The organism is Polaromonas sp., from assembly GCF_035638815.1.
Taxonomy (GTDB): domain Bacteria; phylum Pseudomonadota; class Gammaproteobacteria; order Burkholderiales; family Burkholderiaceae_C; genus Polaromonas.
The window spans coordinates 114,600-170,457 of the sequence record NZ_DASQZG010000012.1 but is presented as its reverse complement, the minus strand read 5'-3'; the positions used below and the strand labels follow the sequence as shown (position 1 = coordinate 170,457).

Sequence of the window (55,858 nt, the reverse complement as noted above, 5' to 3'; positions counted from 1 at the left end):
GTCGGGGTGCATACATGAAACGCGTTGCTGACTTGTTGTTGGCCCTGGTGGCCCTGCTTCTGCTTTGTTTGCCGCTTTTAGGCATTGGACTATTGGTCAGACTGACATCCCGCGGGCCGGCGCTTTACTGGTCGGATCGCGTCGGCAGGAACAATGTCATTTACCGCATGCCCAAGTTTCGCAGCATGCGGATCGACACACCCGCTGTGGCAACTCACTTACTGAATAATCCGGAAAGCTTCTTGACGCCGATCGGTAGTTTTCTGCGCAAAAGTAGCGTCGATGAACTACCACAATTGTGGAGTATCGTTAAAGGCGAAATGAGCTTCGTGGGACCTCGGCCGGCTCTGTTTAATCAGTATGACCTGATTGAATTGCGAACGCGCCACGGAATTGATCAGCTTCTGCCTGGCCTAACAGGATGGGCTCAGGTTAATGGCCGGGACGAATTACCGATTCCCCAAAAAGTGGCGCTGGAAACCGAATACCTGAACAATAAGTCGTTATGGCTGGACATGAAGATTATGGTCATGACGGTTGGAAAGGTATTGAGGAGAGATAATGTGGCGCACTGAAAAATTCTTCTTGCAGGAAGTTATTTGAGCCGTCAATCCAAATGAAAGGTGCTGACATGAGTAATCTGATCGAAATCCAAAGTCAAATCGAGGAATTGCAGAAGCAGGCCGCGGAAATAAGATCCAGAGAATTCGATAAGACTGTGCGGGAGATACTGGTCATGATGGGAGCCTTCGGCATTACTGTCAAAGACCTGAACTCCGGAAAAACTCGCGGCGGCAAAACCAAGGCTAAGAAGCTTCGGCCAGGCGGTGCAACCAAGAAGAAAGCCGCGACCGTTCTGGTCGCCAAATACCGGGGTCCGGCTGGCGAAACCTGGAGCGGACGCGGGTTGACGCCCCGGTGGCTGGCGGCCTTGATAGCTGAGGGTAAAGCCAAAGAAGAATTTGCGGTGAAGAGCTGATGAAATCAAGGCGAACGGGCAGGTAATGCAACGCAGAGTTTTGGGGTGGCCCCGCGCGGCCAAGCTCGCGGTGGTGATTGCGCTCGACGTTGTCCTGGCGATGATCGCCACCTGGATCGCTTTCACACTGCGGCTGGACGAATTGCATTCTCCGGTGGGCGCGCAATGGTGGGTCTATCTGACAGCGCCGATTCTTGCCATCCCTGTATTCGTGAAGTTTGGTTTGTACCGGGCCATATTTAGGTACACCGGGCAGGATGCACTGAAGGCAACGGGGCAGGCGGTGGCGGTTTATTGCGTTGCCTTGTTGGCTGTTCTGTTGTGGCGACAGTGGCCCGACGTGCCCCGAAGCGTCGGTGTTCTTCAGCCAGTGCTGTTTTTGCTCTTGGTTGGATCGAGCAGGGCGCTGGCGCGGTTCTGGCTGGCAAACTTGGGTGGTTCGCGCAGGCAGAGCGACGGGCGGCTGCTAATTTATGGGGCTGGCACCGCTGGGGTGCAGACGGCTTCAGCGATAGGCATATCTCGACAATTTGTTTTGTTGGGCTTCGTCGATGACGACCCTGCCAAGGTGGGCCGCAGTATCAACGGAGTCCGCGTGTTCGCCCCCGCAGACGTGCCGGACCTGGTGGACCGGTTGGATGTAACGGATCTCCTTCTGGCTCTGCCTAGTTCCTCGCGGGAAAGGCGCAACAAAATCATCGCCAGCTTGCGAAGCGTGCCTATACACATTCGTACATTGCCCGGTCTCGCCGACCTGGCAACCGGTCGGGTAACTGTTCAGGATTTCAAAGAGCTGGATATTGAAGATTTGCTCGGACGAGACCCTGTTCCTCCAGATACAGGTCTGTTGGCGCGCAATTTGGCCAACCAAGTGGTACTGGTCACCGGGGCGGGCGGCAGCATTGGTAGTGAGCTGTGCCGGCAAATCCTGTTGGAGCAACCCTCCCAGTTGCTTCTTCTGGACCATAACGAGTTTGGTCTTTACAACATTCACCAGGAGTTGCAAGGCCTGAACGGCACCACAGAGCCCCACACAGAGTTGGTGCCTTTGTTGGGAAGCGTAGCCAATCCTCAGCGTCTCCAGGAAATCTGTCGTGCCTATCGGCCTGCAACGGTTTTTCATGCGGCAGCATATAAACATGTGCCGATGGTGGAGTCCAATCCCGCAGAAGGTATTGCCAATAACGTGTTTGGTACGCTCAATATTGCGCGCGCGTCACTGGATAGTGGGGTTGCCCAGTTTGTATTGGTGTCTACCGACAAGGCTGTGCGTCCCACCAACATCATGGGTGCGAGCAAACGCATGGCGGAGCTTATATTGCAGGCTTTGGCCGCTCAATCTCCACAAGACACAACGTGTTTCGGCATGGTGCGTTTTGGCAATGTGCTGGGTTCGAGCGGTAGCGTGGTCCCTTTATTTCGCAGCCAGCTTGCCAGTGGTGGCCCTTTAACTGTCACGCATCCGGACGTCACCCGTTATTTCATGACGATACCCGAGGCGGCGCAGTTGGTGCTTCAGGCCGGCGCCATGTCCACGGGTGGGGATGTGTTTGTGCTGGACATGGGGGAGCCCGTCAAGATCATGGATTTGGCCAACCGCATGGTGGAGTTGTCCGGGTTGACCGTCCGCAGCGAGGCGCATCCCGGCGGTGATATTGAAATCGCGATCACGGGCCTGCGCTCGGGTGAGAAGCTGTATGAAGAACTTCTGATTGGCGACAATCCCTCGCCCACGGGCCATCCACGGATCATGAAGGCGCACGAGGACTACCTTAGCTGGCCTGAATTCGAAGCGCATCTGGACACCCTTCGCCGGGCCTGTGAAAACGGCGATGTGGCGTCCATCAAGTCGGTGCTGCGAACCTGTGTGCACGGCTACCTGCCGCAGCCCCAGGTCCGGCCTGAGAAGCCTGCTGCCGGATGCGACACAATCGGATCATCGACCTCAACTAATACGTGAATGACCAACATGGCTTCCCCCACCGACCCTGACCTGTCCCACATCGGCCCGCGCGACAAGGCCGAAATCCTGGCGCAGGCACTGCCTTACATCCGCAAGTTTCATGGCAAGACCCTGGTCATTAAGTACGGCGGCAATGCCATGACAGACCCGGCCCTGCAAGCAGATTTTGCTGAAGACGTGGTGCTCCTGAAACTGGTCGGCATGAACCCTGTGGTGGTGCATGGGGGCGGACCTCAAATTGAAACTGCGCTGAACCGTTTGGGGAAAAAAGGGCAATTCATTCAGGGCATGCGGGTGACCGACGACGAAACCATGGAGGTGGTCGAGTGGGTGCTGGCCGGGCAGGTTCAGCAGGACATCGTGGGGCTGATCAACCAGGCCGGCGGCAAGGCGGTTGGCCTTACGGGGCGTGACGGTGGTTTGATCCGGGCGCAGAAGCTCAAGATGCTGGACAAGGATGACGCTGCCAAGGAACATGACATTGGTTACGTGGGTGACATCGTCAGCATCGACCCCAGCGTGGTGAAGGCTTTGCAGGACGATGCGTTCATCCCGGTCATCAGCCCGATTGGGTTTGGCGAAGAAAACGAGAGCTACAACATCAATGCCGATGTCGTCGCCGGCAAGCTGGCGATTGTGCTCAAGGCCGAAAAGTTGGTGCTTTTGACGAATACGCCCGGGGTGCTGGACAAGACTGGCAAGTTGCTGACCGATCTGACTGCGCGCGAGATTGACGAGCTGTTTGCGGACGGCACGATTTCTGGTGGCATGCTGCCCAAGATCGCCGGCGCACTGGACGCTGCCAAGAGTGGCGTGAACTCGGTTCACATCATTGACGGTCGGGTGCCGCATGCCATGCTGCTCGAGATCCTGACCGACCAGGCCTATGGGACGATGATCCGGTCCCACTGAGCGGGGTCGCAAGGCGGCGTTTCTGACGCCTTGCTGTCGGGCGCCCTGTGGCTGGTGCAATCCCGGATCGCAGTTTGGCAGGAAGCCACTATCCTCTTGAGGTATGCGACTCCTTTTGGTTGAAGACGACGTGATGTTGGCCAGTGGCATCAAGCTGGGGCTTTGTGACGCCGGCTACGCCGTCGACTGGGTAGGCAGTGCCGAGCGCGCAGAAGAGGTGTTGCAGAGTGAAAGCTTTGACGCCGCCATCATTGATATCGGATTGCCGAAGACAGACGGATTGGCGCTGACCCGCAAGCTGCGAAGTCGCGGGCTTGCCATGCCGGTGCTGATTCTCACGGCGCGCGATGCCTTGCAGGATCGGGTTCAGGGCCTGGACCTGGGTGCTGACGACTACATGGTGAAGCCTTTTGAACTCCCTGAACTGCTCGCGCGGCTGCGTGCGCTGCTGCGTAGATCGCAGGCGGCTACCAGTGCGGTCCTGAGTTTCGGCGCCCTTGAACTGGACTCTGCCAACAGGCAGGCCCGCGCCAACGGCCAGCTTATTGAGCTTGGTCCCCGGGAATGGACTGTCATGGAATATTTGCTGATCCACGCGCCCAAGCCAGCGAGTAAAGACAAACTTCTGGCCGCCCTGACCGGCTGGGACAAGGAAATCACGCCGAATGCCATTGAGGTTTATATCTCGCGGCTGCGCGGCAAGCTGGAGCCACATGGCATTGCGTTGCGCTCGATTCGCGGGTTTGGCTACCGGCTCGAGCTGGCAAATACTTCCTCCGCTGACGGCGCCCCGGACACCTCCAGCGCCAGCGCATGAAGCCCGCCGCCCCGGCCGCGCCCCCAGAAGTGGTCAAGCCTGGCAAATCGACTTCCCTGGCGCTCCCCGTCGCGATGAAGTCAGGGCTGCAGCGCCGCTTGCTGCTACTGCTCCTGATGCCGCTCAGCTTGTTTGCCCTGATCAGCATTTATTTTGATTACCAGGCTGCGGGCAACGCTGCCTTGCTGCAGGACCAACAGCTTCGCCGCCTTGTCCCCTTGCTGGCAGACTCGGTGGTTGCCCCGGGACGGACTGCGCTGGACGAGCCGGTCATGTTGCTGGCTCCCCCCGTCGAAGACTTCATCAAAGCGCGCGACGGTTTTACCGGTTTCCGGGTTTCAGACGCCTCGGGTCGCTTTCTGGCCGGAGAGGCCTGGATCAGCCTCGTAGTGCCCGCTACAGCAGAGCCGGAATTCCACAGTATGGAAGAAAACGGCGTGACTTATCGCGTCGTCGTACAGCGCGTCAAAACGGTGGCAGGCGAACTGATCGTTCAGTTGGCCGATGGCTCTGATGCGCGCCAGCAATGGGTGCGGTCGGTGCTTTTCAAGGTGCTGTTGCCCAATTTTTTGCTGGTTATTGCCGCTGGTTTTGCGGTTAACTGGGCCGTTACGCTGGCGCTCAAACCGCTGCTGGATCTGAAGGATGCAGTCGAGCGCCGCTCGCCACGGGACCTGAGTGCCATTGACCCTGCGGGTACCCCAACCGAAGTGCGGCCTCTGGTGGCATCACTTAACCGCTTGTTCCATCTGGTCAATGATCAGGCAGAGGGGCAGCGCCGTTTTGTGGCGGACGCCGCCCATCAGTTGCGTACCCCGCTCGCTGGCCTGCAGGCGCAGGTCGAAGCCTGGGCGCAGGCCGTGAATGCGCCCGCAGCACACGGGCAAGTCACCCTGTCTGCCGACAAAATTCTCCGCTTGCGCAGCGCGACACGGCGCACCTCCCAGCTTGCCAACCAGTTGTTGGCGTTGTCGCGCGCGGATGCTTCCAACATTGCGGGGCAGCCCCTGCAGCGCGTTGACCTGAAGGACCTTTGTGAAGCCGTCCTGGCGTTGCATCTGGATGCCGCAATGGCCAAAAACATTGACCTGGGCCTGGAGGTACAAGCGGCTCAAGTGTCTGGATACGAATGGCTGCTGCGTGAATTGTTGGGCAACCTGGTCGATAACGCCGTCAAATATTCTGTGCCCGGAGGGACCGTCACCATACGCTGCGGTCATGCGCGCAATGATGCTGGCGCAGATCAGGTGTTTCTGGAGGTCGAAGACAACGGACCCGGCATACCGGCGACCGAACGGGCCAAAGTGCTGGAGCGGTTTTATCGGGTCCCCGGTACCGCAGGCGAGGGCAATGGCCTGGGCCTAGCCATTGCGGATGAAATTGCCCGAGTGCACCGCACGCAACTCACGCTGCAGCCTGCAAGCCGCGCAGACGGCGGGGTCGGCGGTCTTCGCGTGCGTTTGTGCATGAGTCCTGCCGCCTGAAAAAGCCGCGCGGTTGTGCTTTTCTTGCCACTTGCGGCTGTGAGAGAATCCGTTCGAATGCTTCTGTGTTTTGAAACATCTTTTACACCTACCCTATGTCCGAGCCTGAGTCTGACCTGAGCGCTGAGCTCACCACGGCAGTCGCACCGCGCAAGCGACCCAAACCAGGCGAGCGGCGCGTGCAGATTCTGCAGGCTCTGGCCACCATGCTGGAGCAGCCTGGCTCGGAGCGCATCACCACTTCGGCGCTGGCGGCAAGGCTGGAGGTCAGCGAGGCAGCCCTGTACCGGCATTTCGCCAGCAAGGCGCAGATGTTTGAGGGTCTGATCGAGTTCATCGAGCAGACCGTCTTCACCCTGGTCAATCAGATCGCCGAGCGTGAAACCGACCCACAGGCGCGCACGCGCAAACTGGTTGTCATGTTGCTGCAGTTTGCAGAAAAAAACCCGGGCATGACCCGTGTGATGGTTGGCGACGCGCTGGTGTTTGAAAACGAACGCCTGCAGGAGCGCATGAACCAGTTTTTTGACAAGCTGGAGTCCAGCCTGAAACAGAACCTGCGCGATGCCGCTGCCAGCAATGGCGCTGTAACCCCGACGGTGCAGGGGCAGGTTCAAGCCTCTGTCATTGTGGCCTTCATGGTGGGGCGACTGCAGCGCTTCTCGCGCTCGGGCTTCAAGCGCTTGCCGTCGGAGCATCTGGACGCCAGCCTGGCCCTCGTGCTGGGCTAGGAAATGCTACTAAAACAGTAGCAAACTATTGCCGTCCATAAAGGGCGAGCAGGCGATTTTGTTCATGACTTCGCTGAAATACCTTCGGGCGACCCGCTGGGGCCTCAGTCTCGCAGGGTGACGCCCACCTTGCGGCCTGCTGAAACTATTTCCCGCCAGGTTTGCGGGTCTAGCACCAAGCCTTCTTTTCCCCGCTGGGCCCGTGCGGCCCGCTCGGGGTCTCCCGCGATCTGCACGGCGTCAAAACCCGGTGCAACCGGCCCGGCCTTGAGCCAATCCACAAAAGCAACCGCTTCTTGCTCAAAGCTGGCTTGGGTGCCCAGCTTGGCCGGGTCAATCAAAATGGTCAGCATGCCGTTGATCACGGCGCTTACCGCAGGGTCTGCTGGCTTGTGCCAGGTGCCACTTCCGCTGAGTGCACCACCCAGCAGCTCGCCGGCCACGGCCATACCGTAACCCTTGTGTTCGCCAAAGGCCAGCAGCGCACCAAACAAGCCATTGCTCTGCGGTACCACCACCACGCCCGGATCGGTCGTGGGCAGACCCTGTTCGTCAATGAGGGTGCCAGGCTCCACGAGCCGGCCCTCGTTGTGGGCCACGCGCATTTTTCCCTGCGCGACGCGGCTGGTGGCAAAGTCCAGAATGAAATGGGCCCCCACGCTCCCCACCTCGTGTGGTTCGCTGCCCCCCGTGGGGGCTGAACTTGCTCGGAGCGGCCCGGCGTCGCTCAGGGCTCGTCCCTTGAGTGGTATGCCGATGCAGCAGGGATTGGTGCCGAAGCGGCCATCAGCGCCGCCGTGCGGCGCGACTACCGGACGCGACAGCACGTTGACAAAATGGAGGGAGACCAAGCCTTGAGCCACGGCCATTTCGGCCAGGTGCCCGATGCGGCCCAGGTGGTGCGCGTTGGCAAGCGTCATGATGCAGCTGCCATGGATTTTTGCGCGGGCAATGCCCATGTCCATCGCCTGCTCACCCACCACCTGACCGTAACCGCGCTGACCGTCCAGTGTGAGCATGGAGCCCAGGTCCAACACTGTGCGCACGCCACGGTTGGGTTTCAAGCCGCCTTCCAGAACGGCGTCGATGTAGCGGGGCAGCATGCCCACGCCGTGGGAGTCGTGGCCACAAAGATTGGCCAGTACCAAGTTGCTCGCCACAGTGGCGGCTTCTTCAGTTGTGCTGCCGGCCGCTATTAAAACCGTAGCTACTTGCGCCCGCAGTTCGTGGGCTGGTACTGCTTCTTTCATGCAAAAAGCGCCTCTGGTCACATCACCGCGCCAACCTGCCATGGTACGAACTCGTTTTGCCCGTAGCCATGCTTTTCGCTTTTGCTTTGCGCGCCGGAGGCTGTGGCCAGCACCATCTCAAAAATCCGCTGTCCCATCTCCTGCACCGACACACTGCCCTCGATGATCTCGCCGCAGTTGATGTCCATGTCCTCTTCCTGACGCTGCCACAGCGCCGAATTGGTGGCGAGCTTGAGTGACGGTGAGGGCGCGCAACCGTAGGCCGAGCCGCGCCCGGTGGTAAAGCAGATCAGGTTGGCGCCGCCAGCCACCTGACCTGTGGCGCTGACCGGGTCGTAGCCCGGCGTGTCCATGTAGACAAAACCGTGGGTAGCAACGGGCTCCGCATATTCGTATACGGCCTCCAGGTTGCTGGTGCCACCCTTGGCAACTGCGCCCAGCGATTTTTCGAGAATGGTGGTCAGGCCGCCGGCCTTGTTGCCCGGTGAGGGGTTGTTATTCATTTCACCTTCGTTGATCTCGGTGTAATGCTCCCACCACTTGATGCGGGCGATCAGTTTTTCAGCAATATCAGGGCGCACCGCGCGGCGCGTCAGCAAGTGCTCGGCGCCGTAGATCTCGGGGGTTTCGCTAAGGATGGCTGTGCCACCGTGCGCCACCAGCAGGTCCACCGCCGCGCCCAGCGCCGGGTTGGCACTGATACCGGAGTAGCCGTCCGAGCCGCCGCATTGCAAACCGATGGTGATGTGGGCTGCGCTGCACGGCTCACGTTTGACAGCGTTGGCCTGCGGCAGCATCTCCTTGATCATCGCAATGCCCTTGGCCACCGTTTTGGCCGTGCCGCCCGTGTCCTGAATGCTGAACACACGCAGTGTTTCACCTTCGCGCAGGCTGCCGTGAGCCAGCCAGGCGTTGATCTGGTTGGACTCGCACCCCAGGCCCACCACCAGCACGCCAGCAAAGTTGGGGTGGGTGGCGTAGCCGGTCAGGGTGCGCTGCAAAATTTGCAGACCCAGCCCCTCGCTGTCCATGCCGCAGCCTGTGCCATGCGTGAGTGCCACGACACCGTCAACGTTGGGGAAGTCGTTTAATGCCGCAGGATTGTTCTGCCTTGAAAAGTGATCGGCAATGGCGCGTGCCGCCGTGGCGGAGCAATTGACACTCGACAAAATGCCAATGTAGTTGCGCGTCGCCACCCGGCCGTCGTTGCGCTTGATACCCATGAAGGTCGCCTCGCGTCGTGGGGCGACGGGCTTCACATCGGCGCCAAACGCGTAGTCCCGTGCAAAGTCGCCCTTGCTCGGACCCATGTCCAGATTGTGGGTGTGCACATGTTCGCCCGCGGCAATGGTCTTGCTGGCAAAACCAATGATCTGGTTGTAGCGCCGGATCGGCTCCCCCGGCGCGATGGCACGGGTTGCAATTTTGTGCCCCGCCGGGATCAGGCCTCTGATGGCGATGTTTTCTACCTGCGTACCGCCCACGAGTTGGGCACGCGCAATCAGGACATCGTCTGCAGGATGAAGGCGGATGAAAGGTGTCATAAGGGAGTCATGTCAGAACACAAGTCAGAACACAAGTTTGGGTAGCCAGAGTACCAAAGAGGGGAAATAAGTGATGATTCCCAGACTTAAAAGCAGGGGGAAAAGCCACGGCAATATCGCCATGGTCGTGCGCTCCACCGAAAGTTTGGCCACACGTGCCAGTACAAACAGCACCATGCCCATGGGTGGGTGCAGTAGACCAATCATCAGGTTGAGAACCATCACCAGGCCGAAGTGAACCAGATCAATGCCCAGCTTCTGGCAAATAGGGACGAGGATGGGGACCAGAATGGTGATGGCGGCAGTCGGCTCCAGGAAGCAGCCCACAAACAACATCAGCAGGTTGGCCAGCAACAAAAACATCCACGGTTCGGTTGTGAAGCCCAGCACCCATTCACCAATCGCGGTGGTGACGCCCGTGGCCGTGAGCATCCAGCCGAAGATGCTGGCCGCAGCCACGATAAACAGCACGGTCGCCGTGGTCTCTACGGTGTCCAGGCTGACCTTGATGAACATCTTCAGGCTCAGCGTGCGGTACCAGACAAAACCAAGCACCATGGCCCAGATACAGGCGGCAATGGCGCCTTCAGTGGGGGTGAAGATACCGGTGGTCATGCCGCCAATCAGCAGCACCGGCGTCATGATGGGCAGAACCGCCTGGAAGTTGAAAATCTTGTCGGCCGCAAACAGCACCAGCAGCCCGATAACTACTGTTGCCTGCGCTGGCATGCCCAGTCCGGTGATCAGGTAGTAAAGCGCCAGGGGCCACACGATGACGACGGCCAGCTCGGTGAGCGCCTTGATCACGCGGGGCCACTCAAACTTGATGTCTGCGCCCCAGCCGTTTTTGTGCGCGAAATAGGCGACCGTCACCATCATCAACAGCGCCATCAAAATGCCCGGGAGAATGCCCGCCAAAAAGAGGGCACCCACGCTCACGTTGGCCATCATGCCGTAGATCACAAAGGGCAGGCTGGGTGGAATGATAGGCCCCAGCGTGGCTGAGGCGGCGGTGACGCCCACTGCAAACTCGGTGTCGTAGCCATGGTCTTTCATGGCCTTGATCTCGATGGTTCCCAGACCCGCAGCATCAGCGATGGCGGTGCCGCTCATGCCCGCAAAAATCACGGAGCCAACCACGTTGACGTGCCCAAGGCCCCCCTTGAGCCAGCCGACCAGCGCCAGCGCAAAGTTGTAGATGCGGTTGGTGATGCCGGCGTTGTTCATCAGGTTGCCGGCAAAAATGAAGAAGGGCACAGCCAGCAGCGGAAAGCTGTCGATGCCGCTGATCATGCGGTGCACCACCACGAAGGCCGGCAGGTTTCCCGTCCACATGATGTAGAGCAGGGCCGAACCGGCCATGGCCATGGCCACCGGCAGGCCGCCGCTCATCAGCACCAGAAATATTATTTTCAGCATGAGAATTCCATCTTGTCGTTTCTTTGTTGTGTTCTTTGCCGTGGTCTTGTTCAGCGGTCCTGCATGGTGCTGTCTACGCGCTCAAGCACGCTGTAGCCACGCCGGTAGTGAATCAGCGCCACCTGCACGCTGCGCCAGGTCATGGCAGCAAAGCCAAGCATGCACACGCCATACACCACGTTCATGGGCAGATCCACCATCGACATGCGAGAGTTGCTGCCCAGCTTGCTCATCATCAACCCGGTCAGTATCACGGCAGCGCCGCAAAAGAGCACGCGCAAGGCATCAACCACGGTGGACACCGTGCGAGCCAGGCGCGGGTGCATGAAGCGGTAGAAAAAGTCCACGTGAATGTGGTTGTTCTTGGCAACGCCGATGGCCGCGCCCATGAACACCAGCCCGATCAGCAGGTAGCGCGCAATCTCCTCGGTCCATGAGGCCGAGTTGTTGAGCGCATAACGCGTGAAGAACTGGTAGAACACGGTGGCGCCGAGGAGCCAGAAGATTCCGGTTGCCGCCCACGCCTCAAGCGTGGTGCCGGACAAATCCACGGTTTCATCCTGGGCATGGAATTGGCCGTCATCCCCCATGACCTGGGGGAGGGCATCGATATCAATGCTCATGACTTATTTGATGGCCTGCACGCGGTCGTACAAGGCTTTGTCCCAGGTCGCATCAGGGCCAAGGTGAAACTTCTGGAAAACCTGGTTGAATGCAGCGCGATCAGACCTGACAACCGTCTTCTTGTACTTGTTGATGAAGTCATCCACCAGCTTGTTCTCGGACGCAACAATGTCGTCAGTCGCCTTGACGCCCGCTTCCTTGAAGACTGCGGTAAAGGTGTTCTTGTCCGCATCGGAGAGCTTGCCCCAGGTCGGGCCACCCACAATGGTCAGCAGCATTTCCGTGATGTGTCCGGTCAGGCTGATGTGTGACTGCACCTCGTAAAACTTCTTGGCCTCAATCGTTGGCAACGGGTTTTCTTGTCCATCGACAGTCTTGTTCTGCAGGGCCAGATAGACCTCCGCGAATGCGATCGGCGTGGCGTTGGCACCCACAACCTTGGGGTACATGGTGTACAGCGGAGCTGGTGGCACGCGCAGCTTCATGCCAGCCATGTCTTCGGGTTTGTTGATGGCCTTGTTGGCAGTGGTGTGGCGCACGCCGTAGTAGGTGACGGCAAGCGGACGGTTGCCACCCTTTTTAAAGTAAGCGTCCATCAACTCCTGCAGCACCGGGCTTTGCGAAAATTTTTGCCAGTGGTTGAAGTCGCGGAACATGAAGGGCGCACCACCTATGGCCAGTGGTGGGTATTCACGTGCGGCAAAGGCCTGACCTGTATAGATGATGTCCACCGTCCCCAAGGTCAGTCCCTGGTTGATTTCGGTTTCAGAGCCCAGGGTTGATGCCGGGAACACCTGAATTTCATAACGGCCACTGGTGCGCTTCTTGATCTCGTCAGCGGCCCACAGCGCCTGCTTGTGATAGGCCTCACCGATTTCGTACACATGCGCCCATTTCAGCTTGGTCTGCGCCTGTGCCACACCAAAAAAGCCGGTAGCCCCTGCAAACAGGGCGCAAGCAGCTATAGTTTTGATAGTAAATCGCTTGGGGTTCGATGCGTTCATAAGTGTCTCCTCGTTGGGTGGTTACTGGCGTGTGAAAAGAAGGCCGGATGTACGCGCCAGACGCACACCCTGAATTCGGGGTTAATGCTTTAGTTCTTGAAATTGAGCTTGGTGACCAGTTGTTTGAAGGTCTCGTTGTCGCGCACCATTTGCGTTTTGAAAGCCGGACCGTCGGCATAGGCGTAACCGAGGTTGAGCTTGTCCATCACCTCGCGCATGATGGGTTCTTCCACAGCCTTTTTGGTCATGGCGCGGATGTTTTCAACCACCTCGGGCGGCGTGCCTTTGGCCACGCCCAGGCCGCGCCAGGTGCCGATGGACAGGTCTATCTTGCGTTCCTTGAGGGTGGGCACATTTTCAAAACCCTTGATACGCTGGTCTGCCATCACGCCCAAAACCTTGAGCTTGCCAGCGGCAACATGCACGCCAACTTCGGCAGGGCTTACGCCCACTGCATCAACATGTCCGCCCAGCAGTGCCAGAACGGCAGGCCCTGCGCCCTGGTACGGAATGTGGTTGAACCGGGCGCCGCTTTTTTCTTCCAGAGAGGCGGCTGCGAGGTGCCAGATCGATCCGTTACCCGCATTGCCAACCTTGATGTCGCTGCCCGGCTTTCGGGCGGCAGCAAGAAACTCTTCGATGGTGTTGTAAGGAGAGTCAGCCTTCACCGTGATGGCGGCGGGGTCGGCATTGAGCCGGGCGATCGGGATGAAATCATCCTGCGTGATTTTGGTGATACCCATGTGAGGCAGGATGGTCACTTCAACAAACAGCATGGCAATTTTGTAGCCGTCGGGTTTGGCCCCAACCACATCGGCCAGACCAATGGCGCCACTTGCGCCAGGCTTGTTGTAGACCACAAGGGGCTGCGTGCTGTGTTTTTTTGCCGCCTCCGCGTATGCGCGCGCCAGAGAGTCGGTGCCACCGCCAGGCTGAAAAGCCACCATGACTTCAACCGGCTTGCTGGGGTAGTTCTGCGCAAATGCGCTACCGCACAAGCCGGTGAGAAGCAGCAGTGCTGTTGCCAGCCGTCGCGCGGGGATCGGGAATTTCATTCGTGTCTCGCTTTCTTTCATTGATAGTTCAGGATGGGTGCCTGTGGCGGGGAATCTTGAAAAGGAAATGTGTGCACTATTTTTTTGGCATCCTCGGTTGACCCGTCTGGCGCCAGCTCACGCTGAAGCGCTTGTGAGACTGGTCCATGTGTTCGTGCATAGCCAAGCGGGCAGCGGCCGCGTCGTGGTTGCGCACCGCTTCAAAAATCGCTTCATGTTCTTGAATCGCTGAGCGCCAGGAGTCCACGGTTTCAAAGTGACCGCCCAGCCGCTCAAACAGCGGTCCGCGCCGCGAGTCCCAGAAGCGCTGCACCGTCTCGATCAGCACCACGTTGCCGCAGGACTCCACGATGGCGGTGTGAAAAGCGCGATCACCCTCGAGTGGCAACACGCCCTTGTCCGCATCTGCGTTCATGCTGACCAGCGCCTTGCGCATGGCATCGATATGTTTGCGCTTGGCCTGCGTCGCGGCCATGGAAGCGATTTCGCCTTCCACCACACGGCGCGCGCGTATCAACTCCAGCGGACCCCATTCGTCTGGGGCGATCTGGGGCTGGCGGGCTGCCGCCGCCGCGGCATGGCTGCTGCGGTCCAGCACGTAGACGCCGGAGCCGGTGCGTACCTCTACCCAGCCCTCTACTTCCATGGCAATAAGCGCTTCACGAACTGAAGGGCGGCTCACGCCAAGCTGTTTGGCCAGGTCGCGCTCTGCAGGTAGGCGCGCCCCCACGGGGAACTCACCATCGCTGATCAACAGGCGCAGCTGTTCGGCAATCTGGCGGTAGAGGCGTTGGGGTTCAACAGCGTGCAGAGGCATTGGGAGATCGGCGACGCCAAGTAAGGGTTAGCTAGAATTGGACAAGTGGTAAGGCCAATTAATAATCACATAAATGGTTGGCGCAGGACATCCGGCTAAACCCTGAATTGGGCTCGAGCAGCAGATCGCACGGATGCCGGGCGTTTTGTCGCGTCCAGCGGCGGCTGGATGAACCTGTTTGCCGCGGCCGATCCGAGCAACACATCGGGAGAAGATATGAGACTTGAAGGAAAGACTGCACTGGTTACTGCGGCGGGACAGGGCATCGGAAAGGCCTGTGTGTTGGCCATGGCTGCAGAAGGCGCGCAGGTACTGGCTACAGACGTTAATGCAGCTCTGTTGGAGGCCTATGCCGGTATTCGGGGCGTGACAACAGCCAGGCTTGATGTGATGGACAAGGCGGCGATTCAAGCTCTGGTGAGCAGCACACCGCCGCTGGATGTGCTTTTTAACTGTGCAGGCTTTGTGCACAACGGTTCCATCCTTGAGGCAAGCGACGAAGACTGGACCTTTGCCTTCAACCTCAATGTGCGTTCGCAGTTCTGGATGATCCAGGCGGCGCTTCCCAAAATGCTGGCCAACGGCGGCGGCAGCATCATCAACATGGCCAGTGTGTGCGGCAGCCTCAAGGGTCTGCCCAATCGTTTTGCCTACGGCGCGAGCAAGGCAGCGGTGGTGGGCATGACCAAGTCGGTGGCTGCGGATTTTGTGGGGCAGGGCATACGCTGCAATGCCATCGCGCCCGGCACAGTGGACACGCCCTCACTGGGCGACCGCATCAACAGTTACGCCGATCCGGCAGAAGCGCGGAAGAATTTTGTCGCGCGCCAGCCCATGGGTCGTCTGGCGCAGGCGCATGAAATTGCGCCCATCGTGGTGTACCTGGCGAGCAATGAGTCGGTTTTTGCAACCGGTCAGTTGTTCTCTGTTGATGGCGGCATGACCATATGAACCGCCTCGACTTTGAGGGTCGGCATGCGGTGGTCACAGGCGGGGCAACAGGCCTCGGCTATGCCATCGCGCAGCGCCTCATTCAGTCGGGCGGAAGTGTCACCCTGTGGGACCGTGACGGAGAAGCAGCCGACAAAGCAGCCGCTGCTTTAGGGACCAAGGCCTCTGCGGTAGCCGTGGAGGTGTCACAGCATGCATCGGTGCAGGCCGCCGTGCAGGCCACACTGCATATCACCGCCAAGGTTGATGCACTGGTCAACAGTGCCGGCATCACCGGCCCCAACGTCAAGCTCTGGGACTATCCGGTAGAAGACTGGCGTCAGGTGATGGATGTAAACCTCAATGGCGTGTTTTTGTGTTGCCGCGAATGGACGCCACACCTGCGCGCCAACAACTATGGTCGCATCGTCAACATGGCCTCGGTGGCGGGCAAAGACGGCAACCCCAACGCCAGTGCCTATAGCGCCAGCAAGGCGGCAGTGATTGCACTGACCAAGTCGCTGGGCAAGGAGCTGGCCGATACCGGCGTTCGCGTTAATTGCGTGACGCCTGCCGCAGTCAAAACCGCCATCTTTGATCAGATGAGCCCTGAACACATCACCTTCATGCTGTCGAAAATTCCCATGGGCCGCTTTGGCACGCCAGAAGAAGTCGCCGCCATGGTGAGCTGGTTGTGCACTGAAGAATGTTCGTTTTCAACCGGCGCTGTGTTTGACCTGTCCGGCGGCCGTTCAAGTTATTAATTGAATTCATCAACAGAAGGAAACCCAATGAAACTCGTTCGTCATGGCAACCCGGGCAAGGAAAAACCAGGACTCATTGATGCAGATGGCAAGCTGCGTGACCTGAGCGGCGTGATCAAGGATGTAGGTCCTGATCAGCTTGGCGATGCTGCCCTGGCAAAGCTGCGCAAACTCAAAACGGACAAGCTGCCGCTGGTCAAAGGTTCCCCGCGCCTGGGCAGCCCTGTTGCCGGCGTGGGCAAATTTATCGCCATTGGCCTGAACTACGCGGACCACGCGGCCGAATCCGGATTGCCGATTCCAGCCGAGCCGATTGTGTTCATGAAAGCCACCACCTGCATCCAGGGCCCCAACGATCCGGTCATGCTGCCAAAGGGCTCGGTCAAAACCGACTGGGAAGTCGAGCTTGGCGTGGTGATTGGCACCCGCGCCCGGTATGTGTCGAAGAAAGATGCTCTCAATTTTGTAGCAGGCTACTGCACCATCAACGATGTGAGCGAGCGCGAGTTCCAGATTGAGCGTGGCGGCACTTGGGACAAGGGCAAGGGCTGCGATACCTTCGGCCCCATAGGCCCCTGGCTGGTGACGCGCGATGAAGTGCCCAACCCACAAAAGTTGGGCATGTGGCTAGACCTGAACGGCAAGCGCGTGCAGACCGGCAGTACCAAAACCATGATTTTTAACGTCGCCAAAATTGTCAGTTACGTCAGCGAGTTCATGACGCTGGAGCCAGGCGACGTCATCACCACCGGCACACCGCCGGGTGTTGGCCTGGGCATGAAGCCGCCCCTTTTCCTGAAAAAAGGCGATGTCATGGCTTTGGGCATCGAAGGCCTTGGCGAGCAACGCCAGATGGTGGTGCCGTTCAAAAAGTAATGCTGCTGTGAAAAGCAGGCCAAACAGGGGTTAACCCTTGTTTGGCTTAGAAAGAGTTCTCTAGAAAGCCCCTGTGAAGGGTGCGACGGATGGAATTGCTGCAGAATAGAACGATCGTTCGTTTTTGTGGTCCATTCCATGTCCGTCACCGACCTCCCTGTCAAGACAGCCCGCCCCGGCATGCAAAAGGGGCAACAAACCAAGGCCGCCATCGTGGATGCCGCCTTGGGGCTGGCTACCCAGATCGGGCTGGAGGGCCTGAGTATAGGAGCGCTCGCCGAGGTCATGCGCATGAGCAAATCGGGCGTTTTTGCCCATTTCGGCTCGCGTGAAGAGCTGCAGATTTCCGTGATTCGCGAGTATTTCACCCGATTTGAGGAAGAGGTGTTTTACCCTGCACTCAAGGAGCCCAAAGGTTTGCCGCGTGTCCAGGCCCTGTTTGGCAACTGGATGAAACGCGTGGCGATCGAGCTGCAGTCGGGCTGCATTTTTATCAGCGGCGCGGTGGAGTTTGATGACCGGCCGGGCCCGGTGCGTGACGCACTTGCCACCTCCGTGCAGACCTGGCTGGCCGCCCTGTACCGCGCGGTGGTGTTGGCCAAGCAGGCTGGCCATTTGGATGCCGATGCCGACGAGCGCCAGATTGCCTTTGAAATCCACGGCCTGATCCTGGCGCTGCATTACGAAGCCCGTTTTCTCAAAACCCCCGGATCGCTGGACCGCACCTTGCGTGCTTTCCAGAGCATTCTGGCCCGGTACGGCAGCGAAGCCGCAAAAACGCTGCCTCCACCCGTCATTCCTTCATCTTCACTTTAATTTTTTCGCTTTTCTAAAGGACACCACCATGCCCCAATACGCTCCCCCCCTGCGCGACATGCAATTTGTCATGCACGAAGTGCTCAATGTCACGGATGAGCTCAAGGCCTGCCCTCCGCATGCCGAGATCGACGTGGACACCATCAACGCGGTGCTGGAAGAAGCTGGCAAATTTGCCGCCGAGGTGACTTTTCCGCTGAATGTCAGTGGTGATCAGGAAGGCTGCAAGCTGGACACCAAGACCCACGAAGTGACCACGCCCAAAGGCTTCAAGGAAGCCTATGCCAAGTACGTTGAAGGCGGTTGGCCTGCGCTGAGTGGTGACCCGGAGTACGGCGGCCAGGGCCTGCCGCTGGTGGTGAACCAGTGCTTCTATGAAATGCTCAACAGCGCCAACCAGGCCTGGACCATGTACCCCGGCCTCACCCACGGCGCGCATGCTGCGCTGCACGCCCACGGCACCGATGAGCAAAAGCAGACCTATCTGCGCAAGATGACCAGCGGCGAGTGGACCGGCACCATGTGCCTGACCGAGCCGCATTGCGGCACCGACCTGGGCCTGATGCGCACCAAGGCTGAACCGCAGCCCGACGGCACTTACAAGATCACCGGCAACAAAATCTTTATCAGTGCCGGTGAGCACGACATGACGGACAACATCGTGCATCTGGTGCTGGCCCGCATCACCGATGCGCCTCCCGGCATCAAGGGCGTGAGCCTGTTTATCGTCCCCAAGTTTCTGGTCAACAAGGACGGCACTCTGGGTGAGCGCAACGGCATTTACTGTGGCGGCCTGGAGCACAAGATGGGCATCCACGGCAACTCCACAGCACAGATCGTCATCGACGGCGCCATCGGCACGCTAGTGGGTCAGCCCAACAAGGGCATGCAGGGCATGTTTGTGATGATGAATGCCGCGCGCCTGGGCGTGGGCAACCAGTCGCTTGGCCTGACCGAAGTGGCTTATCAGAACGCCCTGGCCTATGCCAAGGATCGGATTCAGATGCGCTCGCTCTCCGGCCCCAAGGCCAAAGATAAACCTGCCGACCCGATCATCGTGCACCCTGACGTGCGCAAGATGCTGCTCACCGCCAAGGCCTATGCAGAAGGCGGCAGGGCGCTGCAGATTTATTGCGCCGTGCTGCTGGACAAGGAGCACAGCCATCCCGACGAGAAAGTCCGCAAGGACAGCGGCGAAATGTTGTCGCTGCTCACACCCATCGTCAAAGCTTTCCTTACTGACAACGGCCACATCTCCACCAACGCCTGTATGCAGGTCTTCGGCGGCCATGGCTTCATCAAGGAGTGGGGCATGGAGCAGTTTGTGCGCGACAACCGCATCAACATGATTTACGAAGGCACCAACACCATCCAGTCGCTGGACCTGCTGGGCCGCAAGGTGCTGAGCAACAACGGCGCCACGCTCAAAAAGCTGGGCAAGATGATTGGCACCCTGGTAGCAGAAGAAGGCGTCAACGAAAAGATGGCCGAGTTCATCAACCCGATCGCAATCCTGGGCGACCAGATGACCAAGTTCACGACCGAGATCGGTTTCAAGGGTTTCCAGAATCCTGATGAAGTGGGCGCCGCAGCGGTTGACTATCTGCGCGTTGCAGGCCACCTGGTATTTGGTTACTTCTGGGCGCGCATGGCGCAAGTGGCACTGCGTGAAATTGCTGCTGGCAACACAGACAAGTTCTACCAGGGCAAGCTGCAGACCGCGCGCTTTTATTTCGCCAAGCTTTTCCCTGAGACCGCAACGCTGATGCGCACCGCGCGCAGCGGCAGCAAGGTTCTGATGGAAACAGACGACGCACTGGTTTGATGGAGGACATTCATATGAAAATATCCAAGCTTGCCCTTATTCAACGGTCATTGTTTGCTATTGGTTTGGTAGCAACATGCCTTCCGGCGATGGCCCAGGTGACACCCGTGGGACTGTGGCGAAACGCCGACGACAAGACCGGTGAAGTGCGGGCAGAGATTCGCATTGTGGAGACTGCCGGTGTGCTCAGCGGAAAAATCGAGAAACGCCTGGGCAAGGATGTCAGGCCGGATGACACCTGCGACAAATGCAGCGATGACCGCAAGGACAAGCCCATCCTCGGGCTTGAAATCATCCGCGGTGGACAGAAAGCCGAAGGCAGGGACGTGTGGGAAAGCGGCAAAATTCTGGACCCCGAGAACGGCCGCAACTACACCTTGCGCATGACGCCCATTGAGGGCGGCAAAAAGCTTGAAATCCGTGGCTCGATCGGCCCCTTTGGCCGGACCCAGACCTGGACGCGTGTGCAATGAAGGCCGCAACGCGGGGAGCAAGTCATGGGTGAAGCCATTACCAGCGCCCTGCGCTTCGGAGCTGGCGGCACCCCCACGGCCCGCCGGTGGTATGGGCACCAGCTGATCAAGAAGCCTTTCTTTGGCCGTTTCATGAAGCCCTGGCGTTGGCCCGCGGATGTCCCGCAAGAGGGATGGGAGCGTGTGCAGATCGCCAGCCGCAGCACAAGCCAGTTGGCAACCATCGTGGCGCGCACGCCGCTCAGGCCGCGCGGCGTCGTTGTCTGTGCCCACCCCATGGGCTTTACGTGCAAAGGCTTCTGGCTGCGGCACGGCCATGCGCAGGCCTTGCTGGACGCTGGCTTTCACGTAGTGGCCTTTGACTTCAATGGCTTCGGTGAAAGCCCCTCGACCAATTTTGATTTTCCCGGTGACGCACTGTCGGTGGGTCTGTGGGCGCGTCAAACTTTTCCTGGTTTGCCGGTGCATGCGTTGACCGCCTCATTTGGTGCCATCAACACACTCAGCGCGATTGCTGAAACAAATTTCCCCTTTGACAAGGTGGTGGCCGAGGGCTGCCCGCCCACCTTGCCTGACTTCTGGAAAGCCTACCCCTTTGCCCATGCGGTTCTCAACATTGGCAAACGCGTGAATCCGCAGAGCGAGCTGAAGCTGCGGCCGGTTCATCACCTGGCCAGCATGCAGGACGTAGATGTGCTGCTGATCCATAGCCACGGCGACCGGTTGACGCCCGTTCCGTTTGGCGATGCCTTGCAGCAGGCCGCTGCAAAACCGGAGCGCATTCAGCGCCTGGTGCTGGAGCGTGCCGACCATACCCACGGCATGCGCGACGAACCGCAGCGCTACTGGAGCGCCGTGCTCGAATTTTTCAATCAAAAATCCCCAGGAAGGGTTTAACCATGTCCCGTTTTCAAGTTAAAAAAGTTGCCGTGCTCGGTGCCGGCGTGATGGGCGCGCAGATTGCTGCCCATCTGGTCAACCTCAAGGTGCCTGTGGTCCTGTTCGACCTGCCAGCCAAAGAGGGCCCCAAAAACGGCATCGTCATCAAGGCGATTGAGGGGCTGAAAAAGCTCAAGCCCGCACCGCTTGGTGTCCCAGAAGACGCAGCACTGATCCAGCAGGCCAACTACGAAGAACACATGGATGTTCTGAAAGAATGCGACCTGATCATTGAGGCCATTGCCGAGCGCATGGACTGGAAGACCGACCTGTATCACAAGATCGCGCCCTTCATCGCAGACGGCGCCATTGTTGCCAGCAACACATCGGGCTTGTCGATCACCAAGCTCAGCGAGGCTTTGCCTGAGTCCATCAAGCCACGTTTTTGCGGCATCCACTTTTTCAACCCACCGCGCTACATGACGCTGGTCGAGCTGATCAACACCCCGACCACTGAGCCGAAAGTGCTCGACGATCTGGAAGCCTTTGTGACCAGCGGCCTGGGCAAAGGTGTGATTCGCGCGCACGACACACCCAACTTCATCGCCAACCGCGTCGGCATTGCCGGCATGCTGGCCACCATCAAAGAGGCTGAAAACTTTGGTCTGAGCTACGACGTGGTTGATGACCTGACAGGCAAAAAGCTGGGTCGCGCCAGCTCGGGTACCTTCCGCACCGCCGACGTGGTCGGCCTGGACACCATGGCGCATGTCATCAAGACGCTGCAGGACAATCTGGGCGAAGGCAAGACGCCAGACCCGTTTGAAAGCATGTACGGCACGCCGCCTGTGCTGGCGAAGTTGCTGGAATCGAAAAGCCTGGGTCAAAAAACCGGCGCAGGCTTCTACAAAAAAGTGGGCCGCGACATCATGCGTCTGGACCCCGAAAGCATGGAGTACGTTGCAGGCGGCGCCAAGGCCAATGAGGTCGTGGGTCGCATGCTGAAAAAACCTGCGGGCGAGCGCTTGAAGTTGCTGCGCGAGGCCGAAGGTGCCGAGCCGCGTTTCCTGTGGGCCATCTTGCGTGACCAGTTCCACTACGCTGCTGTGCACCTGGCCAGCATTGCTGACACCGCGCGCGACATTGACTTTGCCATGCGCTGGGGCTTTGGCGCCAAGCAGGGTCCGTTTGAACTCTGGCAGGAGGCCGGCTGGATGGAGGTGGCGAACTGGATCAAGGAAGACATTGATTCAGGCAAGGCCATCAGCAAGGCACCGCTGCCTGATTGGGTCTTCAAGGGCCCGGTGGCGGACGCCGGTGGTGTGCACACGGCCGAAGGTTCGTGGAGCGCCTCTGCCAAAAAATTCATCGCGCGTCGCGAGTTGCCTGTTTACCAGCGTCAGTTCTTCCCCGAGAACGTGCTGGGCGCCAAGGCGCCTGCCTTTGAAACCGCAGGCACCACGCTGCATGAAGACGACGCGATTCGCCTCTGGACGCTGGACGGTGAACAGGGTGATGTTGTCATCGCCAGCATCAAAACCAAGATGCATGCCATCAGCCCGGACGTGGCTGAAGGTCTGGCCATGGGTGTGGACCTGGCGGAAAAAAGCTACAAGGGCATGGTCATCTGGTCGAATGATGAAATGTTCTCCGCAGGTGCGGACCTGCAGGCCATGCTGCCCGCCTTCATGATGGGCGGCGCCAAGGCCATTGAAGGTGCCGAGGCCGAACTGCAAAACGTCATGCTCAAGTTGCGTTACGCCTCTGTGCCTGTGGTGTCGGCCATTCGTGGCCTGGCACTCGGTGGTGGCTGCGAAATGGCGGTCTATTCAACCAAACGCGTGGCCGCGATGGAAAGTTACATCGGTCTGGTGGAAGTCGGCGTGGGCCTGGTGCCCGGTGCTGGCGGCCTGGCCTACATTGCACGCCGCGCCGCGGAAAACGCAGCCGCATCGACCAACAAGGACGTGCTGCCTTTCCTGACCGAGGGCTTCACAGCTGCGGCCATGGCCAAGGTCGGCACCAGCGCGATTGAAAGCCGCAAGATTGGTTACCTGCTGGACAGCGACGTGATCGTGCCTCACAAGGACGAGTTGCTGTTTGTGGCACTGAACGAAGCACGCGCGCTGTTCAACTCAGGTTACCGTGCCCCACATAAACGGCCTTTCCCGGTGGTGGGCCGCAGCGGTCTGGCCACCATCAAGGGCCAGTTGGTCAATATGCGCGACGGTGGTTTTATCAGCGCACACGACTTCCACATCGCCAGCCTGATCGCCAACGTGGTGTGCGGCGGCGATGTGGATGCCGGCTCGCTGGTGACCGAAGAGTATTTGATGACGCTGGAACGCAAGGCTTTCTGTTCATTGCTGGAGCACCCAAAAACTCAGGAGCGGATCATGGGAATGATGTCTACCGGCAAGCCCGTCCGTAACTGAGCACCCCATGGAGCACACACCCAATCGCCTGGAGCGGCAACTGGAACGGCTCTCTGAAGTGCCTGCCTTTGCGCGTCCCTGGTTTCGCAGTGTGGTGCTGCGCCGCGCTGTGCCTTTTACCGGCACCGCTGGTCTCGACTTTTTGCAGATGACCCGCCATCAGGTGGAAATTGGCATCAAGAACGGGAAGAAGGTGCAAAACCACATTGGCGGTGTGCATGCGTCGGCCATGAACTTGTTGGCAGAAACTGCAACCGGCATGGTGGTGGGCATGAATGTGCGCGACGACTGCATCCCGCTGGCCAAGGAGTTGAAGATGGCGTTCAAGAAACGCGCCACCGGTTCACTGCGGGCCGTGGCGACCTTGAGCGATGAACAACGCGCGGCCATGCAGGCTACCGACAAGGGTGAAGTCAATGTGGCGGTCACTGTGACTGACGAGGCCGGTGTGAACCCGGTCGAGTGTGAATTTGTATGGGCATGGATTCCATCCGGCCCGCGGAAAACCTGAAGTAATAACGGAAGAAACAAGGAAAACATCATGGCCAAACAAGTCCAGGAAGCCTACATCGTTGCCGCCACGCGCACGCCCATCGGGCGCTCGCATCGGGGCTTTTTCCGCAACACCCGTCCCGACGAGTTGCTGGTGCACGCCCTGCAGGCGGCTCTTGCGCAGGTGCCGTCGCTGGATCCCAAAGCGATTGAAGACATCATTTGCGGATGCGCCATTCCAGAAGGCCCACAGGGTTTGAACATTGCGCGTATCGGCGCTGTGCTGGCCGGTTTGCCAACCAGCGTGGGTGGCATCACCGTCAACCGGTTCTGCGCTTCTGGCCTGTCCGCGATCCAGATGGCGGCCGACCGCATCCGCGTCGGTGAAGCTGATGTGATGATTGCGGCTGGTACCGAAAGCATGAGCATGGTGCCCATGTCGGGCAACTCGCCTTCGCTGTCCCCCGCCATGTTTGGTAACGACGAGAACATCGGCATTGCCTATGGCATGGGCCTGACGGCCGAGAAAGTGGCGCAGCAGTGGAAGGTTTCGCGCGATCCGCAAGACCAGTTTGCACTGGAATCGCACCAAAAGGCCATGAAGGCACAGAAGGACGGCGAGTTCACGGCCGAGATCACGCCGGTTGAAGTCACCGACCGTTCGCCTGACCTCGAAAGCGGCGAAGTTATTGCCAAAACCCGTACGGTGAGCCTGGACGAAGGTCCACGCCCCGATACTTCGGTTGAAGGTTTGGGCAAACTCAAAACCGTGTTCGCCGCGCGCGGCTCGGTCACGGCCGGCAACAGCTCACAGACGTCTGACGGCGCAGGCGCGTTGATTCTGGCGAGCGAGAAGGCTGTGAAAGAGTTTGGCTTGAAGCCGCTGGCGCGTTTTGTCAGCTATGCAGCCAAAGGCGTTCCGCCGCACATCATGGGCATTGGCCCCATCGAAGCGATTCCCGCGGCGCTGCGTTATGCAGGCCTGAAGCAGGACGACATCGACTGGTATGAACTCAACGAAGCGTTTGCCGCGCAGTCGCTGGCTGTCATCAACACCCTGGGCCTGAACGCCGCAAAAGTGAACCCGATGGGCGGCGCAATCGCGTTGGGTCATCCACTGGGCGCGACGGGTGCGATTCGCGCCGCGACGGTGATCCATGCGCTGCAACGGCATCAGTTGAAGTACGGCATGGTGACGATGTGTGTGGGGATGGGGCAGGGCGCCGCCGGCATCTTCGAACGCGTTTAGGGCTACTGCGCGGGCGCATTGCGTCGTTGCAGCCCAAAGAAAATCCTCACGACCCTTGAGGTCGCTCCGGTTTTCTTCGGGCACCCGCGCCTCGCACTGCATCCCGCTCGCTACGCCCTAGTGGCAACGATAGTTTTTTGGAGACAGACATGCAAAAGCAGATTCTCACGTCCGGTTCTTCGCAACTCTCGCTGCGGGTGTACGACACGCCAACGCCAGCACGTGCCAGTGTAGTCATAGGCGGCGCCATGGGCGTACGGCAGGACTACTACGCGCCGTTTGCCGAGTGGCTTTCGGGGCAGGGCTTTCGCGTCACCACCTTTGACTACCGCGGTTCGGGCGACTCCCTGCCCGACACCGCTGATGGCGGCTTGCGTGGCTTTCAGGCGGATCTGATGGATTGGGCCAGCGATTACGAGGCTGTGGTGGACAGCGCCAAGGCTGCTTTGCCGCAGGCACCCCTGTATCTGCTGGGGCACAGTCTGGGGGCGCAATTGCCCGGTTTTTTGAAAAACCAGAGCAAGGTCGATGGTTTGCTCAGTGTGGCGGCGGGCAGCGGCTATTGGCGCGACAACGCGCCGCAGCTCAAACGCATGGTGCTGTACTTCTGGTATGTGCTGGTGCCCGTGGCGACGCGCCTGTTCGGTTACTTTCCAGGGCGCAAGCTCAAGAAGGTAGGCGATGTGCCTGCGGGCGTGATGATGCAGTGGCGCAAATGGTGTCTGGACCCGCAGTACAGCGTGGGTGCGGAGGGCGACAGCGCACGGCGCAGCTACGGTGGGGTGACCTTTCCCGTCCTCGCCCTCTCCATAACGGACGACGAGTTGATGACCTGGCGCGGCACCCAAAATCTCATCAACCTGTATGTCAACGCGCCGCGCGTTTTTGAACGTATTTCTCCCAAAGACCTGGCGGTCAAACGCATCGGGCATTTCGGGTTCTTTCGCGAGCAGTTTGCGCAAACCCTGTGGCCACGCACCGCACAAAGCCTGGAGCGCATGGGCCTGCCAGCGTTGATGCCGGACGCCGTCGCCAGCATGACTGTCTGAAGCGGCCGTCTGCCAGATACTGTCAGCATGAGCCTTCACCCCTTTGACGCAGCGGTCTGCCTGTCGCCCTCTGCGGGTGAGCCTGGCCTGTACACCGGGGCCAGCAGCCCGGATTACTGGAACATGGTGGGCCCCTTTGGCGGCACCACCGCGGCCACCGCCATCCAGGCTGTGATGCAGCACCCCGCGAGGCTGGGCGAGCCGATTGCATTGACCGTTAACTACGCCAGTGCCCTGCAGGCAGGCGCGTTTTCGGTGCAGGCCACGCCCGTTCGCACCAACCGATCCACCCAGCACTGGACGATTTCACTGTCTCAAACCGATTCGGCAGGTATGGACAGTGTCGCGATGACAGCGACGGTGGTCACGGCGGTACGCCGCGAGACCTGGAGTGTCAACGACACCCCCATGCCCGTGGTGGGGCCGCCTGATCACGCAGTGCGCTTTTCATTTCCCGGCGGTGTTGAATGGATCAAGCGTTACGACATCCGGCCGTTGTCCGGACTGATCCCGAATGTCTGGGACGGCGGCGGGGAGGATAGCTTGAGCCTCCTCTGGGTTCGTGACTATCCTGCGCGCCCGCTCGACTTTGCTTCCCTCTCGGCCATGTCCGATATTTTTTTCCCGCGTGTGTGGCTGCGTCGCGCTACCCACGTGCCGGTAGGCACGGTGTCCATGACGGTGCACTTTCATGCGGACAGCACGCAACTGGCTGAGTGTGGCGACGGGTTTTTGCTGGGCCAGGCGCGCGCGCAGGCTTTTCGAAACGGCTTTTTTGACCAGACGGCGCAGCTGTGGAGTGAGGACGGAACCTTACTTGTCACAACCAGCCAGATCGTTTACTACAAAGAGTGAGCCGCCCATTCGCCGGCGCCTCAGTACATTTAACAACCCATAACTCCGGACTCCTCATGAGCGATTCAACCCAAGACATCCTGGCCCACACCGAAAATAATGTGATGACCATTACGCTGAACCGCGTGGAAAAGAAAAACTCCATCACTTCGACCATGTACGCAGCCATGGCCGACGCGCTGGAGGCAGCCAGTGCCGACGCAGCCGTACGCGCGGTTGTCATTCAGGGCCATGAAAGCATTTTTTCGGCCGGCAATGACATCGGTGACTTTCTCAATGCGCCGCCTGCCGCAGCAGATGCGCCGGTCTTCCGTTTTCTGCGCGGTATCAGCAGCTTTCCCAAGCCTCTGCTGGCTGCCGTATGCGGACCGGCGGTTGGCATTGGCACCACCATGCTGCTGCACTGCGATCTCGTCTACGCAGGCGACAACGCCGCGTTCTCGCTCCCGTTCGTGAACCTGGGCTTGTGCCCCGAAGCCGGTTCGAGCCTGCTGGTGCCGCAGCTGATGGGCAACGCGCGCGCGGCCGAGGCGTTGCTGCTCGGCGAGCCTTTCACAGCCGAGTCGGCGCTGGAGATGGGGCTGATCAATCGCATCGTGCCGCCGCTTGAGGCCAACGCACTGGCGCAACGGCAAGCGCAAAAGCTCGCCGCCAAACCGCTCAGCGCGCTGGTGGAAACCAAGCGCCTGCTGAAAAAAAGCCAGGCCGGCGCGGTTGCCGAGCGTATCGCCGAGGAGGCAGTCAGTTTCGGCCGCATGCTGAGGGAGCCCGCAGCGCGCGAGGCCTTCAGTGCCTTCATGGAGAAACGCAAGCCTGATTTCACGCAGGTTTGATGAACAAAATAGCAGTTTTCCCAGCAATGACGGCGATAGTGCGCTATCAAATCAATAGTATCTGGATGTCTCATGACTTCTGATTCATCGCTCAGGGGTAAAACCCTTTTCATCACCGGCGCGTCACGGGGCATCGGGCTGGCCATCGCGACCCGTGCGGCCGCAGACGGCGCCAATGTGGTGATCCTGGCCAAGACGACGGACCCGAACCCGAAACTGCCCGGCACGATTTACAGCGCTGCCGAGGCGGTCAGGGCTGCTGGCGGTCAGGCCTTGCCACTGGCGGTTGATATCCGTGAAGAAGAAGCGGTGCACGCTGCCGTCGCCAGGGCGGTGGAAACTTTTGGCGGCATTGACATCCTGATCAACAATGCCAGCGCCATCAGCTTGACGAATACTGAGCAGACGCCCATGAAGCGCTACGACCTGATGAACGGCATCAATGCGCGCGGCACTTATCTGTGCACGCAGGCTTGTCTGGCAGAACTGAAAAAGTCAGCCCAGGCCGGGCGCAACCCGCATGTGCTCAACATGTCCCCACCTTTGAGCATGAAGCAGCACTGGTTTGAAAACCACACCGCCTACACCATGGCCAAATACGGCATGAGCATGTGCACGCTGGGTCATTCAGGCGAATTCAAAAAATACGGTATCGCCGTCAACAGTTTGTGGCCACGTACCGCAATTGCGACCGCTGCCCTGCAGATGATTCCGGGTGTGGACTTGAAGCTCTGCCGCAAGCCGGAAATCCTTTCCGATGCCGCGTGGTTCGTGCTGACCAGTGCAAGCTCGAACACGGGAAGTTTCTATATCGATGACGAATTGCTTGCCGCCCACGGTGTGAGTGATCTGGAAAGATACTCTGTGACACCCGGAAACAAAAACTTCATCCCGGACTTCTTTGTGGACTGAAGGTGATGCAGGGAGCGGCGCTAAACTGCACTGATGCATCCGGGCTCGCAGTCTTACCCTGACCTCAGCATCCTCCCGCAGCGGACCCCGGCAGCGCGAGACGAGTGGGTAGAGGCCCGCCTGATGCGTCACTTCATGCGCAATGGCCGCTCAGCCCTGCATGCGGTCTCGACGGTGATTCCCATTTTTGTCGCCATCCTGTGGGGGGATGTCGATCACGTTGCGCTGGCCTGCTGGGCCCTGGCTGCCGTGATGATCACGGCAGCCCGCTACCGGGTCATTCATCTCTATTTTCGTGAGTACAGCGGCGCCGGGGGCGCACAGCTGCGGGCCTTTATGTCGCGCTACCACTGGACCTGGACGGTTAGCGCCGTGATCTGGGGCTCGTCGATGTTTGTCTTCTTCCGCAAGGCCCCCCTTGATGACCAGTTTCTCTGCGTCATCACCCTGGCCGGAATGGCCGGGTTTGCAGTGGGCGCGTTTTCCGCGTCGCTGCGCTGCTTTTTTGACTACATCAACGGGTTGGCGTTAAGCATGCTTGCCGCAGTTGCGTACACCGTGATCGTGGACACACCGTTGATTCAGGGAACGACAGTCAGCCTTGTTGGTCTGGTGCTGATTTATTGGGTGGCCATACGGTCGGCTGGTGAACGCTTTCATAGGGTCCAGCGGTCCAATCTGGAATTGCAGTTTTCAAATGCCACGCTGATTGAGTCCCTGACAGAAAAAACTCGTGCCGCGGTGCGTGCGGTGGAAACCAAGAACCGGTTTGTAGCCAGTGCGGCGCATGACCTGCGCCAGCCTGTTCATGCACTGGGCCTGTATGCCGACTGGTTGCAGGCTGAGCCCGAGCTGGTGGTGGAGATCACGCCCAAAATTGTGCAGTCCACCAGGGCGGTCAATGAGTTGTTCAATTCTCTGTTCGACCTTGCCAAGCTGGACTCCAGCACCATCGAGCTGGATTGGCAGCAAGTTGACCTACCCACGCTGCTGACAGAGCTGGAGCTGGAGTACGCGCCGCTTGCGCGCGAGAAAGGACTGGCTTTGCGCACACGGCTCGTGCCGGCGGAGGTTAAATCAGACCGGGTGCTGCTCAAGCGCCTGTTGGGTAATCTGCTGTCCAATGCCATCCGCCATACCCGGGAGGGCGGCGTGCTGCTCGCCGTGCGTCATGGGGCTGATGGGCCTTGCATCGAGGTTTGGGATACCGGTGTTGGCATTGCGCCAGAAGAGCACGAGGCAATCTTTCAGGAGTTTTACCGCGTGCCTCACCATAACGGGACAGAGGAAGGGTTTGGGCTGGGTCTTGCGATTGTTTCGCGCCTGTGCGAGGCGCTGCAGCATCGTCTGAGCATCCGTTCGCGTGTGGAAAAGGGAACAGTGTTCCGGCTGGATTTCCCGATCGCCCTTGCGGCTCCAGGCTTGGATGCTTAGAGCAGTCCGTGGGTGCGCGCCAGGTGGCTGGCTTGTGAACGGCTTTTCACATTCAGGCGGCGAAACAGCCTCCACAAGTGCACCTTGACGGTGTGCTCGCTGATCTGCAGTTCGGCGGCAATGTCGCGATTGCTCATCCCCCTGTCCAGCATCCCCAGCAATTGCTTCTGGCGTTTGGACAGTTTTTCAGGCTCGGTCACGCTCTCGGGGTCGGCACTGTCGTCCATGAAGGTTTTCAGTACCTTGGTGATTTCTGTCGCGCCGGCGGATTTTTCAATATAGGTGTCGGCGCCGGCCTCCATGGCCAGTTCACGGTAGTCCTGCGCGGGTGCGGCGGACAGCACCACAATGGGCACTTCCGGGTACTGCTGGCGCAATTCGCGCACGCCTGACACGCCATGTGTGTCGGGCAGCTTCAGATCCAGACAGATGAAGTCCGGAATGCCATGTTGCGTCACGGCAGGGGCAACAGCCGCAAGTCTGTCGAGCTCGGTGACACTGGCTGAACTGTTCACGCGGCGAATCAACATCACCACGGCTTCGCGCATCAATGGATGGTCATCAACGACAAAAATACGCATTGGCTTGGGATCGGGACGTCATGCCCCGGTAATTTAAATGGAGAAAATCCAAGCATACCCCGGCAACGTCCGGTTGGCGAGGGTGCTGCAAGGGCAAACCCGGCCATTTTCAGGCCGTTTCCCGGTTGCAGGTCTTCCGGCCGGGGGTTTATGCCCTGCTGGCGACGAGTGCCTGCAAGGCGGTGTGTATTTCTTCGCTGCCCACGTCCTCCAGTGTTGCCAGCTTGGCCTCCACCGACGGCAGGGCGGCAGCGCCCTGTGTTTGCAACAGGGCAATGGCCTGGGCGGCGTCCTTCGGCGAGTCAAAACCCCGGCTTTGCAGCAGCATGCGGCCCTGAACATCCACCAGCTTGAAGTGAAATTTGCCGTCTGCCTCGCGGTATTGCTTGAAGCTCGGGAGCGCCACTTTGGCCGCCTTCCCAATCGATGTTGCTGCTGTGACCCCCAGGCCGCGCAAGCCCACGGCGTGCCGCAGCTCGCGCATAAAGGGCGTGGCCAGTTGCCGGGCCTTTTCAGCGCCAGTTTGCAAAATCGCTTCGATCTTTGCGGGGTTGCTGATCAGGGACTGGTAACGCTCGCGCATGGGCGCGACTTCACGGTCAATCCGCTCAAACAGCAGCTGTTTGGCCTCCCCCCAGGCAATGCCATCAACATAGGCTCGACGCAGGGCGGCCGTTTCGTCTTCGCTGGCAAAGGCCTGGTAAATCTGAAACAGCGCCGAGCCTTCCGCCTCTTTGGATTCGCCCGGCGCGCGCGAATCGGTCACGATGCCGTTGATGAGTTTTTTAAGCTGATCGCGTGGCGAAAAGAGCGGGATGGTGTTGTCGTAGCTCTTGCTCATCTTGCGGCCGTCAGTGCCCGGCAGCAGAGCGACCGATTCTTCAATCAGCGCTTGTGGCAGAACAAAGTGCTCGCCGTACAGGTGGTTGAATCGCTGCGCCATGTCGCGCGCCATCTCGATGTGCTGGATCTGGTCACGCCCGACAGGCACCTGGTGCGCCTTGAACATCAGGATGTCGGCGCCCATGAGAACGGGGTACATGAACAAGCCGGCGCTCACATCGGCATCGGGGTCGCTGCCCGCTGCCGTGTTTTTGTCGACCGAAGCCTTGTAGGCATGGGCACGGTTGAGCACGCCCTTGGCCGTCACGCAGGTGAGTAGCCAGGTGAGTTCAGGGATTTCAGGGACATCGGACTGGCGATAGAACGTCACGCGGTCCGGATCCAGGCCGGCGGCCAGCCAGCTGGCGGCAATTTCAAGCGTGGAGCGCTGAATACGCGCCGGCTCGTCGCATTTGATCAGCGCGTGGTAGTCCGCCAGGAAATAGAAGCTCTCGGCGCCTACCCCCGTGCTGGCCGCTACGGATGGGCGGATCGAGCCGACATAGTTGCCCAGATGGGGCGTGCCGGTGGTGGTAATGCCAGTGAGAAAGCGGGTAGGGGCGGCGGTTGGTTTGGTTGTCATCATTGCACCAGCATCGCAAAGGGAGCGAGCACGATTTCGAGAAAAGCGTAGGTTACGGTCATGAGGGGTTTCATCCAGAATTCGGTGATGACACGGGAAATAACCAGTGCCATCACGATAAAAAAGCCCCAGGGCTCTATACGCGAGAAGGGTACGGCCAGTCGATAGGGCAGCAGCCCGACCATGATGCGTCCGCCGTCCAGCGGTGGTAGCGGAAAGAGGTTGAATACAAACATCACCACATTCACCAGTATTCCGGCCTGGCACATCTTGACGAAAAAGGGTTCAGTGACATCAACCCCCTTGAGCAGGTAGAACCCAATGGCCCACATCAATGCCTGGATCAGGTTGGCGCCCGGGCCGGCCAGTGCAACCCAGATCATGTCTCGTTTGGGGTTGCGCAAGTTGCCAAACTGCACCGGCACCGGCTTTGCATATCCAAATAGGAAGGCGCCCGAAGTGGCGATATACAGCAGCAAGGGCATGGCGATGGTGCCCAGCGGATCAATGTGTTTAACGGGGTTCAGCGTGACGCGGCCCAGTGTCCAGGCGGTGTTGTCACCAAAGTAGCGCGCTACGTAGCCGTGGGCCGCTTCATGCACGGTGATTGCAAACAGCACCGGCAGCGCATAGATGGCGACTGTTTGAATCAGATTGGCAATGTCCATGCACTGATTGTCTCAGACGCCCGCCCGTACAAGCGCTGCGGGCCCGGGTGAAAGCCCCCACAGCCGCGCCCGGTACCGTGCTTGTCTAAAGTACGGCCCATGGATTCTCTGTCTCAACTTGCCCTGGGCGCCGCTGTCGGTGTTGCCGTGATGGGCCGTCGTACGGCGGTGTGGAAATCGGCCCTGTGGGGCGGCGTGGCTGGCACGCTGCCCGATCTGGATGTGCTGATTGACCACGGTGATGCGATTGCCAACATGGTGCTGCACCGGGCAGAAAGCCATTCACCGTTCTGGCTGACGCTGGTGTCGCTGCCGCTGGCCGTTGGCGTGGCGCGCCTGCATGGCCAGCTGGCGCTTTGGCGCCGCTGGTGGCTGGCCGTGTGGCTGGCACTGGTGACGCACCCGCTGCTGGACGCAATGACGGTGTATGGCACACAACTGGGCTTGCCGTTTACCAGCTACCCCTATGGCGTGGGCAGTGTTTTTATTGTGGACCCGCTGTACACCCTGCCGCTTCTGGTGGGCGCGGGCTGGGCGCTTGCAGGCCGGGGCAGCAGCCGTGGCCTGCGCGCCAACGGGATCGGGCTGGTGCTGAGTTGCGCCTACCTGGCGTGGAGCGTGTTGGCGCAGGCCCAAGCCACCCGAGTGGCCAAGCAGGCCCTTGCGGTACGCGGCATTACTGCGCAGCAGCTGTTGGTCACTCCCGCGCCCTTTAATACCTTGTTGTGGCGTGTGGTGGCTGTGGATGGTGAACACTATTACGAAGGCTTTTATTCCTTGCTGGATGCGGTGCCAGACGTAGGTTTGGATCGCTTTCCGCGCGGTACTGCGCTGGCCGGTGAGTTGGCTGGCACCTCGCAGGTGCAGCGGCTGCGCGTCTTTACCAAGGGTTTTTACAAGCTTCGCGAAGAGGCCGGGCAGGTTTTTATCACCGACCTGCGCATGGGCCAGGAGCCGCGCTACATCTTTGATTTCGCGGTAGCCCAGCGGCACAGTGAGCTGAAGACGCTGCAGCCGCCCGTGCAGCTGGGTGCGCGCCCTGATATTGCCCGCGGGTTGCCGTGGCTGTGGCGGCGCATGTGGGGCGAGGTATTGCCACCGCCACGTTGAGTGCCCCAGGCCTTTTAAAGTCCCAGGCGCTCCAGCCCGCCGCGCCCCTGCCGCACCACCACCGGCTCGCCGCCGTCACCCATGGGCGTCAGGTCGATCACGGTGGTCGGCTCGTCGGGGCAGGCGCCGGCGTCAATCACGGCTGCCAGTTCGTGCTCGTACCGGTCCCGGATGTCGTGGGCGTCATGGATGGCCTCTAGCTCCCCCGGCGGAATCAGGGTCGTGGCCAGCAGGGGGGCGCCGTGCAACTCCAGCAAGGACTGCAGTGTTTTGTGCGCAGGTACCCGGAGACCGATGGTTTTGCGTGACGGATGGCTCAGACGGCGCGGCACTTCCTTGCTGGCTTCCAGAATGAAGGTGTAGGGTCCGGGCGTGGCGGCCTTGATCAGGCGAAATTGCTTGTTGTCCACCCGTGCGTAGTTGGACAGCTCGCTCAGGTCGCGGCACAGCAGGGTCAGGTGGTGTTTGTCGTCCACACCGCGTATACGGCGCAAGTTGTCTGCTGCGGCTTTGTCGTCCAGGTGGCAGACCAGCGCATAGCTGGAGTCGGTGGGTACGGCCACAATCGCGCCGCGCGTCAGCAGCGCCACGGCTTGTTTGAGCAAGCGGGTCTGCGGGTTTTCGGGGTGAATTTCAAAAAACTGTGCCATGGCGGATTGTCTCGAAGAAGGTCAGGATTCTGCAGGTCGGACGTCGATTTGAGCCAGGGCGCGGCTTTCGCGGGCCGTCAGCCATGCCCCGGCCGCACCGCAGACGGCAATCATCAGCATGCCTGCGGTGGACCAGCCATCGGGTACGTGTGAAAAAATCAACCACCCGCCGAGCGCCGCAAACGCAATTTGCGCGTAGAGGTAAGGCGTCAGCGTAGCCGCCGGTGCCCTTTGGTAGGCCAGAATAAACATGAAGTGGCCCAGAGTGGCCGCGACGCCCATCAGTGTCAGCCAGCCCCATAACGACCAGGATGGCAGCGATGTCCAGACGAAGGGCAGCGCGAGTGATGCGAGCAAGGTGCCAACCCAGCCCGTGTACAGCTGCATGGTGATCGGGTCTTCGGTGCGCGCCAGTTTGCTGGTGAGCACCTGAAACCCGGAGTTACTCACCACCATGCCCAGCGGCAGCAGCATCGGCCAGTCAAAGTTTTCACCCCCGGGGCGGATGATGATCAGGGTGCCAATAAAACCGCCCACCACCAGCGACCACCGCAGCCCTGACACTTTTTCACCCAGCGTGGTGGCGGCCAGCAGCGTGACGGCCAGCGGCACGATGGCCCCGATGGCGGTGAACTCGGCTACCGACATGTAGGTGAGGCTGAGAAACGCCAGCAGGCTGCTGGTGAGCAGCAGCACGCCGCGCAGGCACTGAAACTTCGGGTGGGCTGTGCGCAGCACACGCAGCCCGCGCGCGGGCAACACAACGGCAGTGGTCACTACAGCCTGAAAAAAATAGCGAAACCACAAGGCCATCAACAAGGGCACGCCGGCACTTACAAATTTGGTGGTGGTGTCCAGCACGGCAAAACAGGCGACGGCGGCGATGACCAGCGCAATGCCCGCCAGGGCTGAAGGCTTGGGGCTCACTGGATGCGATCTTCCAGAAGCTCCCAGACGGGCGTGAGGTTGCCGGGCAAAAAGGGCAGGGTGCCCAGGTCGGTATGGCTTTCATCCGGGCTGTGAAAGTCGCTGCCACGGGAAGCCGCCAAACCAAACTCCTTGGCGGTCTCGGCGTATTTCACGTACTCCTGCACGGTGTGGCTACCGGTCACCACCTCGACGGCTTGCCCGCCATGCGACTTGAATTCAGTGAACAGCGCGTACTCTTCATTGGGCGTGAATTTGTATCGCGCAGGGTGGGCAATCACCGCGATACCTTTGGCGCTGGTGATCCATTGCACCGCATCACGCAAGCTCGCCCAGCGGTGCGGCACGTAGCCGGGTTTGCCTTCCGTCAGGTATTTTCGAAACACCTCGGAGGTTTCCTTGCAAACGCCCGTCTCCACCAAAAAGCGGGCAAAGTGCGTTCGCGAAATCAGCTCCGGGTTGCCCACAAATTTGAGGGCGCCTTCGTAAGCGCCCTTGATGCCCACCTGCGCCAGACCAGCCGACATTTCCATCGCGCGCTCGCCGCGGCCGCCGCGGGTATTGCGCAAGCCCTGCTGCATGTCCGCGTCATCGGGGTCAAAACCGAGCCCGACGATGTGGACAGTTTCGTTGGCGAAGGTGACGGATATTTCAGTGCCCGTGAGGTAGTGCAGGCCTTGCGCCCTGGCCGCCGCTGCCGCACGGTGCTGGCCGCTGATTTCGTCATGGTCGGTCAGGGCCCAGAGTTCAACCCCGTTGGTTTTGGCCCGTTCTGCCAGGGCTTCAGGGCTCAAGGTTCCGTCAGATACAACCGAGTGGCAGTGCAGATCGGCGTTCAGAATGTTTTTTGGAGTCACTGGCCCATTTTAGGCGCTATGGCTTGGGCCTATCATGGCAGACTCGCCTGTTGTACCCACCCACAAGGTCTTTCCATGATCACAGTCCACCACCTCAACAACTCGCGTTCGCAACGTGTTTTATGGTTGCTCGAAGAGTTGGGGCTGCCTTATGAAATCATCCGCTACGAGCGCGACCCCAAGACCATGCTTGCACCTGCGTCTTTGCGGGCTGTGCACCCGCTGGGCAAGTCACCGGTGATCACCGATGGGGATCTCACGCTGGCCGAGTCGGGCGCCATCATCGATTATTTGATTGACCGCTATGGGGCCGGGCGCATGGCTCCGCCGGCCGGAACACCTGCGCGGTTGCGCTACACCTACTGGTTGCACTACGCCGAAGGCTCAGCCATGTCGCCGCTGCTGTTGCAACTGGTGTTTAACAAGATCGAAACAGCGCCCATGCCCTACTTTATCAAGCCGATCGCAAAAGGCATCAGCAGCAAAGTAAAAAGCAGTTTTATTGAGCCGCAGATCCGCCAGCATCTGGATTATCTGGAGGGCGAACTGGGCAAGAGCGAATGGTTTGCGGGCAATGAATTCACCGGCGCGGACATCCAGCTCAGTTTTGTGGTCGAAGCTGCAGAGGCGCGTGGCGGACTGGATACCAGCCGGCCGAAACTGATGGCCTACCTCAAGCGCATCCACGCCAGGCCTGCGTACAAACGCGCCATCAAGCGTGGCGGTGAGTACTCGCTACTCAGTTAAATAGTGGTTGTTTGGGCCATGCGCCCAGGAAGGGTGGGCGTAGGCAGCTATTAATTTTATAGCAAAAAGGGCGCTAATCCTGCGACCGCGCCCCTTTATCAAACGTGTGGAAACGCTTGGAATCAACGAAAGCCGAAGTAAGACAGGATGAACCCGATGATGACAACCAGGCCGACGATGTAAATGATGGTGTTCATGTTTTCCTCTGGGATGTTGTTGGACGCGCCGGTATGACCGCCTTCTGAACCCATATCATTAAACAGTTCGCATCCCGGCGCTGTAGGCAGGGGCGTTTTCAACCGTCGGACAAAGGCTAGTACTGCAGCCCGAAAGTAGCGGAACAAATGAAAGCGATGGATTCGTGCCCCGGGCAAGGCGCAATCCGCAGCAAAGGCTGTGCGCCTTCGCAAGGGTTGCAACTCCGCGATGGGTGCGTAGACGCGCTTTCATGTTTCGATATTTTCGGGCCGCACTACTAGAGCTCAGCTGCTTCAACCAGAAAGCGCACCCGCTTCACGCCCTGCCACTCATCCGCATCCAGGCGAAAGGCCAGCTTCACCCGCGCCGGCAGAGATTCGGAGCGGCCAAACCAGATGCCGTCGACTGGCTGGCCTTGATGTTTGAGTTTGAGAGCCAGGTGTTTTTCGCCGACAAGGCGTTGTGACACCACTTCCACTTCCTCGCTGAAGGTGGGGGCTGCGAAGCCCTGACCCCACACCTCCTTGTGCAGCGTGTCCACCAGATCAGCGCGCCGGTATTCCGGCGGCAAGGGGCCGTCCGTGTCCAGGCGCCGCGTCAAGGTGGCGGCGTCCAGCCACTCATGGGCCACTTGTTGCAGCGCATGTTCAAAAACGTCGAAATGCTCCTCGGCAATCGTGCAGCCTGCTGCCATGGCGTGACCGCCAAAGCGCAGCAGCACGCCGGGGTGACGCTTGGCGACCAGGTCCAGCGCATCGCGCAGGTGAAAGCCGGCAATGGATCGGCCCGAACCCTTGAGTTCATGCTCTTTGCCGGGCGCCTGGCTGGCTGCAAACACAAAGGTTGGGCGGTGCAGCTTGTCCTTGATGCGGGATGCCACGATGCCGACCACACCTTCGTGAAAGTCGGGATCAAAAATGGCAATGGCCGGCGGCGGCTCTTCATCCTCGTCAATCATCGCGTCGGCGGCGTATTGCGCCTGCTCACGCATGTCGGCTTCAATGGTGCGCCTCTCGCGGTTGATACCGTCCAGCGTTTTGGCCAGTTCGTCGGCACGGCCGGGGTCGTCGGTCAGCAGGCATTCAATGCCCAGAGTCATGTCGCTGAGCCGGCCAGCAGCATTGATGCGCGGGCCAAGCGCAAAACCGAAATCAAAACTGGTCGCCATCGCTGCATTTCTGCCGGCGGCGGTGAACAGGCCCGCCAGCCCGGCGGGCAGGGCGCCGCTGCGTATGCGCCTGAGCCCCTGAGCCACGAGGCGGCGGTTGTTGGCGTCCAGCTTCACGACGTCTGCCACGGTGCCGAGTGCGACCAGCGGTAACAAAACGTCGAGCTTTGGTTGTGTGGCCGCATCAAAGATGCCACGGGCGCGCAGCTCGGCACGCAGCGCAAGCAACACATAAAACATGACGCCGACACCAGCGATCGATTTACTTTCAAAGGTGCAGCCTGGCTGGTTCGGGTTGACGATGACGTCGGCCTCCGGGACAACAACCTGCCCGTCACGCAAAGCTGGCAAGTGGTGGTCGGTCACCAACACCTGCATGCCCAGTGCGCGGGCGCGGGCCACGCCTTCCATGCTGGCGATGCCGTTGTCTACCGTCACCAGCAGGTCGGCACCCGTGGCTTTGACCCGTTCGGAAATCGACGCGGTCAGGCCATAACCGTCCACGACGCGGTCCGGCACGATATAGCTGACCTGGGTTGCACCGAGCAGGCGCAGGCCGCGCAGGGCTACCGCGCAGGCGGTGGCGCCGTCGCAGTCATAGTCGGCCACCACACAAATTTTTAGTTGCGCGGCAATCGCATCAGCCAGCAGCACTGCGGCCTGTGCGCAGCCCTTCATGGATGCGGGCGGCAGCAGCCTGGCCAGACCGTCGTCCAGTTCATCGGGCGACAGGACGCCGCGCGCTGCAAACAGTTGAGCCAACAAGGGGTGAACGCCGGCCTGTGTCAGCGCCCATACACTGCGCGGCGGCGCTTCGCGTACTATCAATTTCATAGCTGCTCCAGCACGGAAACAAAGGGCGGCTGGCCAAAAAGTCTTGTAAATGTGGTGAGAATGCCGGTTTTAGACGTCTCAAAGGTGCTGGCGTTGCGCTCCCCGCACAAGCTCAGGCGCACGGTTTCGCCGCTCTGCTGCAGCGCCAGCAAGCGGGCCCCTTCGCTGGCATCCAGCGCCGCCCAGGCTTCTGCGTAGGCAGCCCAGTCGTCATTGAAGGCTGCGTGCGCAAGCGTGCGCGGCGCCGTCAGCTCTGGCTGCAGTTGCGCGGGCGAGAAGTTGTCAGGCAGCGCGCCGCTGTCGCTGATCCAGAAAGAGTTAACGCCGCGCTGGCCTCTGGCACTGCGGGCGTCATTGACGGGATGGGTATACAGCAACATTTGCATTTCGTTTTGCAACAGCCGGGTGGCGCGGCCAGCGACGCCTCCCGGCAGCCATGGATCTACATTGCGTCCAAGGACGCGATCCAGCGAGGCGGCGGGGAGGGTACGAAACACCTCGCCTTCGGCCAGCCAACGTGTGGGCTGGGCGTAGTGCAAGGTAATGCCATAGGTTTCGAAATAGGGCTGCATGGCTGCCAGGAGGACCCGCGAGTCGCCTTCCTGAAGGTCCAGCGCAGCAGGGTCTGTCATGGTTGCGTGCTCGCGCCCCATGGCCCAGTGGCAGGGCGTGATGTGAGCCCACGCTTTGGCGCCTGGAGAGCCACCGGTTTGCAGGTGGCGCCATGCTGCCCAGGGGATCAGCCCGTCTGCAGCGTCCAGACCCAGCGCCTTGGCTTGCACCCTCTCGTGCGGTGTGGACAGTGAGTGCTCTTCCCCACGATCGTTGTCCATCAGTTTCATGCCCTGCAGCAATTTGCCGAAATGGCGGAAGGTGGCGGGCGGGAGGGCCTTGATGGCGGGAAGCCAGTTTTCGGATGTACAGGCTGCAAAAGGCAGCACGAGATGGTGTTTTGGCGGAGGCGGGTGAAGAGGCAGGGGGGAAGGCATGGGGCTATTGTCCGGGATGCCACAATTGCTGCCATGCAAATCCCCTATGAATTAGTTTTGGGCTGGCGCTACACCCGCGCGGGACGAACCACCCGGCGCAACGGCTTCATCTCGTTTATCTCCGGCGTCTCCATGCTGGGCATCGCGCTGGGCGTGGCGGCGCTGATCATTGTGCTCAGCGTGATGAACGGCTTCCAGAAAGAGGTGCGCGACCGCATGCTGGGCGTGATCTCCCACATTGAAGTTTTTGCACCGAATGGCGCAGCGCTGCCAGATGTGCAAAAAACCCTCTCGGAGATCAAACAGCACCCGCAGGTGCTGGGCGCGGCCAGCTTTATTGCGGCGCAGGCCTTGCTCGCGCGTGGCGAAGACATGAAGGGCACCATCGTCCGCGGCATTGACCCTGCGCTCGAGGGCCAGGTGACCGATCTGGCGGTGGACCTGAAAAACACGGCCTTGCCGCGCCTGGTGCCTGGCCAATTTGGTGTGGTGCTGGGCGGCGAACTGGCGCGGTCGCTGGGCGTGCGTGAAGGCGACAACGTGACGCTGATTGCGCCCAGCGGCCAGGTGACTCCCGCCGGTGTGGTGCCGCGTCTGAAGCAGATGACCGTGGTGGGTAGCTTTGACTCGGGCCATTTTGAATATGACTCGGCGCTGGTGCTGTTGCATCAGGACGATGCAGCGCGCATTTTCCGGCTGGAAGGCCCGACCGGCATACGCATCAAACTTAAAGACCTGCATCAGGCGCGTGAAGTGGCGTTTGATCTGTCCAGAAGCCTGAGTGGTGATTTGCTGATCCGCGACTGGACCCGCCAGAACAAAACCTGGTTTGCCGCCGTGCAGCTGGAAAAACGCATGATGTTCATCATCCTCACGCTGATTGTTGCGGTGGCGGCTTTTAACCTGGTCAGCACGCTGGTGATGACGGTGACCGACAAGCGCGCCGACATCGCCATCTTGCGCACCCTGGGCGCCAGCCCGAAAAGCATCATGGGCATTTTCATGGTGCAGGGCGCGATGGTGGGTGTGATTGGAACGCTGTCTGGCTTGCTGCTGGGCCTGGGCATCGCGCTCAACATCGACGTGCTTGTTCCCGCCCTGGAGCAACTGCTGAACGCCAACTTTTTGCCCAAAGACATTTACCTGATCAGCCGCATGCCGAGCGATCCGCAATACGCCGACATCATGCCGATTGCGGTCATCGCGCTGGTCCTGGCCTTTTTGGCAACCATTTACCCCAGCTGGCGCGCCAGCCAGGTCAACCCCGCAGAGGCTCTGAGATATGAGTGAAGTTGTATTGAGTGCCCAGGGCCTGACCAAGCGCTTTCATGAAGGCCCGATTGATCTGACCGTGCTGCACGGGGTGGACCTGCAGGTGTTTGCCGGCGAAACGCTGGCCATTGTTGGTGCTTCCGGCTCCGGCAAAAGTACCCTGCTCCACTTGATGGGCGGGCTGGACGCGCCCACCAGCGGCCAGGTTGAGCTCAAGGGAAAAACCTTGTCCACCTTGTCAGCTGCCGAGCAGGGCCATCTGCGCAATGAACACCTTGGCTTCGTCTACCAGTTTCACCACCTGCTGCCGGAGTTCAGCGCGCTGGACAACGTGGCCATGCCGCTCTGGATCCGGCGTGAGGACCGTCAGAAAGCGGCGCAGGTGGCGACAAAAATGCTGGCCGCCGTGGGCCTGGACGACCGCATTCACCACCGTCCCGCAGAATTGTCAGGCGGCGAGCGTCAACGTGTGGCCATTGCCCGCGCACTGGTCACGCAACCCGCCTGCGTGCTGGCTGATGAACCTACGGGCAATCTGGACCGCAGCACGGCCGACGGCGTGTTTGAGCTGATGCTGCAACTGGCGCGTGATTTCGGCACGGCGTTTGTGATGGTCACCCATGACGAAACCCTGGCCGCCCGATGCGGCAGGCGGTTCCGGCTGGTTTCGGGACGCCTGTCTGAGTGGCGCTAGCTTCAGGCACCCTCGCATGACCGATCATTACTCCGCCCTCGGGCTGGACAGCGCGGCAACGCTCGCTGATGTTAAAAAGGCCTTTCGTCAGCAGGCATCTTTCTGGCATCCGGACAAAAACTCCGATCCCCAAGCTCCCGGGCGTTTTCGGGCGGTGCAGCAGGCCTACGAGGTGCTGTCGGACGCGGACAAGCGTCAAGCCTACGACGACAACCGTCGCCGCAACCTGCTTGACAGCCCCCTGGACACAGCGCGTGTCATCTGGACCGACTATTTCAACGCGCTGGTTTGACGCTTGCGTACTGAAGAACACGACATGAAAACCCCCGCCATATGAGCATCTCCCCCTACTTCCTCGATCTCGGCTCGGCTTACCAGTCCGAAATAGATGATCTGCGCTTCGACTCGGAGGGGTGCGACGTGCTGCAGCAGCGACTGGCAGGCAAACGCCGGGAGATCGGTTTTCTGGTCCAGATGATGGACATCAGTCCCGAGATGGTGGCGGTGGTGTTTCACCAGGGATTTGAGTTCAGGGAAAAGGCGGTCATGGAGCATTTGCTCACTCATGGCGCAGACGCTCTTCCCGACTGGGGAAGCCTGACGCACGGTTGCGAACTGAAACCCTGGGCCCAGGAGTTGGCCGACATCGTCCTGAAAGCACCTGGTGGCAACAGGTTTTTGACGTTGACTGCGGGCCTGGAATACATGGCTGGTCTGCCGAACGCGTCAGCTGGATCCGTCTTGCGCATCGACGCAGAAGAGGACGAAGATAAAGACGGTGACCGCGAGGAGGGCGATGGCCTGGTGGTCTTTGATGACGATGGCGAGGGCGAGGAAAGCGGCGATGAGCGGGCACGCCAGGAGGCGGGCGCCGACTGGCTGGTCCAGCAGGGCTTTGACCAGAAAGACTGATGAAGACAACCATGACACCGAATGTGAACCCCTGATGAGCAAACACCTCGCCCTGATAGAAAAAACCCAGAGCCTGATCGCGGCTGGCGACATCGTTGGCGCCGAGTCGGCCCTGGTTGGTCTGGCCGATGCCGAAGGCGACGGCGCGTTGATGGTGGTGCTGGAGCAGTTACCGGCCAAGGACGTGCTGGCCGTCATTCGTGAGTACGACAACTCCCGCGAGTCAGTGGTTGGCCTGCTGGTGACGCCTGCGCAATTCGCACGCGCCGTGGTGATCGAAAAGCTCTACAAGGATCTGACCCGCACGCATTTGCGCGGCATGGTCAATGCCGTGATTTTCCGGGAGGATGCGGATCCGGTGGAGTTTTTGACCGCGATTGGCGACATTGAAGGCGGGAGCGAGGCGCTGGCAGATTATTTTTCTGATCAGTGGAGCCGCATCGAAGGTTTTGCGCGCAGTGGCAGCTTTGAGCCGGCCGATGAGTACGGCAAGATGCTGTCGCAATCGGCGCTGCTGGCCTCAGCCTGGGAGAAGCCGCGTGTGCAGCAGGATGAAATCGCTGACCGGGACTGGATGGAGCTTGCCTGGATCCTGCGTTATGAACTGCCGGACTTGTTCATTGAAATGCTGATGGTTCTGCGCGCCAAGGTCAGCGCTCACCAGCAAGCGGCCTCTGATGAAGAGGGTGACGATGAAGCAGAGGACGACGGCAAGGTCGAAACGGGTGACACCGATCGCGGCAAGGCTACGCCGACGGCGCGCGAGTCCGACGAGGAATCGGCGATCTGAGCTTGCGCAGCCCCGACTAGCTCCGAACCCATGTCTTCACCTTCCGCCATTTCGCTTTACGATGCACGTCCTTTTTTCGAAAAGGCACTGCAGCACGGCGTACAGCACGGCATCATTGGCCCTGAAAAAATCGAAGCCATGCGTGTCGATGGCCCCAAGGGCATGGTGCAGATTGCGCGGTACTTTGGTAACGAGTATTTGCGCCCCGAGCTTGAAAAAGCGCGAAGCCGAATGGTCAATCTGATCAGTCTTTACCTTGAAAGTAGCTGCGGCGGGGACCTGCAACTGGCCGCTGAGTCGCTGCGCGATTTTTCGCTGTTGTCGCGCTCCAAGGGCGGCTCAGATATGCTCAAAGCCCTGATTGCACTGCCGCAAAGCAGCCACTTCGGCATGAATGAACGCGGCGGATTCAAAGACGAACACATTCCGCTGCTTGCCAAGTGGTCGTTGCGCAGCCTGAGCGAATATCAGGCCGAGCTTGCGACGCGCAGCCAGGTGGCTCAGGTTATGGAAGCGGCCCTCTGGCTGGCCGATGAGCTGGGCATGGACGCTGAGGAACTGGACGAAGTTGGCGCGGATGCTGAAGCGGTCGTGCGCAGCTGCTTGCTGGCGCTGGCGTTGGGGCGCGTCGAGATGCCCGACTGGGTGGCGTTCGAAAAGATGGTCGGCACCTTGCGTAAAAGGCATGGGGACGTTGCGGCGCTGCCCCTTGCTCTTCCCAAAAATCTGCCTGCGCATCTGAGAGTTGTGGTGGAGGCTTTGCGGCAGAACGTCATCGCTGACGGGCCGACAATACTGGACGCAGCCTTGCCGATACGCCAGTTGTTCCACAGGAGCCCGGCTTTCATGGGCCGCTATTTCTGGATGGAAGACGGTTTGAATGAGGTCGACCACCATGACCGTGCGGCATCAGCTGTGTGGCGCAAGGTCACCGGCGGCAATGCTGACGATGGCTCGCTGCTGACCCTGTTCCTGTGCGTGGCAGCAGCAGCACCCCCCAAGACCCTGTTGACCGAAAAAAGCGCTGCGGCGCTGGTGCGCAAAATCCGCAAATCCGGCTTGACGCCCGGCCTGGCGCACCAATACATCGTTGACCATGCCCCGGCGCAGCACCGGGATGCCTACGCGCGCCTATGGGAAGGTTTTGTGGAGGAGGCGCAGGCGACATTGCAAAGTGACGCTGTTCACGCGCAGGGCGACGCGCTGGCCCTTTTGCGGCGCGAGTGCCATGTGCAGTAGGACGTTCTCGCCTGTGGCGGCACAGGCTCGATTTTTATTGGTCATTTAGGGATTTTGCCCATACTGCACGGGCGCGAGTAGCTATAAAAGTTATAGCGAATGCTTCGTCAAATGCCGCACAGCGCTCGTCGCGCGGATTTCAAAGAATTCGGTTAAACCACAACAGCGACAGGCTGGCCGACAGCAAGGCCAGAACTGCGGCGCCCAACGCCAGCAGGCCGGAGATTTCGGTCTCTTTTTTCTCAACTGTCAGGCGCGAACTTAAAGTCTCGTAGACTTTTTTCAAATCTGCAGCTGTGCCGGCGTAAAAGTAGTCAGCTGAAGTTTTGGCGGCGACCGCCTTGAGTGTCTCCTCGTCAAGCCGCACCCGCATGGACCAGCCCTCGAAGCCGATGGTCTCGCCATCCACCGTGCCAATGCCTACCGTGTAGATGCGTACGCCGCGGTCGGCCGCCATCTTGGCGGCTTCCAGTGAATCAACACCCGTGGTGCGCTGGCCGTCCGTCAGCAAAATGATGGCAGCCGAGTTGTAGGAGCCGGGCGCCACGGGTGTGAACTCTTTGGTTTCTTTTTTCTCCTGATCGATAGCCAGGCCTCGCTGCCTCTCGCGTCCGCCCTGCATCGATTGCAGGTCAATCCCGGCGTCCGGAAACAGGGTGGCCAGCGACATGATGATGCCGTTGCCAATGGCTGTGCCGCGCTGCAACTGAAAGCGGTCTATGGCAGACGCCAGGTCCTCACGGTTGACTGTGGGGATTTGCGCCACCTGGGCAGAACCAGCAAAGGCGACGATGCCGACCTTCACGGATCTGGGCAACTCGGTCAAAAAAGCCTTGGCCGCGGCCTGGGCTGCGACGAGGCGATTTGGCTGAACATCGGTGGCGCGCATGCTGCCCGATACGTCCATGGCCAGCATGATGGTTTGCTGATTGGAGGGCAGGGTAATCACAGCGGACGGGCGGCTCGCCGCGATCAGCATCAGGGCGAGGGACAACAAAAACAGCGCGGGTGGAATGTGGCGCCGCACGGTTTGGCCCGAGCCCATGGCTTCGCGCACGATGGACAGGCTGGCGTAACGCAAAGCCATCTTCTTTTTGCGACGGAGCAACCAGACGTAGAGAAACACCAAAAGTGGCAGCGCCAGCAACAACCACAGAAATTCGGGCCAGAGGAAATTGATAGGTACGGTCATGGGGTGCCTTTTCCGGCCGCACTCAGGCGGCGGCTTTCAAATGGGTCGGCAACTGGGTTTGGGCGCTTCTGCTGGCACCGGAAGCCTGGCGCCGGCGCTTGCGCATGTCGGTAAATCGAACCACGGCATCTACCAGGTCACCGTCGGTGGACAACTCCAGTGAATCGACGCCTGCACGGGCGAGGCTTTGGCGCAAGTCTGCTTCGCGCTGCGCAGCGATGCGCGCAAATCGGCGGCGAAAGCCGGCGTCATGGGTATCCACCATCAGTTGCTCGCCGCTCTCCGCATCACGAATCGGAATCAGTCCCAGGTCGGGCAGCTCCAGCTCCAGCGGGTCAAGAAGACGCACCGCCACCACCTCGTGCTTCTGCGCCAGCAAGCCCAAAGGCTTTTCCCAACCCGGTTCGCAGATGAAATCCGAGACGACAAAAACCGTTGAACGGCGTCGCACGAGATTGGCCGCAGAGCGGAGCAGTTCATCAAGGCGGGTGCTGCTAGACGTTGTAGTTGCCGGCCTGGTCTGCATGGCGTGGAGCAGGTGCAGCACGTGACCACGGCCACCGCGGGCCGGGATCACGGTGTCGACGCCCGTGCCGTACAGCATGGCACCGACGCGGTTTCCGTGGCGTGTCAACACCCGGGCAAGGACGGTCACAAACTCCGCAGAAACCTGACTTTTGCGCTGGTTGCCTGAGCCAAAGTCAACCGAAGGGCTGAGGTCCAGCAAAAACCAGCTGGCCATCTCGCGGTCCTCGGTGAAGACCCGCACATGTGGCGTTTGCAGACGGGCGGTCACATTCCAGTCAATGTGGCGCACATCGTCGTGGTGCTGGTACTCCCGCAGGTCGGCCAGGTCCATGCCGGTACCGCGCATCAGCGTCCGGTAGTCGCCCAGCAGCAGGCCGTCGAGCCGGCGCAGCACTGTCCATTCAAGGCGACGCAAGACCTGATCGGCGCTGCCGCTCGCCCGCCCGGCAGGAGCCCGGCCGGCGACTTCGACAGGCTCAGCACGAGCAGATTTGCGCAACCAGTTCAACATGATCAGGCCGCAAGTTTCTCGTGCTCTAACGGTTTGGCAGGCGCAGGAATTTTTGCCATGATTTTTGCAATCACCGTGTCGGCACTCATACCCTCGGACAGAGCTTCATAGGACAACACCAGCCGGTGCCTGAGCACCTCAGGCACCAGATCTGTCATGTCTTCGGGTAGCGCGTAGGTTCGGCCACGCAGCATGGCAAGTGCCCGTGCACCTTCAGTCAGGCCGATGGTGGCGCGTGGGCTGGCACCGAATGTGATGAAGCGCGCCAGGTCTTTCAGGCCGTGCTTCTCGGGCGTGCGGGTGGCTGAGACCAGACGCACGGCGTACTGGATCAGCGAAGGATCTACATACACGCGCCGGCACTCGCGCTGCAATTCGGCCAACTGCTCGGTGGTGGCGACTGCAGATACCGCGACGGCCGGCCCTGTGACACGCTGCACGATGACAAACTCCTCTTCGTCCGTCGGGTAGTCCACCAATACCTTCATCATGAAGCGATCCACCTGCGCCTCTGGCAATGGGTAGGTGCCTTCGGTTTCGATCGGGTTTTGCGTGGCCATCACCAGAAATGGCTCAGGCACTTTGTGGGTTTCGCCTGCAATCGTCACCTGACGCTCCTGCATCACTTCCAGCAGGGCGCTTTGCACCTTGGCTGGTGCGCGGTTGATTTCATCGGCCAGCAGCAGATTGGTGAACACGGGACCCAGCGAGGTACTGAAGTCGCCGGTCTTCTGGTTGTAAATGCGCGTGCCAACCAGATCCGCGGGCACGAGGTCTGGCGTGAACTGGATACGTTTGAAATTACCTCGCACGGTATTGGCCAGTGTTTTGACGGTGAGCGTTTTGGCCAGGCCGGGTACACCTTCTACCAGCAGGTGGCCCTGGGCCAGGATGGCCACCATCACGCGCTCCAGAAAGCGGTCTTGCCCAACCACCACGCGTTTGACCTCATAGAGAATTTGCTCCATGAGTTGGGCGGTGTCAGGGTTGGGCGAGGATGTCTGATCTTGCATGGGGAGGTTTCCTTCAGAAGGGATGCATGCCGATGGCGGAAGCGGCGTTTTCAATCGGTACGGCAAAAGCGATGCCGACAAAGCTGCGCTGCTGGTTGGGGTTGAAAATGGCGGTGACGATGCCGACGACCTCTCCGTCCATGGTGACCAGCGGGCCGCCCGAGTTGCCCGGGTTGGCGGCGGCGTCAAACTGGATCAGGTTCTTGATGGCTTGCCCACCATCGGGGGAGCGGAAGGTGCGTTTCAGGCCCGAGATGACCCCGGCCGATGCTGAAGGACCAATGCCAAAAGGGTAGCCCACAGCGAGCACATGGTCACCGGGCGCCAGGTCGCCGGTGGACCGCATGGTGGCTGCAATCATGTCATCGGGAATTTTGTGCGCCTGCAGCACGGCCAGATCGTTTTCTGGCTGCGTCCCCGTGATGTCGGCGGTCGATTCAAGCCCATCGGAAAATACGACCTTGATGGTTTGAGCGCCTTGCACCACATGCAGGTTGGTCAGGATGATTCCCTTGTCCACGATGACGACGCCCGTGCCCACGCCCATTTCCACGTCTTCTGCCCCGTCTTTGCCTTTGCCGTAACCCATGACACGCACCACCGAGGGGCGGATGACCTCATAGGCTTTGGATTCTGCGGATGGGAGCTGAACGGTTTCGAGTGTTTTCAGGACCGCCGCGTTGATGTCGGCCTGCGTCAGCCGGCGCTGAGTGGGTCGCAATGACAGGGACAAGCTGATCAGCAGAAGCACTGCCAGCACCAGAACGGCGAGCCACAGCAGACGCGGGTTGGACGCGGAAAAAAAACGGGGTGCGGGAGGTGCGAGGGCTTGTGCGGCCGGGACCCCATGGTCAGGCGGCTTTGGCGTCTGGTCCTGAGAAGGTCTGCTGGAGCTGCTGTAAAGGGCTGGCCTGCGCATCCGTGTCACCTGTATTAAATGGTTTTCTGGACTTACAAAATGCACGGTATCACGTATGGCGCGTCCCTGCATCTTCTTCGGACATTGGATCCGGAAAATGGTTCAGGCATTATTCAGTCATGCCCTGCTGGATAGATACCCACTGCCACCTGGATGCTGGTGAATTCAGCGCAGACCGTGCTGAGATGCGCCACCGCGCCACGGTGGCGGGTGTGGTGCACTGCGTCATCCCGGCAACCGGGGTGGCCAATTTTGAAGCGGTGCGGTTGCTGGCCCACGGGTTTGGGGACAGCTATGCGCTGGGGATTCACCCGCTGTATGTCAAGCAGGCGCTGGATGCGGACCTGGCAGCGCTGGACGCCGAACTAAGTTTGCGGGCAAGCGACCCGCGCCTGGTAGCAGTGGGCGAGATCGGGCTGGACTATTTTGTGCCCGAGCTGAGCCAGAGCCCTCTGCGAGAGCGACAGGAATTTTTTTACCGGCAGCAATTGCTGTTGGCGCGCAAACATGAGCTCCCCGTGATCCTGCATGTGCGGCGCTCGGCAGACCGCCTGCTCAAGCACTTGCGCGAACTTGCCCCTGAGCATGGCTGGAGCGGGATTGCACATGCCTTTAACGGCAGTGAGCAGCAGGCCATGGAGTTCATCAAGCTCGGGTTCAAACTCGGCTTTGGCGGGGCCGTGACTTTTGAGCCCGCTTTGCAGCTTAGGCGCCTGGCCACGGAACTGCCACTGGACGCGTTGGTGCTGGAGACCGACTCACCCGATATTCCTCCGTACTGGCTGTACACCACGTCAGCCCGGCGCTCAGAAGGTCAGGCGCAGGGTCGCAATGAGCCCGCAGAGTTGGCACGCATCGCAGCCGTGGTTGCAGAGCTGCGCGGCGTGTCTGTGGATGAGCTTGCCTCTGCCGCCGTGGCCAATGCGTTGGCTGCTCTGCCCAAACTCAAGGGTTTGCTGGCGTGCTGACTGGTCTGGCGCCGCTGATTGACAGCCACACCCGGCTATTGATTTTGGGGAGCTTTCCCGGTGTGGCGTCGCTGGCGAGTCAGCAGTATTACGGGCATCCACAAAACAGTTTCTGGAAAATGTTGCATGCCATTTGGCCGGATGGCCCAAGTATGGCGGTCGATAGTAGCTATCAAAATCGTAGCAAATGGTTGTTGTCCAAGCGCGTGGGACTTTGGGATGTGTATGCGGCCTGCGAGCGTGCAGGCAGTCTGGACAGTGCGATCCGAAATGCAAAACTGAACGATTTTTCTTCGTTGAAAATGCGTTGTCCGAAGCTCCAGGCCATTGCCCACAATGGGGGCGAAAGCTTCAGGCATTCGCGCCATACCGTTTCGCTGGGCTTACCGGTTTTTAAATTGCCATCAACCAGCCCGGCCAATGCCTCGATGAGCTTTGAACGCAAGCTGGCGGCTTGGCGTGAGGTGTTCGACGCGCAGGGGCTGGTGTAATAGGTACATGCCCCGCAAAGAATCAGCAGCCCGCAGCGCCGCGCCAGTCCAGCTGCCTGAAGTCAACTTTTCCGACTTCGGTGATATTCGTTACCTTCATCTGGGAAGCCCCTGGGTGCAGGGCTCCATGCTCATGGACAAGCCTTTCGATATCGAGTTGGAGTACGTCCAGCGGATGATGGTGTGGCTGCTTTTTTGCGAAGCTTCCGCAGTGCCCGCTCAGCACGCCATGCAGCTCGGTCTGGGGGCTGCTGCCCTTACCAAGTTTTGCCACAAAAAGCTAAAGATGAAAACCACTGCGGTGGAGCTTAATCCGCAGGTTATCAGTGCCTGCAGGTTGTGGTTCAAGTTGCCGAAAGACGACCTCCGGCTCAAAGTTATTCAGGCCGATGCCGGGCAAGAAATCCTCAAAGCCTCACACCAAGGCACAGTCGATGCGCTGCAGGTAGACCTGTACGACCACGAGGCCGCAGCGCCGGTGCTCGACAGCGAGGACTTTTACGCGCATTGCAGGGACTTGCTGACGGACCAAGGTGTGATGACGGTCAATCTCTTTGGCCGCGATTCAAGCTACACGAAATCGCTGGAAAAAATCACCCGTGCATTTGGTGCGGAAGCGGTGTGGGCTTTCAAGCCCACTCGGGAGGGCAACACCATTGTTGCGGCGCAGCGCGAACCCAGTCGTCCCGATCGCACCGAGCTGGTGCAAAGGGCGGATGTTATCGAATCACGCTGGGGTTTACCCGCAAAGAAATGGCTGCGCCTTTTCAAACCCGTGGCCTGAACCTTTGTGGGCCAGATGGTGGGTTACAGTGCCACCATGCGCGCTGCGATGCCCCCCACCTCCCGCCCTGAACCCACCGCCAAATCCGCTCACGTTGGTCCCCTGGACTGGCGACGTCTGGTGGAGTGGTTAAGCGAAGACGGCGTCATCTCCGCCGCAGAGGCCCAGCGCACGATTGCGCGTTGCGCCCAGGTGCAAAGTGCCCAGCATCCGCTGATTCGCCTCGCTAGCGTCAGCATGACGCGTGTCGCAGACGGCAAGCCGCTGGATATTGAATCCATCACCCAATGGCTGGCTGGCCGTGCCAACCTCGGTTATCTGCGTATTGATCCACTCAAGGTCGACGTGGGCAAAGTGGCAGACACCATGTCGGCGCTGTATGCCGAACGCCACAAAGTGCTGCCGGTGCAAGTAACGCCGTCCGAAGTGGTGGTCGCAACTGCCGAGCCGTTTATCACCGACTGGGTGTCTGAAGTGGAGCGGCAAGCCAAACGCAGTGTGCGTCTGGTGGTGGCCAATCCGACAGAAATTTCCCGTTACACCGCAGAGTTTTTTGCGCTGGCCAAGTCCGTCAAGGCAGCCATGAAAGCCGGCGGAAACGCTGGTGCAGCAAGTTTTGAGCAACTGGTTGAGCTGGGCAAAACCAACAAGCAGCTGGATGCCAATGACCAGGGCGTGGTGCAGGTGGTGGACTGGCTGTGGCAGTACGCCTTTGACCAGCGCGCCAGTGACATTCACCTCGAGCCACGGCGTGAGCAGGGTGTCATCCGCTTCCGCATCGACGGCAAACTGCATCCGGTGTATCAGTTGCCCATGGGTGTGCACAACGCCATGACAGCGCGCATCAAGCTGCTGGGCCGCATGGATGTTGTTGAAAAACGCCGACCGCAGGATGGCCGCATCAAGACCCGCAATCAGCGCGGTGACGAGATTGAAATGCGTCTGTCCACACTGCCCACGGCCTTTGGCGAAAAAATGGTCATGCGTATTTTTGACCCCGACACCACGGTGAAGGATCTGGATGCGCTGGGTTTTTCACAGCACGATGCTGAGCGCTGGGAGCAACTGGTCAAGCGGCCGCACGGGATCATTCTGGTCACCGGACCAACTGGCTCTGGTAAAACCACAACGCTGTATTCCACACTCAAACGGATTGCGACCGAAGAAGTCAACGTCAGCACGATTGAAGACCCGATCGAGATGATCGAGCCATCGTTTAACCAGACGCAGGTGCAGGCCCATCTTGATTTCGATTTTCCTGAGGGACTGCGTGCGTTGATGCGGCAGGACCCGGACATCATCATGGTCGGCGAGATTCGGGATCTGCAGACGGCGGAGATGGCGGTGCAGGCCGCACTCACCGGACATCTGGTGTTCAGCACCCTGCACACCAATGACGCGCCATCTGCTGTGTCGCGCATGATGGAGCTTGGTGTCCCTTCCTATCTGATCAATGCCACGCTGCTCGGTGTGCTGGCCCAGCGACTGGTGCGTACCTTGTGTCAGCAGTGCCGCGAGAAAGACGAGGGCACTCCGCGCGAAACACTCGCCGAGGTGGTCAAACCCTGGCAAATCAACGGCGGATACCGTCCGTACAAGCCTGCCGGTTGTGTCGACTGCCGCATGACGGGTTTCCTGGGCCGCATGGGCTTGTACGAACTGCTGACCGTGACCGAGGCATTCAAGGACAAAGTGACCAGGGAGCCGAGCATCGATGCCCTGCGGCGGCAGGCCGTAGCGGATGGCATGCGTCCGCTGCGATTGGCAGGTGCGCTCAAGGTGGCGGAAGGGGTGACCACCATTGAAGAAATTCTCGCAACCACCCCGCCTCTTTCCTGAAGCTGGATTGCGCGCCTGCGCTGGGCAGGGAGCTGTAACGCGCGCGACTGTAGGTGAAAGCCACATGGCTAACGGCTTGGGTTAACTGCACAATCCAGCGATATTCTTTATAGAGGAGACGAACCGTGCATATCAAGAGTCAAAAAGACTTCTTCTGCGGGCTCATGTTCATGACCGTAGGCGTCGCGTTTGCATGGGGCGCAAGTACCTACAGCCTGGGCACCGGTGCGCGCATGGGGCCAGGTTATTTCCCTTTGATGCTTGGCATCATGTTGGCAATTCTGGGCGCTGCCATCACTTTCTCGGCTTTGGTTGTTGAAACCGAAGGTGGCGAAAAAATCGGCAAATGGGCCTGGAAACCACTGTTTTTCATCATCGCGGCCAACGTCACGTTTGGTGTTCTGCTCGCCGGTGTGCCCGCGCTCAAGATCCCCGCTTTCGGCCTGATCGTCGCGATCTACGCCGTGACCTTTATTGCGAGCATGGCAGAGGCAGGCTGGAAGTTCAAAAATACTTTTATCCTGGCGACGGTGCTGGCCGTTGGCAGTTACTTGGCCTTCGTTGTGGCGCTGAAGCTGCAGTTTCCTGTGTGGCCCGCCTTCATCACAGGCTAAGGAATAAAGATGGATCTCATTACCAATCTCTCGCTGGGTTTCAGCGTCGCTTTCACGCCCATCAACCTGCTGTACGCACTGGCCGGCTGTATTTTGGGGACGCTGATCGGCGTGCTGCCCGGCATTGGCCCAGTGGCAACCATTGCCATGTTGTTGCCAGCTACCTATGCTCTGCCACCTGTTTCAGCGCTTATCATGCTGGCCGGCATTTATTACGGTGCGCAGTACGGTGGTTCAACCACCGCCATTCTGGTCAACCTCCCTGGCGAATCTTCATCGGTGGTGACCTGTATTGACGGCTACCAGATGGCCCGAAAGGGCCGCGCCGGGCCGGCGCTGGCTGCCGCTGGCCTGGGCTCATTCTTTGCAGGTTGTGTCGGCACGCTGATCCTGGCTGCCTTTGCCCCACCGCTCACAGAGCTGGCTTTCAAGTTCGGACCTGCTGAATATTTTTCGCTGATGGTGCTCGGCCTGATCGGCGCCGTCGTGCTGGCCTCTGGCTCGCTGCTCAAGGCTGTGGGCATGATTGTGCTGGGCCTGCTGCTGGGTCTTGTGGGCACGGATGTGAACTCGGGCGTGGCCCGTTTCAGCTTTGACGTTCCAGAGTTGACGGACGGCCTTGGCTTCATCGTGATCGCCATGGGTGTATTCGGGTATGGCGAGATCATCAGCAACCTGTCGCAGCCAGAGCATGAGCGTGAAGTGTTTACCGCCAAGGTCTCCGGCCTGATGCCTACCAAGCAGGACTTCAAGGACATGGCGCCTGCCATGCTGCGCGGCACTGCTCTGGGTTCATCACTGGGTATTCTTCCTGGCGGCGGCGCTTTGCTGGCTGCGTTTGCCGCTTATGCGCTGGAAAAGAAAATGGGCACGAAGCCCGGGGAAATTCCATTCGGCCAAGGCAACATCCGCGGTGTGGCGGGTCCTGAGTCAGCCAACAATGCCGGTGCTCAAACCTCTTTTATCCCCTTGCTGACCTTGGGCATTCCTCCCAACGCCGTGATGGCGCTGATGGTCGGCGCCATGACGATTCACAACATCCAGCCGGGCCCGCAGGTCATGACCAGCAACCCCGAGTTGTTCTGGGGCTTGATCGCCTCCATGTGGATCGGCAACACCATGCTGGTTATTTTGAACCTGCCGTTGATTGGCATGTGGATCAAACTGCTGACCGTGCCTTACCGCTACCTGTTCCCTGCGATTGTGTTGTTCTGCGCGATTGGTGTTTACTCCACCAACAACAACACCTGGGACATCTGGATGGTGGCCATCTTCGGTGTGATTGGTTATCTCTTCATCAAGCTGGGGGCAGAGCCTGCGCCGCTGCTGCTGGGCTTCATCCTGGGCCCCATGATGGAAGAAAACCTGCGCCGAGCGCTGCTCCTATCGCGCGGCGACTGGAGCGTGTTTGTCACGCGTCCCCTGTCGGCTGGTTTGCTGGCCGCAGGCGCGCTGTTGCTGGTTATCGTGTTGTTGC

Annotated in this window: 56 protein-coding genes (1 of these 56 running past the window's edge); 36 read left to right on the top strand and 20 right to left on the bottom strand. The window is 59.8% G+C overall.

Annotated elements, in window-relative coordinates; all coding sequences use genetic code 11:
* Nucleotides 1-14: 14 nt before the first annotated feature.
* From VE934_RS07730 to slmA, 7 genes are all read left to right on the top strand, one after another.
* Nucleotides 15-575 carry a sugar transferase gene (locus tag VE934_RS07730; RefSeq protein ID WP_324886028.1) on the top strand — a complete coding sequence of 187 codons (561 nt, stop codon included), beginning with the start codon at nt 15-17 and terminating at the stop codon, nt 573-575.
* A gap of 56 nt (nt 576-631) precedes the next feature.
* Complete coding sequence (locus VE934_RS07725; RefSeq protein WP_324886026.1) at nt 632-979, top strand: H-NS histone family protein; 348 nt, start codon at nt 632-634, stop codon at nt 977-979.
* Nucleotides 980-1,004: 25 nt separating this feature from the next.
* A complete protein-coding gene (locus tag VE934_RS07720; RefSeq protein ID WP_324886024.1) occupies nt 1,005-2,939 on the top strand; it encodes a nucleoside-diphosphate sugar epimerase/dehydratase in 1,935 nt (644 codons plus the stop codon).
* Nucleotides 2,940-2,948: 9 nt separating this feature from the next.
* A complete protein-coding gene (gene argB / locus VE934_RS07715; RefSeq protein WP_324886022.1) occupies nt 2,949-3,854 on the top strand; it encodes an acetylglutamate kinase in 906 nt (301 codons plus the stop codon).
* Nucleotides 3,855-3,957: 103 nt separating this feature from the next.
* The gene (locus VE934_RS07710) at nt 3,958-4,671 is read left to right on the top strand and encodes a response regulator transcription factor (protein WP_324886020.1); all 714 of its coding nucleotides are present in this window, start codon (nt 3,958-3,960) and stop codon (nt 4,669-4,671) included.
* A gap of 74 nt (nt 4,672-4,745) precedes the next feature.
* Nucleotides 4,746-6,155, top strand: a complete 1,410-nt coding sequence (locus VE934_RS07705; protein ID WP_324886222.1) for a sensor histidine kinase — start codon at nt 4,746-4,748, stop codon at nt 6,153-6,155.
* Nucleotides 6,156-6,250: 95 nt separating this feature from the next.
* Entirely contained in the window at nt 6,251-6,886 is a 636-nt protein-coding gene (gene slmA, locus VE934_RS07700) for a nucleoid occlusion factor SlmA (RefSeq protein ID WP_324886018.1), read from the top strand.
* A gap of 104 nt (nt 6,887-6,990) precedes the next feature.
* On the opposite strand, the gene VE934_RS07695 is transcribed toward slmA, so the two are convergent.
* The 7 genes from VE934_RS07695 to VE934_RS07665 form a co-directional block, all read right to left on the bottom strand.
* A complete protein-coding gene (locus VE934_RS07695; protein WP_324886016.1) occupies nt 6,991-8,136 on the bottom strand; it encodes an Ldh family oxidoreductase in 1,146 nt (381 codons plus the stop codon).
* 17 nt (nt 8,137-8,153) lie between these two features.
* The gene (locus VE934_RS07690) at nt 8,154-9,680 is read right to left on the bottom strand and encodes an altronate dehydratase family protein (protein ID WP_324886014.1); all 1,527 of its coding nucleotides are present in this window, start codon (nt 9,678-9,680) and stop codon (nt 8,154-8,156) included.
* Between the two features lie 24 nt (nt 9,681-9,704).
* Nucleotides 9,705-11,099 (bottom strand): TRAP transporter large permease, encoded by a 1,395-nt coding sequence (locus VE934_RS07685; protein WP_324886012.1) that lies wholly within the window; start codon nt 11,097-11,099, stop codon nt 9,705-9,707.
* A 50-nt stretch (nt 11,100-11,149) separates the two neighbouring features.
* Nucleotides 11,150-11,722 carry a TRAP transporter small permease gene (locus VE934_RS07680; protein WP_324886010.1) on the bottom strand — a complete coding sequence of 191 codons (573 nt, stop codon included), beginning with the start codon at nt 11,720-11,722 and terminating at the stop codon, nt 11,150-11,152.
* 3 nt (nt 11,723-11,725) lie between these two features.
* Entirely contained in the window at nt 11,726-12,727 is a 1,002-nt protein-coding gene (locus VE934_RS07675; RefSeq protein WP_324886008.1) for a sialic acid TRAP transporter substrate-binding protein SiaP, read from the bottom strand.
* A gap of 89 nt (nt 12,728-12,816) precedes the next feature.
* Nucleotides 12,817-13,782, bottom strand: a complete 966-nt coding sequence (locus VE934_RS07670) for a tripartite tricarboxylate transporter substrate binding protein (protein WP_324886006.1) — start codon at nt 13,780-13,782, stop codon at nt 12,817-12,819.
* Between the two features lie 76 nt (nt 13,783-13,858).
* Nucleotides 13,859-14,599: a FadR/GntR family transcriptional regulator gene (locus tag VE934_RS07665; RefSeq protein ID WP_324886004.1), complete on the bottom strand. Its 741-nt coding sequence runs from the start codon at nt 14,597-14,599 to the stop codon at nt 13,859-13,861.
* Nucleotides 14,600-14,815: 216 nt separating this feature from the next.
* Between VE934_RS07665 and VE934_RS07660 the strand changes: the two genes are divergently transcribed.
* The 15 genes from VE934_RS07660 (at nt 14,816) to VE934_RS07590 (ending at nt 30,421) form a co-directional block, all read left to right on the top strand.
* Entirely contained in the window at nt 14,816-15,550 is a 735-nt protein-coding gene (locus VE934_RS07660; protein WP_324886003.1) for an SDR family oxidoreductase, read from the top strand.
* Nucleotides 15,547-16,293 (top strand): SDR family NAD(P)-dependent oxidoreductase, encoded by a 747-nt coding sequence (locus VE934_RS07655; protein WP_324886001.1) that lies wholly within the window; start codon nt 15,547-15,549, stop codon nt 16,291-16,293. Before VE934_RS07660 ends, VE934_RS07655 begins: the two co-directional genes overlap by 4 nt.
* Nucleotides 16,294-16,320: 27 nt before the next feature.
* Nucleotides 16,321-17,169: a fumarylacetoacetate hydrolase family protein gene (locus VE934_RS07650; protein ID WP_324885999.1), complete on the top strand. Its 849-nt coding sequence runs from the start codon at nt 16,321-16,323 to the stop codon at nt 17,167-17,169.
* A 138-nt stretch (nt 17,170-17,307) separates the two neighbouring features.
* A complete protein-coding gene (locus VE934_RS07645; RefSeq protein WP_324885997.1) occupies nt 17,308-17,985 on the top strand; it encodes a TetR/AcrR family transcriptional regulator in 678 nt (225 codons plus the stop codon).
* A 28-nt stretch (nt 17,986-18,013) separates the two neighbouring features.
* Nucleotides 18,014-19,810 carry an acyl-CoA dehydrogenase C-terminal domain-containing protein gene (locus VE934_RS07640; RefSeq protein WP_324885995.1) on the top strand — a complete coding sequence of 599 codons (1,797 nt, stop codon included), beginning with the start codon at nt 18,014-18,016 and terminating at the stop codon, nt 19,808-19,810.
* Nucleotides 19,811-19,899: 89 nt separating this feature from the next.
* Nucleotides 19,900-20,283: a DUF2147 domain-containing protein gene (locus tag VE934_RS07635; protein ID WP_414693826.1), complete on the top strand. Its 384-nt coding sequence runs from the start codon at nt 19,900-19,902 to the stop codon at nt 20,281-20,283.
* Between the two features lie 24 nt (nt 20,284-20,307).
* On the top strand, nt 20,308-21,180 hold the full coding sequence (locus tag VE934_RS07630) for an alpha/beta hydrolase (RefSeq protein ID WP_324885993.1): 873 nt from the start codon (nt 20,308-20,310) through the stop codon (nt 21,178-21,180).
* 2 nt (nt 21,181-21,182) lie between these two features.
* Nucleotides 21,183-23,597: a 3-hydroxyacyl-CoA dehydrogenase/enoyl-CoA hydratase family protein gene (locus tag VE934_RS07625; protein WP_324885991.1), complete on the top strand. Its 2,415-nt coding sequence runs from the start codon at nt 21,183-21,185 to the stop codon at nt 23,595-23,597.
* A gap of 7 nt (nt 23,598-23,604) precedes the next feature.
* Nucleotides 23,605-24,108, top strand: coding sequence for a DUF4442 domain-containing protein (locus VE934_RS07620; protein WP_324885989.1), 504 nt, complete (start codon nt 23,605-23,607; stop codon nt 24,106-24,108).
* Between the two features lie 30 nt (nt 24,109-24,138).
* Nucleotides 24,139-25,338: an acetyl-CoA C-acyltransferase gene (locus VE934_RS07615; protein ID WP_324885987.1), complete on the top strand. Its 1,200-nt coding sequence runs from the start codon at nt 24,139-24,141 to the stop codon at nt 25,336-25,338.
* A 149-nt stretch (nt 25,339-25,487) separates the two neighbouring features.
* On the top strand, nt 25,488-26,387 hold the full coding sequence (locus VE934_RS07610) for an alpha/beta fold hydrolase (protein ID WP_324885985.1): 900 nt from the start codon (nt 25,488-25,490) through the stop codon (nt 26,385-26,387).
* A gap of 27 nt (nt 26,388-26,414) precedes the next feature.
* Nucleotides 26,415-27,242 (top strand): thioesterase family protein, encoded by an 828-nt coding sequence (locus VE934_RS07605; protein WP_324885983.1) that lies wholly within the window; start codon nt 26,415-26,417, stop codon nt 27,240-27,242.
* Nucleotides 27,243-27,298: 56 nt separating this feature from the next.
* Nucleotides 27,299-28,075 (top strand): enoyl-CoA hydratase, encoded by a 777-nt coding sequence (locus VE934_RS07600; RefSeq protein WP_324885982.1) that lies wholly within the window; start codon nt 27,299-27,301, stop codon nt 28,073-28,075.
* Between the two features lie 72 nt (nt 28,076-28,147).
* Entirely contained in the window at nt 28,148-28,987 is an 840-nt protein-coding gene (locus VE934_RS07595) for an NAD(P)-dependent oxidoreductase (RefSeq protein ID WP_324885980.1), read from the top strand.
* A 33-nt stretch (nt 28,988-29,020) separates the two neighbouring features.
* Entirely contained in the window at nt 29,021-30,421 is a 1,401-nt protein-coding gene (locus tag VE934_RS07590) for a HAMP domain-containing sensor histidine kinase (protein ID WP_324885978.1), read from the top strand.
* On the opposite strand, the gene VE934_RS07585 is transcribed toward VE934_RS07590, so the two are convergent.
* The 3 genes from VE934_RS07585 to VE934_RS07575 form a co-directional block, all read right to left on the bottom strand.
* Entirely contained in the window at nt 30,418-31,002 is a 585-nt protein-coding gene (locus VE934_RS07585) for a response regulator transcription factor (RefSeq protein WP_324885976.1), read from the bottom strand. The two genes, VE934_RS07590 and VE934_RS07585, sit on opposite strands and share 4 nt — an antisense overlap.
* 148 nt (nt 31,003-31,150) lie before the next feature.
* A complete protein-coding gene (locus VE934_RS07580) occupies nt 31,151-32,467 on the bottom strand; it encodes a tryptophan--tRNA ligase (protein ID WP_324885974.1) in 1,317 nt (438 codons plus the stop codon).
* Nucleotides 32,467-33,135, bottom strand: coding sequence for a site-2 protease family protein (locus VE934_RS07575; protein WP_324885972.1), 669 nt, complete (start codon nt 33,133-33,135; stop codon nt 32,467-32,469). The genes VE934_RS07580 and VE934_RS07575 overlap by 1 nt, the downstream gene beginning before the upstream one ends.
* 99 nt (nt 33,136-33,234) lie before the next feature.
* On the opposite strand from VE934_RS07575, the gene VE934_RS07570 reads away from it, so the two are divergent.
* Complete coding sequence (locus tag VE934_RS07570; protein WP_324885970.1) at nt 33,235-34,245, top strand: metal-dependent hydrolase; 1,011 nt, start codon at nt 33,235-33,237, stop codon at nt 34,243-34,245.
* 14 nt (nt 34,246-34,259) lie between these two features.
* On the opposite strand, the gene VE934_RS07565 is transcribed toward VE934_RS07570, so the two are convergent.
* The 3 genes from VE934_RS07565 to VE934_RS07555 are packed head-to-tail and all read right to left on the bottom strand — an operon-like array spanning nt 34,260 to nt 36,679.
* Nucleotides 34,260-34,895 carry an L-threonylcarbamoyladenylate synthase gene (locus VE934_RS07565; protein ID WP_324885968.1) on the bottom strand — a complete coding sequence of 212 codons (636 nt, stop codon included), beginning with the start codon at nt 34,893-34,895 and terminating at the stop codon, nt 34,260-34,262.
* 21 nt (nt 34,896-34,916) lie between these two features.
* Nucleotides 34,917-35,822, bottom strand: a complete 906-nt coding sequence (locus VE934_RS07560) for a DMT family transporter (RefSeq protein ID WP_324885966.1) — start codon at nt 35,820-35,822, stop codon at nt 34,917-34,919.
* The gene (locus VE934_RS07555) at nt 35,819-36,679 is read right to left on the bottom strand and encodes a 3',5'-nucleoside bisphosphate phosphatase (RefSeq protein WP_324885964.1); all 861 of its coding nucleotides are present in this window, start codon (nt 36,677-36,679) and stop codon (nt 35,819-35,821) included. The genes VE934_RS07560 and VE934_RS07555 overlap by 4 nt, the downstream gene beginning before the upstream one ends.
* A gap of 75 nt (nt 36,680-36,754) precedes the next feature.
* Between VE934_RS07555 and VE934_RS07550 the strand changes: the two genes are divergently transcribed.
* Nucleotides 36,755-37,426 (top strand): glutathione S-transferase, encoded by a 672-nt coding sequence (locus VE934_RS07550; protein ID WP_324885962.1) that lies wholly within the window; start codon nt 36,755-36,757, stop codon nt 37,424-37,426.
* Between the two features lie 122 nt (nt 37,427-37,548).
* On the opposite strand, the gene VE934_RS07545 is transcribed toward VE934_RS07550, so the two are convergent.
* The 3 genes from VE934_RS07545 to VE934_RS07535 all read right to left on the bottom strand — a co-directional run bounded on the left by VE934_RS07545 (nt 37,549) and on the right by VE934_RS07535 (nt 40,615).
* On the bottom strand, nt 37,549-37,677 hold the full coding sequence (locus VE934_RS07545; RefSeq protein ID WP_324885960.1) for a hypothetical protein: 129 nt from the start codon (nt 37,675-37,677) through the stop codon (nt 37,549-37,551).
* Nucleotides 37,678-37,901: 224 nt separating this feature from the next.
* On the bottom strand, nt 37,902-39,626 hold the full coding sequence (gene recJ, locus VE934_RS07540; RefSeq protein WP_324885958.1) for a single-stranded-DNA-specific exonuclease RecJ: 1,725 nt from the start codon (nt 39,624-39,626) through the stop codon (nt 37,902-37,904).
* Entirely contained in the window at nt 39,623-40,615 is a 993-nt protein-coding gene (locus tag VE934_RS07535) for a hypothetical protein (protein ID WP_324885956.1), read from the bottom strand. Before VE934_RS07535 ends, recJ begins: the two co-directional genes overlap by 4 nt.
* Nucleotides 40,616-40,648: 33 nt before the next feature.
* Between VE934_RS07535 and VE934_RS07530 the strand changes: the two genes are divergently transcribed.
* The 6 genes from VE934_RS07530 to VE934_RS07505 are packed head-to-tail and all read left to right on the top strand — an operon-like array spanning nt 40,649 to nt 45,522.
* Complete coding sequence (locus VE934_RS07530) at nt 40,649-41,905, top strand: lipoprotein-releasing ABC transporter permease subunit (protein ID WP_324885954.1); 1,257 nt, start codon at nt 40,649-40,651, stop codon at nt 41,903-41,905.
* Nucleotides 41,898-42,581 carry a lipoprotein-releasing ABC transporter ATP-binding protein LolD gene (gene lolD, locus VE934_RS07525; protein WP_324885952.1) on the top strand — a complete coding sequence of 228 codons (684 nt, stop codon included), beginning with the start codon at nt 41,898-41,900 and terminating at the stop codon, nt 42,579-42,581. Before VE934_RS07530 ends, lolD begins: the two co-directional genes overlap by 8 nt.
* Before the next feature lie 16 nt (nt 42,582-42,597).
* Nucleotides 42,598-42,873: a DnaJ domain-containing protein gene (locus tag VE934_RS07520; RefSeq protein ID WP_324885950.1), complete on the top strand. Its 276-nt coding sequence runs from the start codon at nt 42,598-42,600 to the stop codon at nt 42,871-42,873.
* Between the two features lie 41 nt (nt 42,874-42,914).
* Complete coding sequence (locus VE934_RS07515) at nt 42,915-43,493, top strand: hypothetical protein (protein WP_324885948.1); 579 nt, start codon at nt 42,915-42,917, stop codon at nt 43,491-43,493.
* Between the two features lie 34 nt (nt 43,494-43,527).
* The gene (locus tag VE934_RS07510; protein WP_324885946.1) at nt 43,528-44,283 is read left to right on the top strand and encodes a hypothetical protein; all 756 of its coding nucleotides are present in this window, start codon (nt 43,528-43,530) and stop codon (nt 44,281-44,283) included.
* Between the two features lie 30 nt (nt 44,284-44,313).
* Nucleotides 44,314-45,522: a hypothetical protein gene (locus VE934_RS07505; protein WP_324885944.1), complete on the top strand. Its 1,209-nt coding sequence runs from the start codon at nt 44,314-44,316 to the stop codon at nt 45,520-45,522.
* A 139-nt stretch (nt 45,523-45,661) separates the two neighbouring features.
* On the opposite strand, the gene VE934_RS07500 is transcribed toward VE934_RS07505, so the two are convergent.
* Genes VE934_RS07500 through VE934_RS07485 form a run of 4 tightly spaced genes read right to left on the bottom strand, consistent with a single transcriptional unit; the run spans nt 45,662 to nt 49,685 of the window.
* The gene (locus VE934_RS07500; RefSeq protein ID WP_324886218.1) at nt 45,662-46,702 is read right to left on the bottom strand and encodes a VWA domain-containing protein; all 1,041 of its coding nucleotides are present in this window, start codon (nt 46,700-46,702) and stop codon (nt 45,662-45,664) included.
* A gap of 34 nt (nt 46,703-46,736) precedes the next feature.
* Nucleotides 46,737-47,753: a DUF58 domain-containing protein gene (locus tag VE934_RS07495; RefSeq protein ID WP_324885942.1), complete on the bottom strand. Its 1,017-nt coding sequence runs from the start codon at nt 47,751-47,753 to the stop codon at nt 46,737-46,739.
* 2 nt (nt 47,754-47,755) lie between these two features.
* Nucleotides 47,756-48,766, bottom strand: coding sequence for a MoxR family ATPase (locus tag VE934_RS07490; protein WP_324885940.1), 1,011 nt, complete (start codon nt 48,764-48,766; stop codon nt 47,756-47,758).
* 13 nt (nt 48,767-48,779) lie between these two features.
* On the bottom strand, nt 48,780-49,685 hold the full coding sequence (locus tag VE934_RS07485) for a S1C family serine protease (protein WP_324885938.1): 906 nt from the start codon (nt 49,683-49,685) through the stop codon (nt 48,780-48,782).
* Between the two features lie 119 nt (nt 49,686-49,804).
* Between VE934_RS07485 and VE934_RS07480 the strand changes: the two genes are divergently transcribed.
* The 6 genes from VE934_RS07480 to VE934_RS07455 form a co-directional block, all read left to right on the top strand.
* Entirely contained in the window at nt 49,805-50,653 is an 849-nt protein-coding gene (locus VE934_RS07480) for a TatD family hydrolase (protein ID WP_324885936.1), read from the top strand.
* Nucleotides 50,647-51,144, top strand: a complete 498-nt coding sequence (locus VE934_RS07475) for a DNA-deoxyinosine glycosylase (protein WP_324885934.1) — start codon at nt 50,647-50,649, stop codon at nt 51,142-51,144. Before VE934_RS07480 ends, VE934_RS07475 begins: the two co-directional genes overlap by 7 nt.
* Before the next feature lie 7 nt (nt 51,145-51,151).
* Nucleotides 51,152-51,928, top strand: a complete 777-nt coding sequence (locus tag VE934_RS07470; RefSeq protein ID WP_324885932.1) for a spermidine synthase — start codon at nt 51,152-51,154, stop codon at nt 51,926-51,928.
* A 48-nt stretch (nt 51,929-51,976) separates the two neighbouring features.
* Entirely contained in the window at nt 51,977-53,767 is a 1,791-nt protein-coding gene (locus VE934_RS07465) for a GspE/PulE family protein (protein ID WP_324885931.1), read from the top strand.
* A 125-nt stretch (nt 53,768-53,892) separates the two neighbouring features.
* Nucleotides 53,893-54,381, top strand: coding sequence for a tripartite tricarboxylate transporter TctB family protein (locus VE934_RS07460; protein ID WP_324885929.1), 489 nt, complete (start codon nt 53,893-53,895; stop codon nt 54,379-54,381).
* Between the two features lie 9 nt (nt 54,382-54,390).
* Nucleotides 54,391-55,858, top strand: the 5' portion of a protein-coding gene (locus tag VE934_RS07455; protein WP_324885927.1) for a tripartite tricarboxylate transporter permease. It continues 53 nt past the right edge of the window; the window shows 1,468 of its 1,521 coding nt (coding positions 1-1,468); it begins with the start codon at nt 54,391-54,393; the stop codon falls past the right edge of the window.

What these genes read in the sequence shown, in the direction of transcription:
- VE934_RS07730 (WP_324886028.1), top strand. Translation starts at nt 15, where the DNA reads ATGAAACGCGTTGCTGACTTGTTGTTGGCCCTGGTGGCCCTGCTTCTG.
- VE934_RS07725 (WP_324886026.1), top strand. Translation starts at nt 632, where the DNA reads ATGAGTAATCTGATCGAAATCCAAAGTCAAATCGAGGAATTGCAGAAG.
- VE934_RS07720 (WP_324886024.1), top strand. Translation starts at nt 1,005, where the DNA reads ATGCAACGCAGAGTTTTGGGGTGGCCCCGCGCGGCCAAGCTCGCGGTG.
- argB (WP_324886022.1), top strand. Translation starts at nt 2,949, where the DNA reads ATGGCTTCCCCCACCGACCCTGACCTGTCCCACATCGGCCCGCGCGAC.
- VE934_RS07710 (WP_324886020.1), top strand. Translation starts at nt 3,958, where the DNA reads ATGCGACTCCTTTTGGTTGAAGACGACGTGATGTTGGCCAGTGGCATC.
- VE934_RS07705 (WP_324886222.1), top strand. Translation starts at nt 4,746, where the DNA reads ATGAAGTCAGGGCTGCAGCGCCGCTTGCTGCTACTGCTCCTGATGCCG.
- slmA (WP_324886018.1), top strand. Translation starts at nt 6,251, where the DNA reads ATGTCCGAGCCTGAGTCTGACCTGAGCGCTGAGCTCACCACGGCAGTC.
- VE934_RS07695 (WP_324886016.1), bottom strand. Translation starts at nt 8,136, where the DNA reads ATGAAAGAAGCAGTACCAGCCCACGAACTGCGGGCGCAAGTAGCTACG.
- VE934_RS07690 (WP_324886014.1), bottom strand. Translation starts at nt 9,680, where the DNA reads ATGACACCTTTCATCCGCCTTCATCCTGCAGACGATGTCCTGATTGCG.
- VE934_RS07685 (WP_324886012.1), bottom strand. Translation starts at nt 11,099, where the DNA reads ATGCTGAAAATAATATTTCTGGTGCTGATGAGCGGCGGCCTGCCGGTG.
- VE934_RS07680 (WP_324886010.1), bottom strand. Translation starts at nt 11,722, where the DNA reads ATGAGCATTGATATCGATGCCCTCCCCCAGGTCATGGGGGATGACGGC.
- VE934_RS07675 (WP_324886008.1), bottom strand. Translation starts at nt 12,727, where the DNA reads ATGAACGCATCGAACCCCAAGCGATTTACTATCAAAACTATAGCTGCT.
- VE934_RS07670 (WP_324886006.1), bottom strand. Translation starts at nt 13,782, where the DNA reads ATGAAATTCCCGATCCCCGCGCGACGGCTGGCAACAGCACTGCTGCTT.
- VE934_RS07665 (WP_324886004.1), bottom strand. Translation starts at nt 14,599, where the DNA reads ATGCCTCTGCACGCTGTTGAACCCCAACGCCTCTACCGCCAGATTGCC.
- VE934_RS07660 (WP_324886003.1), top strand. Translation starts at nt 14,816, where the DNA reads ATGAGACTTGAAGGAAAGACTGCACTGGTTACTGCGGCGGGACAGGGC.
- VE934_RS07655 (WP_324886001.1), top strand. Translation starts at nt 15,547, where the DNA reads ATGAACCGCCTCGACTTTGAGGGTCGGCATGCGGTGGTCACAGGCGGG.
- VE934_RS07650 (WP_324885999.1), top strand. Translation starts at nt 16,321, where the DNA reads ATGAAACTCGTTCGTCATGGCAACCCGGGCAAGGAAAAACCAGGACTC.
- VE934_RS07645 (WP_324885997.1), top strand. Translation starts at nt 17,308, where the DNA reads ATGTCCGTCACCGACCTCCCTGTCAAGACAGCCCGCCCCGGCATGCAA.
- VE934_RS07640 (WP_324885995.1), top strand. Translation starts at nt 18,014, where the DNA reads ATGCCCCAATACGCTCCCCCCCTGCGCGACATGCAATTTGTCATGCAC.
- VE934_RS07635 (WP_414693826.1), top strand. Translation starts at nt 19,900, where the DNA reads ATGGCCCAGGTGACACCCGTGGGACTGTGGCGAAACGCCGACGACAAG.
- VE934_RS07630 (WP_324885993.1), top strand. Translation starts at nt 20,308, where the DNA reads ATGGGTGAAGCCATTACCAGCGCCCTGCGCTTCGGAGCTGGCGGCACC.
- VE934_RS07625 (WP_324885991.1), top strand. Translation starts at nt 21,183, where the DNA reads ATGTCCCGTTTTCAAGTTAAAAAAGTTGCCGTGCTCGGTGCCGGCGTG.
- VE934_RS07620 (WP_324885989.1), top strand. Translation starts at nt 23,605, where the DNA reads ATGGAGCACACACCCAATCGCCTGGAGCGGCAACTGGAACGGCTCTCT.
- VE934_RS07615 (WP_324885987.1), top strand. Translation starts at nt 24,139, where the DNA reads ATGGCCAAACAAGTCCAGGAAGCCTACATCGTTGCCGCCACGCGCACG.
- VE934_RS07610 (WP_324885985.1), top strand. Translation starts at nt 25,488, where the DNA reads ATGCAAAAGCAGATTCTCACGTCCGGTTCTTCGCAACTCTCGCTGCGG.
- VE934_RS07605 (WP_324885983.1), top strand. Translation starts at nt 26,415, where the DNA reads ATGAGCCTTCACCCCTTTGACGCAGCGGTCTGCCTGTCGCCCTCTGCG.
- VE934_RS07600 (WP_324885982.1), top strand. Translation starts at nt 27,299, where the DNA reads ATGAGCGATTCAACCCAAGACATCCTGGCCCACACCGAAAATAATGTG.
- VE934_RS07595 (WP_324885980.1), top strand. Translation starts at nt 28,148, where the DNA reads ATGACTTCTGATTCATCGCTCAGGGGTAAAACCCTTTTCATCACCGGC.
- VE934_RS07590 (WP_324885978.1), top strand. Translation starts at nt 29,021, where the DNA reads ATGCATCCGGGCTCGCAGTCTTACCCTGACCTCAGCATCCTCCCGCAG.
- VE934_RS07585 (WP_324885976.1), bottom strand. Translation starts at nt 31,002, where the DNA reads ATGCGTATTTTTGTCGTTGATGACCATCCATTGATGCGCGAAGCCGTG.
- VE934_RS07580 (WP_324885974.1), bottom strand. Translation starts at nt 32,467, where the DNA reads ATGACAACCAAACCAACCGCCGCCCCTACCCGCTTTCTCACTGGCATT.
- VE934_RS07575 (WP_324885972.1), bottom strand. Translation starts at nt 33,135, where the DNA reads ATGGACATTGCCAATCTGATTCAAACAGTCGCCATCTATGCGCTGCCG.
- VE934_RS07570 (WP_324885970.1), top strand. Translation starts at nt 33,235, where the DNA reads ATGGATTCTCTGTCTCAACTTGCCCTGGGCGCCGCTGTCGGTGTTGCC.
- VE934_RS07565 (WP_324885968.1), bottom strand. Translation starts at nt 34,895, where the DNA reads ATGGCACAGTTTTTTGAAATTCACCCCGAAAACCCGCAGACCCGCTTG.
- VE934_RS07550 (WP_324885962.1), top strand. Translation starts at nt 36,755, where the DNA reads ATGATCACAGTCCACCACCTCAACAACTCGCGTTCGCAACGTGTTTTA.
- VE934_RS07545 (WP_324885960.1), bottom strand. Translation starts at nt 37,677, where the DNA reads ATGGGTTCAGAAGGCGGTCATACCGGCGCGTCCAACAACATCCCAGAG.
- recJ (WP_324885958.1), bottom strand. Translation starts at nt 39,626, where the DNA reads ATGAAATTGATAGTACGCGAAGCGCCGCCGCGCAGTGTATGGGCGCTG.
- VE934_RS07535 (WP_324885956.1), bottom strand. Translation starts at nt 40,615, where the DNA reads ATGCCTTCCCCCCTGCCTCTTCACCCGCCTCCGCCAAAACACCATCTC.
- VE934_RS07530 (WP_324885954.1), top strand. Translation starts at nt 40,649, where the DNA reads ATGCAAATCCCCTATGAATTAGTTTTGGGCTGGCGCTACACCCGCGCG.
- lolD (WP_324885952.1), top strand. Translation starts at nt 41,898, where the DNA reads ATGAGTGAAGTTGTATTGAGTGCCCAGGGCCTGACCAAGCGCTTTCAT.
- VE934_RS07520 (WP_324885950.1), top strand. Translation starts at nt 42,598, where the DNA reads ATGACCGATCATTACTCCGCCCTCGGGCTGGACAGCGCGGCAACGCTC.
- VE934_RS07515 (WP_324885948.1), top strand. Translation starts at nt 42,915, where the DNA reads ATGAGCATCTCCCCCTACTTCCTCGATCTCGGCTCGGCTTACCAGTCC.
- VE934_RS07510 (WP_324885946.1), top strand. Translation starts at nt 43,528, where the DNA reads ATGAGCAAACACCTCGCCCTGATAGAAAAAACCCAGAGCCTGATCGCG.
- VE934_RS07505 (WP_324885944.1), top strand. Translation starts at nt 44,314, where the DNA reads ATGTCTTCACCTTCCGCCATTTCGCTTTACGATGCACGTCCTTTTTTC.
- VE934_RS07495 (WP_324885942.1), bottom strand. Translation starts at nt 47,753, where the DNA reads ATGTTGAACTGGTTGCGCAAATCTGCTCGTGCTGAGCCTGTCGAAGTC.
- VE934_RS07490 (WP_324885940.1), bottom strand. Translation starts at nt 48,766, where the DNA reads ATGCAAGATCAGACATCCTCGCCCAACCCTGACACCGCCCAACTCATG.
- VE934_RS07485 (WP_324885938.1), bottom strand. Translation starts at nt 49,685, where the DNA reads ATGCGCAGGCCAGCCCTTTACAGCAGCTCCAGCAGACCTTCTCAGGAC.
- VE934_RS07480 (WP_324885936.1), top strand. Translation starts at nt 49,805, where the DNA reads ATGCCCTGCTGGATAGATACCCACTGCCACCTGGATGCTGGTGAATTC.
- VE934_RS07470 (WP_324885932.1), top strand. Translation starts at nt 51,152, where the DNA reads ATGCCCCGCAAAGAATCAGCAGCCCGCAGCGCCGCGCCAGTCCAGCTG.
- VE934_RS07465 (WP_324885931.1), top strand. Translation starts at nt 51,977, where the DNA reads ATGCCCCCCACCTCCCGCCCTGAACCCACCGCCAAATCCGCTCACGTT.